The following is a 56346-nucleotide window of genomic DNA, read 5'->3' as shown; positions in this document are numbered from 1 at the left end:
TATCGGCGGTGTCGTCGAAGACAACGATGCCGGCATGGCCGATCAGCCCGTCCCTGGCGGCGAAGGCTTCGTAATCGAACGGCGTGTCGAACAGCGCCCGCGGGAAATAGGCCCCGAGTGGCCCGCCGACCTGCACGGCCTTGACCGGCCGTCCCGTCGCCGTACCACCGCCGATCCTGTCGACGATATCGCCGAGCGAAAGACCGAAGGCTGTCTCATAAAGACCGCCATATCTGATATTGCCGGCGATCTGCAGCGGGATGGTGCCGCGTGACCGGCCCATGCCGAAATCACGATAGAAGGCGGCGCCCTTCTCCATGATTACCGGCACGGAAGCGAGCGAGATCACGTTGTTGATGACGGTCGGACAGTTGAACAGTCCCTTATGCGCCGGCAGTGGCGGTTTGGCGCGCACGACGCCGCGCTTGCCTTCGAGGCTGTTCAAAAGGGCCGTCTCCTCGCCGCAGACATAGGCGCCGGCGCCGGTGCGCACTTCGATATCGAAAGCGCGGCCCGAGCCGAGTACCGACGGGCCAAGAATCCCAGCCTGTCGCGCGATGCCGACGGCCTCGCTCATCGCAGCAATCGCATGCGGATATTCCGAACGCGTGTAGATGAAGCCCTTCGTGGCGCCGGTCGCAAGTCCTGATATCGCCATGCCTTCGATCAGCACGAAGGGATCACCCTCCATGATCATCCGGTCGGCAAAGGTGCCGCTGTCGCCCTCATCGGCATTGCAGACGATATATTTGCGCTCGCCGGCCGCATCGAGAACGGTCTTCCACTTGATGCCGGTGGGGAAACCCGCGCCGCCGCGTCCACGCAGGCCGGAATCGGTGACTTCCTGGACGATTTCGGCGGGCGCCATCGAAACGGCGCGGCGGAGGCCGGCAAGGCCGCCATGCGCCTCATAATCCGAAAGCGAGAGCGGATCGATAACGCCGCAGCGGGCGAATGTCAGGCGGGTCTGTTGCTTCAGGAACGGGAGGTCTTCAACCTCCCCGAGACAGAGGGGATGATCGCCGCCGTTGACGATCCCGGCGTCGAAAAGACCGGACACATCTTTTGCCTTCACCGGTCCGTAGCCGATGCGCTTGCCGGCAAGCTCGACCTCGACCAGCGGCTCCAGCCAGAACATTCCGCGCGAGCCGTTGCGCACGATCTCGGCATCGAGGCCGCGGGCGACGATCTCCTGGGCAATCGCCTTTGCCACCTTTTCGGCCCCGAGCGCCAGCGCAGCGGCATCGCGCGGAACATATATCTTGACTGTCATCGGCGCGCCTCCGCAACGAGTTCTGTCGCCATCTGATCGTCGACCCGGCCATACACCTCGCCGTCGAGCATTGCCGACGGCGCGCAGGCGCAGAGCCCGAGGCAGTAGACCGCCTCCAGCGTCACGCTGCCGTCCAGCGTCGTCTGGTGAAAATCGATGCCGAGCAGCGCCTTGATGCGCTCAGCCAGCGCGTCACCACCCATCGACTGACAGGCCTCGGCGCGACAGAGCTTCAGCACATGCCGCCCACCGGGGTGGTCGCGATAATCGTGATAAAAGGTCATCACGCCATGCACCTCGGCACGCGAAAGGTTCAGTTCCTCCGCGATCACGGGCAGGGCTTGCTGCGGCACATAGCCGAATTCCTGCTGAACTTGATGAAGAATGGGAAGCAGCGGCCCTTCAAGGAAGCGAAGGTCGGCGACAATGGAACGCGTGCGCGCTGCGATATCGCCTTCGGCGATATGAATGGTCATAAGGCAGCCCTCCCAGCCGCTGGCTCGTTGCGGAATGGCGCCCTCCCCAGCATCAGGCCATCCGTCATGCAGCATCTCAGGGAAGCCGTTGCCGATCAATAAAGCTATCTCGTGGATTGATAGGTTTTTTCTATCAGAGCTCTTCATCGCGCACGAGCACGCGCGCTTCATGCAGCAAGGCAGACACGAGCGGCGTGAAGGGCTCGCGGTAGGGCGCGACGAGGCCGACCAGATGGTGGGCCTCGGGCTCAACGATCGGAATCATTCGGATTTCTATTGGGAATCCAAATGATTTCGCGACGTTGCGCGGCATGATGCTTGCCCAGCGTCCGGTTCTGACATGCGAGAACAGCACGATCATCGAGTTGGATTCGAGTGTTGGATGCACCGTGGCCCCGGCTTCCGTCAAGTGGCGGTTGATGATGCGTCGGTTCTGCATGTCGGCGGTCAATAGACAAAGCCGAAGATCGCCGACCTCCTTCCAGGTCACACTGTCGCGGTCAGATAGCGGGCTGCCCGCAGCCGTGATCAGATGATAGCGCTCGGCATAGAGGGGAACACTGGTGACACGCCCGAGCGGCTCATTTTCAAGATAGGTGATACCGGCGTCGATCTCGAGATTTTCGAGCATGCTCAGCACCTGCAGCGAATTACGCGAGACGATCGAGAAGGTGACGCCGGGATGTCGTTCCTGGAAGGGCGTGGTGATGCGCGAAAGCATGGCCAGGGCCGTCGGAATGGCGGCGAGACGAATGTGGCCGGAAAGACCGCGCCGCGCCGCGCGCATTTCCTCGCGCATGGTGCGGGCATCGCCGACGATGCGCCGCGCCCATTCGAGCACACGCTGCCCCTCCGGCGTCAGCCCCTGAAACCTCGACCCGCGCTGCACCAGCATGACGCCGAGCTGATCCTCCAGCTGGCGGATGGCGGCCGAGAGCGTCGGCTGCGAAATCCCGCATTCCTCCGCAGCGCGGCCGAAATGCTTTTCATTGGCAAGCGCGATGAAGAATTCCAGCTTGTCGATCATGCGGTCTCCCGACCCGGTATGACAGCATCCGGATCCAGCCCATCTTCTGCGCAGCCACCGTGCGACCAGTCATGCTTTAACCGTTTTCGACAGCCGGAAAAAGATCGAACAGCGATTCGAGGAAGGCAGGCACGCTGAGATTGCCGATACTGTAATAGACCAGCCTGCCCTGACGGCGCGTATTGACCAGCCCTTCGAGCCTCAGACGCGCGAGCTGTTGCGAGACCATTGCCTGTTGTATGCCGAGAATGCTCTCGATTTCACCCACCGTCCGCTCCTCACTCGCGAGGATGCAGAGGATCAGAAGTCGGCTCTGATGTGCCAGCGCCTTCAGCAGATCGCTCGCTTCATGGGCTTTTGCAGCGAGTTTCTGCAATTCCTGGCCGGTCATCCCCGGCTCCGGTTTAGGCAACGGCATTCGGCATCTCGGAAGGGGAGCAAAAGGTAGATCAGCACAATAGCATATTCGCACAAGCGAATTCGTCAAATGTGATGAAATGCCAAAAAAGGTCCAAGTAAATCAGCAGATAAGCTGACCGCCATTGATCTCGAGGACTTGGCCCGTAATGTATCCGGAGAGAGAAGGAGCCGCGAGGAACAGATAGGCGGGAGCGCAATCCTCGGCCGTGCCGAGCCGTTGCAAGGGAATGGATTTTCTCGTCTGCTCCAGCTTTTCGCGGGAGGAATAGCGCTCATGGAAATCCGTCTCGATCGTTCCCGGCGAGACGCAATTGACCCGGATGCCATCCGGCGCCAGCTCACGGGCAAGCGCCTTGGAATAGGTGGAAACAAAGGCTTTCGAGGCCGAATAGACCGAAGAACCGGGACTGCCGCCGGTCAGCGCTGAAATCGAAACCGTGTTGACGATGGCCGCGCCTTCCGCCGCTTTCAATGCCGGCAACAGCGCCCGGGTCAGCGCCACCACCGACGTCTGGTTCAGCCGTACGATCGCTTCATAATCTGCGTCGGTCAGCGTCGCAGCCGGAAAACGGCCGAGCATGGTGCCGGCATTATTGACGAGCACATGCACCTTGTCGAAGAAGGCGAGAGCGTCCTCCGCAAATTGCGCAGCGCCGCCGGCGGCGGTGAAATCGGCGTTCAGCAACAGCGCCCGTCTTTCCGATTCAGCCGTAAGCAGGAAATCCGGCAGATCCCGTCCCGGTTTGCGCCCGGTATGGACGATCACCTTCGCGCCGCAGTCCAGGAACTGCCGGGCCACCTCGAGGCCGATGCCCCGCCCGGCGCCGGTGACGACGACATTGCGATTTTCAAATAGTCTCGGATGGAACACGAAGCCGTCCTCCTCGCGGACGATGCCGCCGGTTGCGTCATTCGCCCTTAACATATGAACGCGCCGGCCGAAAGAAAGGCACGCATCGATCTTTCCGCCGCAGGAGAGAGCTCCGGGAGGCTCAGCTTTCGTTCTCGCTCTCTAGAAGCCGCGCACCCGGCCCTTCCTCGCCAAGCCGATCGCAGGGATTGCGCAAGGGGCAGCTTTCGATCGACAGACAGCCGCAGCCGATGCAGCCAGTCAGACGGTCTCTCAGCAGGCTGAGGCGTCTGATTCGCTCGTCGAGTTCATTCTTCCAGCGCGCTGACAGCGTCTGCCAGTCGGCAACCGTCGGTGTGCGCCCCTGCGGCAGGGAGGCAAACGCCGTCTGGATTTCCGAAAGCGGAATGCCGACACGTTGCGCCACCTTGATGATGCCGAGCCGGCGAAGCACGTCACGTCCGTAACGCCGCTGATTGCCGCGCGTTCGGATGCTGGAGATCAACCCCTTGGCCTCATAGAAATGCAACGCCGAGACGGCAAGACCGCTGCGTTCCGCCACCTCGCCGACCGTCAAAAGCCTGCCGAGCGGCGTAACGGTGATCGTATCCATCGGCTCTTGACCTCAATATTAGTTGAGGTTGTATAACGCCTGCTCCCCCAAGCGTAAAGCCCAGGTGCAGGAAGGAGCGACAGTGAGATCACCCTGTCGATAACGGACTGAAATCATGGCGCCGGCATTTGCCACCCTCGCGACGACCGCGTCCTGCCGATATAGCGGCCTGAGACGAGCTCCGGTTCCGTTCCCGGCAGGTACGGGACCTCGGAAAACACCCGGGCAGGACTCCGCCCGGGTGTTTTTTCGCGTTCGCGGTTCGGTTCCGACCAGACGGATGGGGTGTGTGATTTTGCGGTTGCGGTAAGAAAACCCCGATGATAGTTTTCGCTGAAATAACAGGGGAGCTCCGTGTCGCCGGGGCTGAGATGAGAAGCGCAAGCCTCCGGACCCTTCAAAGCTGATCTGGGTAATGCCAGCGGAGCGAGGTTCAGATGTTTTCCGGCGCACAAGTGTCATCCTTTACGATATCCGGCAGTCTCGCCGGCACCATTCCCGATGTCTTCGACAGGTTTGCGCATCTGCGACGCCGCGCGATTTTTCAAGTGCGCCAAGGGCGCCGCGGCACCTTGAATTGCTGCGTGGTTTTATCCTTGGATCGATTCCGACCTGAAGAAGCATGCAGCCGGACGAAAGCCTGAAATCGACGCTGATGACATCGCCACCCCCATCGGATTCGCGTCTTGCCGCGCTCGGTGCCGCCCTGTACCGGGCGATCCCCGCCCTGCTCGCCGGCTTTGCCTTTCTGGCCGCATGGGAACTTTATGTCGATCTCTCCGGCATTAAACCGTCCATCCTGCCGGCGCCTTCGCGCATCCTGAACCAGGGCTGGCTGAACCGCGAAGCGTTGATGTCAAACACCTGTCCGACGCTCGGCGCCACACTCGGCGGCTTCGCCCTGTCGCTCGCCTTCGCTTTCGTCTCGTCGATCCTGATGGATTTCATGCCCTTCATGCGCCGGGCATTGCTGCCGATCTTCATTGCCAGCCAGACCCTGCCGCTGGTGGCGATCGCGCCCCTCGTCGTCCTCTGGTTCGGTTTCGGCCTGTTGCCGAAGATATTGCTGGTGGCGCTCGTCACCTTCTTCCCGCTGCTCGTCGCTTTGCTGCAGGGTTATGAGGCGACCGACCGCGACATCGCTGAACTCTTGAACTCGATGAAGGCAAGCCGCTGGTGCATTTTCCGCTTGGCCCGGCTTCCCTCCTCGCTACCCTATTTCTTCGCCGGCCTCAGGATCTCGATCACCTATGCCGTCGTCGGCGCGATCTTTGCCGAATATGCGGGAGCCGCGCGCGGCCTCGGCATCTATATCCTCAACGCCAAGAATAATTTCCGGCCGGATCTCGTCCTCGCCGCCGTCGTTGTCAGCGCCGTGCTGACACTCTGCCTCTTCGGAGTGACGCTGATGATCGAGCGCCTCGTCATGCCGTGGCAACCGTCCGGGGAGCACCGTCGATGACCGATGAACTGGTCGAACTGCGCAAGATTTCGAAATCCTTCGACGGCATGCAGGTGCTCGGCGACATTTCGCTCGCTGTCGCAAGCGGCGAGTTCGTCTCGATCGTCGGCCCCTCCGGCTCCGGAAAATCGACGGTGCTCCGATTGCTGACCCAGGCGCTTCGACCCGATTCAGGCGCCTTGCTCTTCAAGGGCGCCCCGCTGGAACAGGCGCCGCATTCCTTTGCCTTCATGCCGCAACGCGATGCGCTGATGCCCTGGCGCCGGATCATCGACAATGCCGCCCTCGGCCTGGAGGTGGGCGGCATGAGCCGCCGCGCCGCCCGCGCCACCGTGGCGCCGCTGTTCGAGCATTTCGGCCTTGCCGGCTTCGAACACCATTATCCCGCCGAACTCTCCGGCGGCATGCGCCAGCGCGCCGCGCTGTTGCGCACCGTCGTCCAGAGCCAAGACATGTTGCTGCTCGACGAGCCTTTCGGCGCGCTGGATGCGTTGACACGCACGCAAATCCAGGAATGGCTGCAGGGCATGTGGACGCAACATCGCTGGACGGCCTTGCTGATCACCCACGATGTTCGCGAGGCGGTGTTCCTCTCCGACCGGATCTACGTGCTATCGGCCCGCCCGGCGCGTATAATCCGCCAATTCCGCGTCCCCCTGCCCCGCCCGAGAAGCATCGCCGATCTCGGCTCGCCGGCGGCCCAGGCGATCGAGACCGAAATCCTGCAAACCCTGCTTCATCCGCTAGAACAGGATGATTTTAGGCCGGTCGGCCTAAATCAGAATCCTGTCCCAATTTAAAGAGGTAGAGCATGATGTCGTCCGAAGACCGCTCACACTTTTCGGCACCATGCTCTTAAGACCTGAGGAGGTCACCATGCTGCTTCTCACCCGTCGACAGACGATCCTCGCCGCCCTCGCGACAAGCCTCGCCGGCCGCACAGCCCTCGCCCAGTCGGCGTCGGCAAAGGTTCGCATTGCGCTCGACTGGACGCCCAACACCAACCATATCGGCATCTATGTCGCCAAGGCGAAGGGCTTCTATGCAGCCGCCGGCCTCGACGTCGAAATTCTACCCTTTACCGACACCAGCGCCGGCACGCTGGTGTCGAACGGGGTCGCCGATTTCGGCATCAGCAGCGAGATCGAGGCCATGACGCAGCGCGCCGGCGGCGGTGACGTGAAGATGGTCTACGGCGTCGTCCAGACCGAAACCGCGCGCCTGATCTACAAGGGCGGACGCGACGACATCAAGAGCCCTAAAGATCTCGATGGCAAGACCTATGGCGGCTTTGGCGGCACCTGGGAGAGCGCCCTGATTTCCGCGATGATCCGCAACGACGGTGGCACGGGCGACGTCAAGACCGTCACCCTCGGCACTTCCGCCTACGAGGCGCTGGACAATGGCTCGGTCGATTTCACGCTGGAGATCTACACCTGGGAAGGCATCGCCGCCGAGCTGGAAAACCGCAAGCTCGGCCGCTTCCACTATTCCGATTATGGCATTCCCGACGAGCAGACGACCGTCATCGTTTCCAGCGACGCCTATCTCGCGGTGAGCCGGGAACACGCCCGCGCCTTCATCCAGGCCACGCGCCAGGGTTATGCCTATTCCGTCGATCATCCTGACGAAGCCTGCGACCTGCTGATTTCCAACAGCAACGGTGCTCTGATGAATACGGAACTGGTAAAGGCGTCCCAGAAGGCATTGATCGACGGGCATTTCCTCAAATCCGAGGCCGGCGTGATCGGCACAATCGACCCGGCGAAGGCCGATGCCATCGGCGCCTTCCTGCTCGACAACGGCATCCTGGTCGATGCGAATGGCGCAGCACTCAAGGAGAAGCCGGACTTTTCCACCTATTATACCAACGAACTCCTCGGCTGAACCCGCCCGGCCTTGCCCGCCGCAGCGTTCCACGGCAAGCTTTGGATCGAGACGGTTTGAGCCTGATCGGGCAGGGTGGGGAATAACATGCGACCACAGGAGAGACTGGTCGGAGCGGACTTTCTGCGCGCGACAGCCTGCCTGCTGGTGCTTGCTCATCATCTCGCGCTCCGGCTGGATATGCGCCGAATTCCCGATGAATTGGCGTCGACGGCGCACATCCTCCGCTTCGGCAATTTCGGCGTCGCCATTTTCTTCGTGCTCAGCGGCTTTCTTCTGGCCCGTCCCTTCTGGCGCGCGCTCGATGGCGGCAGCGACATGCCGAGCCTCGGGACCTACGCCATCCGCAGGGCCGCACGCATTGCCCCGGGCTTCTGGGTCGCCGCCACCGTCAGCTTCGTTGTCAGCCTGACGCTGCTTGCCGTGCCGCTGACACCAGAGCTTGCGCTTCGCTACGTTGCCGGACTGCTGTTCATGAGCCAATGGCATTGGCGCACGTTTTTCCCTGTCGAAGCCGACGGACCGCTCTGGTCCATCCCCTTCGAGGTCACCAGCTATGTGCTCCTGCCGGCCTGCTTTCTCCTCCTGTTTCGCCTGCCGCGGGTGCGGCAGCGCCGGTTGCTGGCCCGTTCCGCCTGGCTCTGCGTCATTGCCGTCGTCCTCATTGCCCATCTGGCAATCCTGAAACTCTTTGCGCTCGACGACATCGGGCGCGGCTGGGCCTATGGCCTGCAGGGCGGGGCGAAGGAATGGATGCCCAACTACAATCCGATCGGCTTCTTCGCGGTCTTCGCGCTCGGCGCGCTTGCCGCCGGCATCGACGTCATGCTGCCTGCAAGGCACTCCTTCTGGTTCGATGCCGCAGCGCTTCTCGCCTTTTCGATTGCCGGCTACCGCCTCGCCATATCGCCCGGCGGTTCGGCCGAGGGGTACGGCTCGCTCGACATGCCCTACGGATTTCCCGTCTTTCCGCTGGCGATCGCAACCGCGCTCGTATCGCTCTGCCATTCGCATCGCCTGGGCAGGCTGCTCGACAACGCTCCCGTCCGCTACGTCGCCAAGATCTCGTTCGGCATTTATATCTGGCAGGAGATCATCCTGACATTGATCCAGAGACTCGACCCCAGTTCGTTCGGCGCCTCCTCGGACAATGTCGTTACCGGCTGGCTGCAATCCTGCGGGCTGACAATGGTGCTCGTCCTTCTAGTGGCAACTCTCAGCCATCACCTGCTGGAACGACCGGCGATCGACTTGGGAAACCGTCTGACATCGCACTCACCCGATCGGGCTACTCCTTTTAAAGTATAAATTCGTTTCCACTTCAACTACAGGCATTAAGGTTAACAGGGAATACTCCCATTTTTGGTGTCTTTAGGGTTAGCAATTTCTTATTTAACCCGATGACAAACCTTACGTGAGCATGTATTTGTCTCCCTACAGTTCAGTATTGCATCTAAACTTACGGGCCTTGTGTAATGAATGCTTTTACTTCGAAGACGAATTCACGCTTCGATCCGTCTCAGCGTCAGATCAAAATCAGGACCCTGGTCATAGCGAACTCCAACATTCGCCAGCCGGAGAGCTTTTCCAATGGCGAAGAAAAGGCGACGCTGCGATTGGCCGTGAAACGGCTGATCGACATCGTCATCTCGGCCAACGCTCTCCTCGTGCTGGCGCCGCTTTTTCTGGCGATCGCTCTTTTCATCAAGCTCGACGATGGCGGTCCGGTGTTCTTCCGCCAGATCCGCTGGGGGCTGAACGGCCGGAAGATCAACGTCTTCAAATTCCGCTCGATGCGGGCGGAGGTTTGCGATCCCAGCGGCGTCCAGCAGACTGTCAAGGGCGACGCCAGGATGACCGGCATCGGCGCAATGCTCCGCAGGACCAATATCGACGAACTGCCGCAGCTCCTGAACGTCCTCAAGGGCGAGATGTCGCTGGTCGGCCCACGCTGCCATGCCATCAACATGCGCGCAGCCGGCAGGCTGTACGAGGAAGTGGTGCCGAACTACCACCATCGACACATCATGCGCCCCGGCATCACCGGTCTCGCGCAAACACGCGGCTGGCGCGGCCCGACGACAAGGCCGCTGGAAGCCCGGGCCCGAATCGCCTGTGATATCTATTATGTCAGGAATTTCAGCCTGCTGCTCGACCTGAAGATCCTGTTCAAGACACTGATCATCGAGCTGCGCGGCGGCACCGGCTTCTGAGACGCTGCGGCAAAACTGCGGCTGCATAATCCGTCAGCGGCGCAGGCCGCTGCAAAAGATTGTAGCCACTTTTGGAGTTTTCCCTGAGCTGACTGAAGCCGTCTGTTTGCCCAACCGAAACAGCCGGCCGCGTTCGTTTGAAGCCGCATGACAACGCTGTTGTCCGTACTCAAGGAAGAAGCCAGACACAAAAAAAGCGGCCTTTGAGGCCGCCTTTCAATGAAGCTGTCGTACCCGGTCAGTCCTGCTGGACAATGCCGCGCAGATGCGTCAGTTCCATGATGAAATGCTCGAGCTTCGACTTGTGCTCGTGCAGCTCGGCATGTTCGAGCTCCTTGCGGGCAGCCTCGATACGACGGGTGAGCTCGTCCTTATGGAGTTCCTCGACCGGAACGGCGGATTCGGCAAGCAAAGTGCAGCCTGTCGGCAGGATATCGGCAAAACCGCCGAACACCACGTAGTCCTGCTTCTTGCCGGAAGCCGAACGCACGCTCACCACCCCCGGCTTGATGGTCGTCATCGTCGGCGCGTGGTGCGCCATGACGGTCATCTCGCCCTCGGTCGCGGGAATGACGACCTCGGTCACCATCTCCGACAAGAGCAGACGCTCCGGCGAAACGAGCTCAAAGTTGAAATTGTCAGCCATCAGTGACTTACCTTCTCGGCTATGACTTTTGCATCTTGCAATTTGGTCCCGCAGAACGGGCAGTGCAGTATCGCCTGATCGAGATATCCGAGGCCTTCCTCGGTCTGAACCAGCCCGACAACCATCATGACCACGCCGTTATCGGCACGATAGACGGTCGGCGCCGCCGGTTCCGGAAGTTCCGCCACGACCCCTCTCAGGGAGTCGCAGCAGAATATCTCGTCCTGAGCGTCGCTCATCAAGCGGCAGCGAGCTTCTTGGCCTTTTCGATGGCTTCGTCGATCGAGCCGACCATGTAGAAGGCAGCTTCCGGCAGGTTGTCGTATTCGCCGTTGACGAGGCCCTTGAAGCCCTTGATCGTGTCTTCGAGAGCAACCAGCTTGCCCGGCGAGCCGGTGAAGACTTCGGCGACGAAGAACGGCTGCGACAGGAAACGCTCGATCTTGCGGGCGCGGGCAACGGCCAGCTTGTCCTCTTCCGACAGTTCGTCCATGCCGAGGATGGCGATGATATCCTGCAGGGCCTTGTAGCGCTGCAGCGTCGATTGGACCTTACGGGCAACTTCGTAATGCTCTTCACCGACGACCATCGGGTCGAGCATGCGCGAAGTGGAGTCGAGCGGGTCGACGGCCGGGTAGATGCCCTTTTCAGCGATCGAACGCGACAGAACCGTCGTTGCGTCAAGGTGGGCGAACGAGGTTGCCGGCGCCGGGTCGGTCAAGTCGTCGGCCGGAACGTAAATGGCCTGAACCGAGGTGATCGAGCCGGTCGTCGTCGTGGTGATGCGTTCCTGCATCTGACCCATGTCGGTTGCCAGCGTCGGCTGATAACCCACGGCCGAAGGAATACGGCCGAGCAGAGCCGACACTTCGGAACCTGCCTGCGTGAAGCGGAAGATGTTGTCGACGAAGAACAGAACGTCCTGACCCTGGTCGCGGAAGTGTTCTGCAACCGTCAGACCCGTCAGAGCGACGCGAGCGCGGGCGCCCGGCGGTTCGTTCATCTGACCGTAAACCAGCGCAGCCTTGGAGCCTTCGCCACCGCCATGCTTGTTGACGTTCGATTCGATCATTTCATGATAGAGGTCGTTGCCTTCGCGGGTGCGTTCACCGACGCCTGCGAAAACCGAGTAACCACCATGCGCCTTGGCGACGTTGTTGATTAGTTCCATGATCAGAACGGTCTTGCCGACGCCTGCGCCGCCGAAGAGGCCGATCTTGCCGCCGCGTGCGTAGGGAGCCAGCAGGTCGACGACCTTGATGCCGGTGACCAGAATCTGTGCTTCCGTCGACTGCTCGACATAGGCGGGGGCATCCTGGTGGATGGCGCGCTTATGAGCGGTGACCAGCGGACCGGCTTCGTCGACCGGCTCGCCGATGACGTTCATGATGCGGCCGAGCGTCTCGTTGCCGACCGGAACCGAGATCGGAGCGCCGGTATCGAGGACCTGCTGGCCGCGAACGAGACCTTCGCTCGAGTCCATGGCGATGGTGCGGACTTCGTTTTCGCCCAGATGCTGAGCGACTTCGAGAACCAGACGGTTGCCGTTATTGTCGGTTTCGAGCGCGTTCAAAATCGCCGGCAGTTCGCCTTCGAAAGCAACGTCGACGACGGCGCCGATAACCTGGGTGACTTTGCCGACAGAGCGGGTAGCTGCCTCAGCCATTTTCTTACCCTCTTTCCCTAACTCAGAGCGCTTCCGCGCCCGAAATGATTTCAATCAGTTCCTTGGTGATCTGCGCCTGACGCTGACGGTTGTAGCTCAGTGTCAGCTTGTTGATCATCTCACCAGCATTGCGCGTCGCATTGTCCATGGCGCTCATCTTGGCGCCCATCTCGCCCGCGACGTTCTCGAGGAGCGCGCGGAAGATCTGGACGGAGATGTTGCGCGGGATCAAATCGCCGAGGATCGACGCCGGATCCGGCTCGTATTCGTAGACGGCACCGGCATGGGCGGCATCTTCGGCAGCGGCCTCCGGAGCCTTGGCCGGGATGAGCTGCTGCGCGGTCGGAACCTGGCTGATCACCGATTTAAATTCGGAGTAGAACAGCGTGCAGACGTCGAACTCGCCGGCCGAAAACATCTCGATGATGCGCTTGCCGATCTGGTCGGCATTTTCGAAACCGATCTTCTTGACATCGCGCAGTTCCTTGCGCTCGATGATCAGCGGCGCAAATTCGCGGCGAAGGATGTCGTAACCCTTCTTGCCGACGGTGAAGATCTTCACCGTCTTGCCCTCGGCGAGCAGCTTGCGGACATGATCGCGCGCAAAGCGGGCGATCTGCGAGTTGAAGCCGCCGCAAAGGCCGCGCTCGGCCGTGCAGACCACCAGCAAATGGACCTTGTCCTGGCCGGTGCCGGTCATCAGTGCCGGTGCGCCATCCGCATCGGTGACGGCCTTGGCGATATTAGCCAGAACCGCACCCATGCGCTGCGAATAGGGCCGGGCGGCCTCGGCCGCCTCCTGCGCACGCCGAAGCTTCGCCGCGGCGACCATTTTCATCGCCTTGGTGATCTTCTGCGTCGCCTTGACGGAGGCGATCCGGTTTTTCAGATCCTTGAGTGAAGGCATCCGTGATCCGTCCTAACTTCGGGCCCGATTACGAGAAAGACTTGGCGAAGCTATCGAGAGCAGCCGTGAGCTTGCCCTTGGTATCGTCGCTGATTGCCTTTTCCGTGCGGATCGCGTCGAGGATGGCCGAGCCTTCCGAACGCAGGTACGAAAGCAAGCCCTGCTCGAACTTGCCGACCGATGCGACGGGCAGCTTGTCGAGATAGCCGTTGACGCCGGCGAAGATCACGGCGACCTGTTCTTCCGTCTTCAGTGGCGAGAACTGCGGCTGCTTCAGGAGTTCGGTCAGACGTGCGCCGCGGTTCAAGAGGCGCTGCGTTGCAGCATCAAGGTCCGAACCGAACTGGGCGAAGGCGGCCATTTCGCGATACTGGGCGAGTTCGCCCTTGATCGAGCCGGCAACCTGCTTCATCGCCTTGATCTGCGCCGACGAACCGACGCGAGAAACCGACAGACCAACGTTCACGGCCGGGCGGATACCCTGATAGAACAGGTCGGTTTCAAGGAAGATCTGACCGTCAGTAATCGAAATTACGTTGGTCGGAATGAAGGCCGACACGTCGTTGCCCTGCGTTTCGATGACCGGCAGAGCCGTCAGCGAACCGGCGCCCTTGTCGTCGTTCATCTTCGCGGCGCGCTCGAGCAGGCGCGAATGCAGGTAGAAAACGTCACCCGGATAGGCTTCGCGGCCCGGCGGGCGGCGCAGCAGCAGCGACATCTGGCGGTAGGACACGGCCTGCTTGGACAGATCGTCATAGCCGATCAGCGCATGCATGCCGTTGTCGCGGAAATATTCGCCCATGGCGCAGCCGGCGAACGGAGCCAGGAACTGCATCGGCGCCGGATCGGAAGCCGTGGCGGCAACGATGATGGAGTACTTCAGTGCCCCGCGCTCTTCGAGAACCTTGACGAACTGGGCAACGGTGGAGCGCTTCTGACCGACGGCAACGTAAACGCAGTAAAGCTTCTCGCCTTCCGGACCATTGTCGTGAATGGCCTTCTGGTTGAGGAAGGCGTCGAGCAGGATGGCGGTCTTGCCGGTCTGGCGGTCGCCGATGACGAGCTCGCGCTGGCCGCGGCCGACCGGGATCAGCGCATCGATGGCCTTGAGGCCGGTCGACATCGGCTCATGAACCGACTTGCGCGGAATGATGCCGGGTGCCTTGACGTCGACGCGCGAACGGCGGGTCGCATTGATCGGGCCCTTGCCGTCGATCGGGTTGCCGAGCGCGTCGACGACGCGGCCGAGCAGTTCCGGACCGACCGGAACGTCAACGATGGCGCCAGTCCGCTTGACGGTGTCGCCTTCCTTGATGTCACGGTCGGAGCCGAAAATAACGACACCGACGTTGTCGGATTCAAGGTTCAGGGCCATGCCGCGGATGCCGCCGGGGAACTCGACCATTTCACCAGCCTGGACATTGTCCAGACCGTAAACGCGAGCAATACCGTCACCGACGGAGAGAACCTGGCCGACTTCCGAGACTTCTGCCTCTTTGCCGAAATTTTTGATCTGGTCTTTGAGAATTGCGGAAATTTCCGCGGCGCGGATATCCATCAGCCAACCTCTTTCAATGCGAGCTTAAGGGTAGAGAGTTTGGTACGAAGAGACGTATCAATCTGACGGGACCCGACCTTCACGATCAGACCACCAAGAATTGACGGATCAACCGTGACTGAGATCGTCACGTCTTTGCCGGTGACGCTCTTGAGTGCCGCCTTCAATTCGGTTTCCTGCGCCTGGGAGAGCGCATGCGCCGAGGTGACCTCGGCGGAGATTTCACCGCGATGATTCGCGGCGATGAGACGGAAGGCCCTGATCATGCCCGGCAGGGCGAACAGGCGGCGGTTGCGCGCCACGACCTTCAGAAAATTGGCGAAGAAACCGCTGATGCCGGCCCTCTCGCTGATGGCGACAATCGCCTTCAGCTGGTCCTCAGCGGAAAAAACCGGGCTTGCGACGAAGCGCTTCAGTTCGGCGCTCTCATCCAGCATCGCCTGGAAACGGTCGAGATCGGCGGTGACGCTGTCGACGACGCCCTGTTCGAGCGCCAGCTCGAAAAGCGACGAGGCATAGCGCTCGGCAACACCAGAAGTAAGCTGGGACGTGTCTGCCACTGGCACAAATTTCCCTGATTTCAATCCAAAATCCGGCTCTCGGCGGGCGCCGAACCTATGATCTTGAATTCGTTTTGATTTCCCCCAGAAATCACAAGAGAAGCCTCTTGCTTCTTCCGAAATTCGGGGTCCGTCTAACATAGGATGTTCGGACTCGCAACACGCGTAATGGCCGAATACGCCTTTCGCATGAATTTCTGTTCGCAAAATTGCGCAATGGCCTGAACGCGGGCCGCGCAAGCCGCCATCGCCGGAAAAATTTACGTCTGGACGAAGCCGAAAACATACAGCAGCGGCAGTGCCGCGATAATCGCTTGCACAACCAGAAGTAAATAGTTGAGGTACGTACTCCCCTTATCTGACAGGATGGAGACGATGCGGGCAAACGCGGCCATGGCGAACGCCGCTCCGAAGGCGGTATAAATCAGCGGCTGAGCCAGCACGACGGCACCGAGGCCAAGACCGAGATAGAAGCCGCCCATCGATCGGACCTCGCTGAAGCCTTCACGCCGCTCGCCGCGCGGCGCCAAGCCGAAGACCCTCATCGCAAGACCCGGCGCAAACATGATGACGAAGCCGGCAAAGGCCGTAAAAGTGGCTGCGCCGAAGGCAAGCTGCTCACCAAATTCCGTCGGAAACTCAAATTCCATGCCTCGACTCCAAATCATCCGCTGATTCTGCGTTTATGCCATGATCGGCCGGATCCGGAAACGCGGCGCGCGGAACGATCTACAGAAAGCTCTGCGGATCGATATCGAGCTGCACCTGCACCGATCCGCGCTCCTTCGGCGATTGCGACAGCATCGTCCGCAGGAAGCCCTGCATGTCGGAGTTGCGCCGCCCGTGCACCAGAAGCCGGAAGCGGTGGCGGCCGCGCACCAGCGCAAGCGGCGCCTCCGCTGGGCCGAGCACCGTGATTCCGGACACCTGGGGCGCTGCGTTGCGCATGCCGCGCGCATGGTTTTCAGCGTCGTGGCGGGTTTCAGCCGAGACGATGATCGAGGCCAGCCGGCCAAAGGGCGGTAGCGCCGCGCGTTCGCGCTCGGTGATCTCGCGCTCGTAAAAGGCACCGGAATCGCCTGATACGATCGCCTGCATCACGGGATGCTGCGGCTGGTAGGTTTGCAGCAGCCCATGGCTCTTGAGGCCGGTACGCCCGGCCCGGCCGGTCACCTGCGACAGAAGCTGGAAGGTACGCTCGGCCGCGCGCGGATCGCCATTGGCAAGGCCGAGATCGGCATCGATGATGCCGACGAGAGTCATCAGCGGAAAATTATGGCCTTTGGCGACGAGCTGGGTGCCGATGACGATATCGGCCTCGCCCTTGGCGATGGCATCGAGCTCCAGCCGCAGCCGCTTCACCCCGCCCATGATGTCCGAGGATAGAACGATCGTGCGCGCCTCGGGGAAATGCCGCTCCACCTCTTCGGCGATCCGCTCGACGCCAGGCCCGCAGGCAACGAGATGGTCGAGCGTGCCGCATTCCGGGCATGCTTCCGGCGTGCGCTCGGCATGACCGCATTGATGGCACTGCAGCTGCTTGCGGAAACGATGCTCGACCAGCCAGCTCGAACATTGCGGGCATTGGAAGCGGTGGCCGCAGACCCGGCAGAGCGTTAGCGGCGCATAACCGCGTCGGTTGAGAAAGAGCAGCGCCTGTTCGCGCCGCTCCACCGTCTTGCCGATCGCCCGGATCAGCACCGGCGACAGGAAGCCGCCCCGCTCCGGCGCGTGCCTGCGCATATCGATGAGATGCAGGTCGGGCAGCGCCGCATCGCCGAAGCGCGTCGGCAGATGCACGGTTGTGTAGCGCCCGCTCTGGCCGTTGACCTGGCTTTCGACCGACGGCGTCGCCGACACCAGCACAACCGGAAAATCGCCGATACGGCCGCGCACCACGGCCATGTCGCGGGCATTGTAGAAAACCCGATCCTCCTGTTTGTAGGCGGGATCGTGCTCCTCGTCGACGATGATGAGGCCGAGATCCTCAAAAGGCAGGAAGAGCGCCGAGCGGGCGCCGGCCACGACGCGCACTTCGCCGGTCACCGCCTGACGCCAGACTTTTTCGCGCATGCGCGGGGCGAGGTCGGAATGCCATTCGGCGGGTTTTGCCCCGAAGCGATCTTGAAAACGCTCCATGAAACTGGCCGTCAGCGCGATTTCCGGCAGCAGGATCAGCACCTGCCTGCCACGTTTCAGCGTCTCGGCGATCGCCTCGAAATAGACCTCGGTCTTGCCGGAGCCGGTGACGCCGTCGATCAGCGACACGGCAAATTCGCCCTTGCGAACGTCGGAGACGATCTCTGCGGCCGCCTCTTTCTGCGGCCCTTCGAGACGTGCGGCGGCAAAATCGGGATCCGGCATCGCCACGACAGGCGGCGGCGGCAGGAATATCGTCTCGAAGATACCGAGCGTGATCAGCCCGTCGACGACGCTGGTCGAAACGCCCGCGGCATGCGCCAGGCCGCTGCGCGTCCAGGACGAGCCGTCGGAAGCGGTCTCGAGCACCCGGGCGCGCGCCGGCGTCAGCCGCTCCGGCTCGCCGCCGACGAACTTCAGCCCCTCGATCATCGGCTCGGGCTCGAAGGCGTTCGGCGCCCTCAGCGCCATGCGCGCGACTAGACCAGGCGGGGAGAGTGTATAGGCCGCCACCCAGTCGATGAAATCCCGCATCTCCTTGGAAAGCGGCGGGCAGTCGAAGACATGGCTGATCGGGCGGAGCTTCTTCGGATCGACGCCATCCTCGCCGCCGTCCCAGACGACGCCGATCACCTGTCGCGGCCCAAGCGGCACCTGCACGACCGAGCCGGGCTCGACCGCCATGCCATCCGGCACCGAGTAGGAATAGGGTTTCGGCGCCGGCATCGGCACCAGCACCGGAACCGTTCGGTTCAGGGGCGGTGCTTCGAAGAGCGCGCCAAAGAGATCGGACGAATCTGTGCTCATCGGGCGAGACCATGCCCGCAAATCGATGCAATTGGAACCGCAAAGACGAGGCCGCGCATCTTGCGCGGAATGCGGATTGCGACGGTTTCGCCAGGATCGCCCGTATCCTTAAGAAAAGGTTGCCGGACGAACGATTGGCCGCATAGATTGCCGGAGAGATTCAATCGGAAATGCCGAAGCGCTGTTCTTCGGCCGCTGAATTGGAGCGCGCGAATGGCCAGACTGACCGAAGACGCCAAGGGGGTCTATGTGATCGCCGTAACCCCATTCACCGACGACGGCACGCTCGATCTCGACAGCATCGACAGCATGGTCGACTTCTATGAGGGCGCCGGCGTCACCGGACTGACGGTGCTCGGTCAGCTCGGCGAGGCCCCGAAGCTGACCGCTGAGGAATCGCGGACCGTGGTCGAGCGTGTGCTGAAGCGCCTCGAGGGCGCCTTCCCGTCGTTGTCGGCGTGTCGGCGCCAGGGCTTGCGCCGATGCGCGAACTCGCCGAAGCCGTCATGGGCGAAGGTGCGGCCGGCGTCATGGTCGCGCCGCCCTGGACCGTCAAGACCGACGACCAGGCTTTCGCCTTCTACCAGTCGGTCGGCGAAGCCCTCGGCGAGACACCCTTCGTGCTGCAGGATTATCCGCTCACCACCAATGTGACGATTGCGCCCAAGGTTATCGAGCGCATCGTCAACGAGGTGCAAAATTGCGTCATGCTCAAGCACGAGGACTGGCCGGGCCTTTTAAAGATCACCGCGCTCCGCGCCGCCAGCGATAGCGGCGCCATGCGGCGCATCTCCATCCTTTGCGGCAATGGCGGGCTTTTTCTGCCCGAAGAGATGGGCCGGGGCGCCGATGGCGCCATGACCGGCTTCTGTTATCCTGAGATGATGGTCGGCGTCGTCGCCGCCTATGCAGCCGGAAATCTCGATCGCGCCCACGAGATCTTCGACGCCTATCTGCCGCTCGCCCGCTACGAACAGCAGCAGGGCATCGGGCTTGCCTCCCGCAAATACGTTCTTGCCAAGCGCGGCGTCATCAAATCCGCCACCCTGCGCAGGCCGGGCGCCAAGCTTTCGGCGCTCGATATTGGCGATGTCGAGCGGCTTCTGGCCCGTCAAGCCGTTCGTCTCAAAGAGATCGGTGCCTGAAGCTTAAAGCGTAGAGAACGAGCCTGAAACATCCTGACCGGAGGGAATCTGGGCAATTTCGAGATAAAGCGTATCGCCGTCCGTCGCGTAAGGTCGAAACCCGAGAGCCGCCCAGAATTTGGCTGCGTCTGGATTGCCCGGATGAACGATGACGACACTGCAGAAATCCCGCGCGTGATTGAGCAGCGCCAGGGTCAGCAGCCGGCCGATGCCGTGCCCGCGCATTTCGGGACTGACGTAGAAACGCCGCATCCGCAACGCTTGGGATAGGGCGGGTTCGACGGTCACACCCCCGACGCCGGCAAGCGCCTGCCCGACATAGGCGCCAAGCAGAATTTCGCCGTCACGTTCGAATCTGATGTCGCCGGCCGACCATTCGTCAATAAGGCGGGCGATATGGAGATGGCCCTCCGCCGGGCCTTGCTTTCGAGGTCGGCGATCTCCCGCGGCAATCGATCTCGGATCACGCGGATGTCGACCGACATGGCAAAACCTATTTAGACCGCAGGAACGGCAAGCTCGCGAGACGTTGTCGCAGCCGGAAGGCTGACCGGCACGAAGGTCGCGTCGGCATCCGCCGCCATATCGTGCACCGTGTGTTTCTCCAGTGCCTTCGTCACCTCGTTGAGATCGCCATCGAGATGTTCGGCGGGAATGAGATTACCGATTAGGAAATCGAAACGGTCGCCGCGCTTGTTCAACAGTTCATGAAAGACCGTCATGTCGCGCAGTTCCGTCGACCATTTCGCCAGCCAGTAGAACAGGCCGGAATTGCGCGCCGTCATGTGGACCGGAAGGATCGGCAGATTGTATTTGCGCGCCAGCCCGACCGCCGACGTCTTCCATGGGCGCTCGTTCAGCCGACCGTTCGCCCAGTAGGCGATACGCCCTGATGGAAAGAGCACCGTCGCCTTGCCTTCCCTGACAGCGTGGTTGGTCAATTGCAGCGTCTCACGCGCCTTGAGCTTGCTCTTGTGCTCCTCCCGCCACTCGACCGGGATGACCATCTCTGCAAAACGCGGATTTACGCGGATCGCATCGCGATTGGCGAAGAACATCATGTCGGGCCGGCGCGTTTTCAGGAGGTCAAATACGGCGACACCGTCGGCAATGCCGGTCGGATGGTTGCTGACGAGGATGAAGCCGCCTGTATCGGGGATGCGCTCGCCATTGGCGATGCCGATGTCGAGCTTCAGCACGCCGCTCAGATATTCGAACGACTGGAAGCCCGTCATCTTGGCAACCGCATTGGCGAATTCGATCGCCTTGTTGTAGCGCAGAAGCGTGTAGAGGAACGGCCGCATGACGGGCCAGAGCGGATTTTTGACGATCCTCTGGCCGCGTTCGGCAATCAGTGTGTCGACGATATGACCGGGCTTTCCCTGTGAAACAAGAGCGATCGCTTCCGCGAGTTGTCCGAAAGCCGTCATGGAATCGCGCCGTGCCATGAAAGATCCTGTCTATGGGGTATAAAGCTATCTCAGTAGAATATGATCTAGGGATGACAAGGTTTGGCCGGCATTAGCAATTCCATAACCGTTCCTGCTTCAAATTGGCGGACTTGAAGGCAAATTCAAGGCCAGCGACGTGAATGAACTGCTTGTTATCGCCGACCCGCGCCTGATGGCGGAGCGCGCAGCGTGGCTGGAAAACCTCGCGCGTGAACGCCGTCTTTCCGAACATACGCTCGATGCATATGAGCGCGACACCCGCCAGTTTCTGACCTTCCTGACCGGCCATCTCGCCGGCCCGGTGACGCTTGGCGACATCAGGGAATTGCGTCCTGCCGACTTCCGCGCCTTCCTTGCCGCGCGGCGCAAGCAGGGCTCCGGCGCCCGTTCTCTCGGGCGCAACCTGGCCGGCCTTCGCTCACTGTTGCGCCATCTCGAAAAGAAGGGCCTGGTCAATGCCGCCGGTGCTGCCGCAATCCGCTCGCCGAAACAGCCGAGGTCGCTTCCCAAGCCGCTGTCGGACACGCAGGCGGTCACCGTCGTCAGCAGTGAGGCTCAGCTGCATGACGAGCCTTGGATCGCCGCGCGCGATGCGGCTGTCATGACGCTGCTCTACGGCTGCGGCCTGCGCATCTCCGAGGCGCTGGATCTCGTTCCTGCCGACCTGCCGAACGGTGCGGCGACGCTGCGCATCACCGGCAAGGGCAACAAGACGAGGCTGGTTCCGCTGCTACCCGTTGTGTTCGACGCGGTCGAGAGATATCGCGCGCTCTGCCCCTATCATCTCGAAAGCGGCGCTCCGCTGTTTCGCGGCGCCCGCGGCGGCAAGCTGCAGGCGGCGATCATCCAGCGCGCCATGCAGAAGCTGCGCGGCGCCTTCGGTCTGCCGGAGACGGCAACACCCCATGCGCTTCGCCACTCCTTCGCCACCCACCTGCTTGCCGGCGGCGGCGATCTGCGCACCATCCAGGAATTGCTCGGCCATGCCAGCCTCTCGACGACACAGGTCTATACCGGCGTCGATGCGTCGCGCCTGCTTGAGGTGTATGATCGGGCCCATCCGCGCGCTTGATGCATGGTTGTAACAGCGGCACGCGGCCTATCGGCAAGCTCAGCGCCCATGAATCTGACGTAATGCGATGCGTTAATTTTCCGTTAACGCATTCTCTTAAAGGATTATGCGCAAGCCGAGCGTAGAGCATGAAGCATAGGGCATGTGACCGGAACATCACCATGACAACATCAATCGGCCGCCGGACCTCTTTCCTCGCAGCATCCGGCAACCTGCTGCTCTGGTTGATTGCAGCCTTCCACATGCTGCTTCTTGCGGCGCTGTTCGTCGCCTTCCTGGCCGCGCGGCCGGCGTCGGCCGAAGACGGTGCCTGCACCGGCCGCAATCTGATGATCGATCTGCAGCAGAGCGACCCGGCCCGCTACGCCGAGGCGGTAAAGGAAGCCGGGGCCGTGCCGAACGGCAAGGGCATCTTCTGGAAGATCGAAAAGGCAGGGCTTGCGCCGTCATGGCTGCTCGGCAGCATGCATGTCACCGATCCTCGCGTGCTGGCCCTGCCGCCACGCGCCAAGACAGCCCACGACGCCGCCGATACGATCATCATCGAATCCGACGAAATCCTCGATGAACGCAAGGCGACCGCCGCCCTGCTGGCGCGGCCGGAGCTGACGATGTTCACCGATGGCACGACGATCGACAAGCTGCTGTCTACCGAGGATTACAAGCGGCTGGAAGCCGGCCTCAAGCAGCGCGGAATCCCGCTCAGCGCCGTCTCCCGCATGCGGCCATGGATGATATCGAGCGCCGTCGCGCTTCCGGCCTGCGAACTCGCCCGCAAGGCCAAGGGCGTGCAGTTCCTCGACCAGAAGATCGCCACCGACGCCGTTGCCGAAGGCAAGCAGGTCAAGGGGCTGGAGACCCTCGCCGAACAGATCCAGGCGATGGCCGACCTGCCGGTCGAATTCCATATGAAGTCGTTGATCGAGACGTTGGAACTCGGCGACAAGATGAGCGACGTCGTCGAAACGATGACCGATCTCTACCTTTCCGGCGATATCGGCATGACAATGCCTATGCTGAAGACCGTGACGCCGGCGAATGAAGACGAGGCCGGCGACTACGCCGCCTTCGAACAGCGCGTCATCCTCGATCGCAACAAGGTGATGGCCGAGCGCGCCGCTCCCATTCTCGACGGCGGCAACGTCTTCATGGCCGTCGGCGCCCTGCACCTGCCCGGCCAGGGCGGCGTTATCGAACTGCTGCGCAAGCAGGGTTTTAAGGTGACCGCCGTAAACTGAGTCGACTAGGCGCCCAGCCGAGCGTCATCCGCCGCAGCACATTGGTTTTCCTGCAGAACTGACGGACGAGGGCTCCCGCGACATGCACCACGATCAGCGCCGAGAGAATGATCTTCAGGACGTCCGCACGGATTGAAGAAAACCAGCAGCGCGATCATCCCATGAAGGAAGCGGTGGTTGAGACTGTAAGCCATGGTGGACGGCTGCTGCATTCTCTTGACCGTTTTCAAATGTTCATCTCTGCGATTCCTACAACTGGACTAAGAGTAATCCGTGGCTAAGTTGTTCCCAAGCGGTTGGTTTTGCGCCACTCTTCGTACTCTGCGTGGGCATCGTTATGCAGCGGATAGTAGCGCTGCAACGATCCTCCCTCCATCAGCTTCGCTCGCGAGAACTCCTCCCAATCGTGATGCTTTTGCGCTTCTTCGATCACCTTCGGGGCCATTGCGACTGGAAGCACCACCACCCCGTCATCGTCGGCGATAATGATGTCTCCGGGGATTACCGTGACACCGCCGCAGGCTATCGGAACGTTGACGGCGTTCGGATAGATGCCGGTCTGCACATGATAATTGGGCGTCCAGCCGCGAAGCCATAAAGGGAGATCTAGCTTCTCGACATTGGGCCGATCGCGCATGCACCCATCGATCACGATGCCGGCGCCGCCTCTGCCCTTGAAATATGTCGACATCATATCGCCGAAGACACCCGAGCTCATGTCACCGCGCGCGTCGACCACAACCACATCGCCTTCCTGCACGTGATAAAGCACATGGCGGTGTAACTGCGTCTCGGGATCTGCATATTCCCCCTCGGTGAAGAGATCCGGCCGCTGCGGCAAGAATTGAAGCGTCAGGGCCGGTCCGACGATCGACTTCCCGTGATTCTGCGGCACGGGACCGACCATGTGCGGATTGCGGAAGCCCATGTGGCCAAGCGTGCCGGAAACCGTCGCGGCGCCGATTTCCCTCAGTGCTTCGATCAGCTCTTTGGGCGGTCGCGTAATGTCGGGCGTATTCGTCATTTTGGGCTCCGGTAAATGAAACTACCAGTTTGTGACAGAACCGTCGCGGCGTTTCAGGTGGGGCGCCTCCCAGAAACGAAAGCTCTCCGCCTTGACCGCCTCTTCGTTGACCTCGACGCCTAGACCCGGCAGATCGCTGACCGGATAGTCCGGACCGTCGAGCCGTGGTTGCACGGGGAAGAAGTCGGAATTATCGAAGCCGAGCTTCGCTTCGGGCGCCCTGGTCTCGAGCCAAGCGAAATTCGGCACCGCGGCGGCGAGATGGATGGTCGCGGCCGTGCAGACTGGGCCGAGAGGATTGTGCGGCATCAGGTCTACATAATGCGCCTCGCTCCAACCGGCGACCTTCATCGCTTCGGTGAGCCCGCCAACATTGCACACATCGAGCCGGTTGAACTGATGGATGCCACGCTCGATGTAGGGCAGGAATTGCCACTTGCTGGCAAATTCCTCGCCAACAGCGAACGGGATGTCGGTCATCGTGCGCAGGGATTCGTAAGCCTCGGGTGTCTCGTCTCTTATCGGCTCCTCGAGAAAATCAAGCACGCCGCGGCCCAGCTTGTTGCAGAAGCTCGCCGCCTCTGCCACCGATAGCCGATGATGGTAATCGATGCCCAGGACGACCTCGTCGCCCAGCGCATCGCGCGCCTTGTTCAACATAGTTGCGGTAGCGCCGATCGACTCTCGCGGCTCAAAGATGTCGTTGCTGCTTTGCCCGATGGGGAAGAATCGTATCGCCTGCCACCCCTCTGCGCGCAGTTCGCGGGCTCGTTCGATGGCAACATCGCCCTCGGCCTCGTCGCCTGTCGAGGCGAAGGTCGGAATACGGTCGCGCTGCTTGCCGCCCAGCAGGTCGTAGACCGGTACGCCTAGCGCCTTGCCCTTGATGTCGTGAAGGGCAATGTCGATGGCCGAAATCGCCGCCTGCAGAACGCGCCCGCCTTCGAAGTACTGGCTGCGATAAAGCTCCTGCCAGATCCGACCGATCTGCATCGGGTCGCGGCCGATGAGAAACTCGCGATAGTGCTCGATCGCGCCGGCCACCGCCTTCTCGCGACCGCTCAAGCCGCTCTCGCCCCAGCCGAAGATGCCGCTGTCGGTCTCGATCTTGACCAGCATCTGGTTGCGCGTTCCGACCCATACTGGATAGGGTTTGATCGCCGTGATTTTAAGCTTCGTAGTCATTCATGCCTCGTTTTCGCATGCACCCCTGATCTCAGTTGGTCTTGAGGGCCATTTCTGTTTCGCCGTCGAACAGATGCATCCGCTCCTGATCGAACTCGAGCCAAATCTGTTCATCGGGCGCGACGGCAATGGTCGGCGGGACGCTGACATTGACGATGGCGCCTGACAGGAACGCCTGTACGAAGGTGACGTCGCCGGTCGGCTCCACCGTATAGGCCTTGGCGGGGATGCTTCCAGGCATCGCACTCTTGTGCAGCTTGATCGTCGAGTGACGTGCGCCGAGCACGACTCTCCTGGTGGTCGCCCTCTCGACCTTCCGGGCGTTGGTTGGAGAGAGCTCGAGGCGCCAGCCCTCCGCGCTGGTCAACACGGTGTTGCCACCTGCCGTTGATGCCTCCAGGGGAACCAGGCTCATCGCCGGGCTGCCGACGAAGCTGGCGACGAACATGTTCACGGGATGGGCAAAGACCTGCGCCGGTGAATCATATTGCTGCAGGTAGCCGCCGTTCATCACGGCCATCCTGTCGGCCATGGTGACCGCTTCGAGCTGGTCGTGCGTCACGTAGATGATCGTCGCCTTGAGGTCCTGATGGAAACGCTTGATCTCCGACCGCATCTGGACGCGCAGCTTTGCGTCGAGGTTCGAGAGGGGTTCATCCATCAGGAATGCCGCCGGATCGCGAACGAGGGCACGGCCCAGCGCCACGCGCTGTTGTTGCCCGCCCGAAAGTTCGCGCGGCTTGCGCTCCAGTAGCTGCGTCATGTCGAGCACGCGCGCTGCTTCCTTGACCTTCTTGTCGATCTCGTCCCTTGGCAGTTTGCGCATCTGCAGCGGGAACGCCAGGTTTTTGTAAACCGATTTCTGCGGATAGAGCGCGTAGTTCTGGAACACCATTGCGATGTCCCGGTCCTTGGGGTCGAGGTCATTGACCACCCGGTCGCCGATGACGATGTCGCCAGATGTGATGGGGATGAGCCCCGCCACAAGATTGAGCGTGGTTGTCTTGCCGCAGCCTGAAGGGCCGACGAGCGCAACGAATTCGCCGTCGTTGACCGTCAGCGAAACATTGTTGACAGCTTTGAAGCTGCCATAAGTCTTGACCAGATCTTTAAGGACCACGTGGGCCACCGCCAACTCCCCTAGTGCTTGACTGCGCCTTCCGTAAGCGCCCGTACGAAGTATCGTTGCAGGACGAGGAACAGGACCACGACGGGCACGCTCATCATGAAGCTGGCCGCCATCAGGCCCGGAAAGTCCGTTGTATTTTCAGAGAAGAAGCGCTGGATGCCGACCGGCAGTGTCAACTGTTCGTTCTTGGAGAGAAAGGTGTAGGCGTAGATGTACTCGTTCCACGCGCCGATGAAGGAATAGATCGCGGTGGCGATGATTCCAGGCGCCGAGAGCGGCATCACGATCAGGAAAAAGGCCTGGAACCGCGTTGCCCCGTCGATGCGCGCCGCCTGTTCGAGTTGCACCGGGATGTTGTCGTAGAAGCCCTTGAGGAGCCAGATTGCCAGCGGCAGACCGAAAGTGAGGTAGGTGAGGACGAGCGACCCATGCGTGTTCACCAGCCCGATCGCGCGCATCAGGATGAAGAGCGGAACAAGAAAGATCACTGCCGGGAACATATTGCGAAGCAAAACGGTGAAGAACAGAAAGTTGCGGCCAGGGAAGGTGAAACGCGAAAACGCGTAGGCCGCAGGAACTGCAACAATCACCGAAAGAATGGTCGTGGCGGTGGAGACGAAAAGGCTATTCCAGAAGAAGCGTAGGAAGTCCTGGCCGACGCTGTTTTGCGGATCGAGCAGCTTCTGGTAGCTGGCAAGGGTTGGTTGGTCCGGCCACCATTGCGGCGGGAATTGCATGGCCGCGAAGCCGGACTTGATCGAGGTGATCAGCATCCAGACCATCGGCAATGCAGTGTAAAGCAGCATGAACACCAGGAAGATGCGCCCACCCCACCGCCATCCATCGATGCGGACACGGCGATGGGACCGGCTTCTATGAGTGGCCTCGGCAATTGTGCTCATGCGCTCCCATCCTTCTGCTCGTTGCCGCTGAGCGCACGGACGTAGAAGTAGCCGAGCGACATCAGGATCAGGAACAGCAGCACCGAATAGGCCGATGCTACCCCCCAGCGCTGGCGGCCGAAGGCGAGCTCATAAATGTGGGTGATCCAGATATGCGATGCGTTCGACGGCCCGCCGCCGGTCATGATCCAGGGGATGATGAAAGAATTGAAGTTGGCCACTGCCAGCAGAAGGATTGTCACCGTCGAGACATTTCTCAAGTGCGGAAAGGTGACGTGCCAGAACCGCTGCCATGCATTGGCGCCGTCGACTTTTGCGGCGCGCAACAACTGGTCAGGAACCGTCTGCAGGCCAGCCATCATCATGATCATGGCAAACGGAAACTCTCGCCAGATATTGACGACGATCAGCGAGGGCAGCACGGTGCTGACGCTGTCGATAAAATTCGGCGGCCGATCGGCCCATCCGAGGCCGACCAGCACCGCGCCGATTATCCCAAAGTCCGAATGGTAGATCCACTTCCAGATATAGGACGCAGCGACCGCGCTGATGACCCAGGGAATGATCAGGATGGCCCGCAATATGCCGCGGCCGACAAAGTCGCGATGGAGCGCCAGTGCGCAGGCGAACCCCAGGACAAATGAAATGAGAGTGGACCCCAGTGTCCAGATGAGAGTGTTCGAGGTGACTTTCCAGAACACCGGACTTGTCAGGATGACGGTGTAGTTGTCGAGGCCGACAAAAATCTTGTCCCGGAGCTGCAGGCCAGGCGGCGTATTGAAGAACGACAGTTCGATTGTGTAGTAGATCGGGTAGGCAATGACGATGAGCATCACGGCGATCGCGGGAAGCACGTACGCATAATCAGCGCGATGCTCCCAGATGTTTCGCAGTGCGCCTGACCCGTCGGGTCGCAGTCTTCGGTGAGCCTCGGCCTTGCCAGTCAAGATCGTCACTGTGCGGTGCCCTTATTCTTCGGAACAAACCGGCTGCAATCAAAGGTGCAGCCGGTCAGATCGTCAGGATGATCTAGAGTCCGCCGTCCATCAGGTCTTTCACCTTCTTGGCTGCGTCGTCCGCTGCTTGGTCGACTGTCATGGCCCCGGTCAGGGCATTCTGCAGCATGTCCGGGACGATGATGTTCATGATCTCCGGCGACTGCGGCAGCGCCGGGAACGGGATGCCGTAGGGCAGCATCGAAGTCGTGACATCAAGAAACTTGATGTTATCGAGGCGTTCCTTCATCCACTTGGTCTTGAAGCCGTTAAGGTTGCCGGGGTTCGAGCCGGCATAGGCCATCTTCAGCGACCATTCGGGGCTTGTCCACATGCAGATAATGGCTTTTGCAGCTGGCTCGTCTACCTTGCCGCCTTCGACATATTCGGGCTTCAGAATGTGGATGTTGGAGCCGCCAAACACGACGGCACGCTTGCCGTCTGGACCAGTCGGAATCAGGCCGTAGCGCATGTTGTTGATGACGGTTTGCGCTTTTTCCTTATCGCTGCCCGTCGTCTTCTTTTGCAGGTCGAGCATGACGTTGTAGTCGGACGGGTGCGAGATCATCATGCCGAGCTGGCCAGCGAGGAAGAGCGGCTGGTTGTCGGCCTGCTGGTTGGTCAGCGCCGAAACGGGAACCGACTTATCGCGAACATACATATCGTAGGAGGCTTGCAATGCCGCCTTGCTCTGCGGACTATTGAGCTGGACCTCCTTATAGGTCGGGTTCGCGGTCGCTTCGTCGAAGACGCCGCCGCCATAGGCCCACAGCTGCGGCATGAAGCGGTATGGTGTATTGCCGGCATTCTTGCGAGCCACGAGGCCGTAACCGGCAACGCCGAGCTTGTCGTGGATCTGCTTCGAATACTTGACCACATCGTCCCAGGTTGCCGGTGCCTTGTCCGGATCGAGACCTGCACGCTTGAAGATGTCGGCGTTCCAGATGAACGCCATCGTCTCGTTGTTGGTGGGAATGCCGTATGTCACCCCCTCCCAAGTCACCGCCTTCATTGCGCCGGGCCAGAAATCCTCGGTCGAATATCCAACATCCTCGGGTTTGAGCGGCTCCAAATAACCCTTTGAGGCGAACTCGGTGCCGCCCAGGATTTGCAGGCGGACCGCCATGGGCGCTGCATTGCCAAGGAGCGCGGTCCGGAACTTGTCCAGCAGGTCGTTATAGGTGAGGGCTTGTTCCTCAAGCTGAATGTTTGGATAGGTTTTGCGGAAGGTCTCGAAGAACTCCTTGTAATATTGGCGCAGGAGGTCGGGGTCGCCCTCGAACACGCCCTGATACCAGAATGTCAACCGCCCCTTATAGTCGAGGGGGGTGACCTTGCCGCAATCGGCCGCCGTATCGAACTCCTGCGTGCCGGCAATGGAGCGCACATATTGCGGTGACCACTGGCTCAAGTCGACCGGCGCGCTGAACGCAGGCACGGACATCAACGTTACCATCAAAGCAGTGGATACAGTGCCGCGTACAACGACACCGCCGAGCGAAAGACTCATCATAGGTATTCTCCCAGGTTTTTCCCAAGCCGCTCTGCATTGAGGCGATCTTGCTCCCAGGTCGTGGGATTCTCCCACTTAATGTATCCCTTCGACCTTATCGTACGTTTTCATGTCAATGATTGTCTGTCAACTAAAGAAAATCGTACATTGTTTTGAGAGGTTTTGCATGATATCCCCTGAATGTGTGTATGGATTGGGGACGGTCTTGACCGAAACAAGTGAATTCAAAGCGCAGCCGCCCGAGGGGATCGACGCTACAGGGGCGTCGAGCGAGGGTGCGTCTGTTTACCAACTGATCAGGGACGACATCATCGAAGGGCGGCTCGCGGCCAACGAGCGGCTCGTCGTCACCGATCTCGCCCGGCGCCACGGCACCTCGACCAACCCCGTGCGGGAAGCTTTGCAACTGTTGCGCGGGGAGGGCTTTGTCACCTTCGTTGCCAACCGCGGAGCGCGCGTGCGACCCATCGATCAGGACTTTGTTCGGGATATCTACGAAATAGGCGTTTTGATCGAGCCGTCACTCACGCGCTGGTTCGTGAATATGGCGACGGTGGAGGACATTGGTGAGCTCGAACGCATCCAAAGCCTCATTGAAGAGAACAACTTTACCGACACGGTAAGGCATAGCGAACTGGACACCGCCTTTCATACCATCATGTACCGGAAGCACTACAATCGCCATGCCGCCGAGCTTTGGTGGAAGCATCGCGAAGTGCTTCGAGCCGTGAGCCGCCGCTTCGATTTTACGCTTGCCCGGCGTGCAGCGATCCTGAGCGAGCATCGCGAGCTCATTGCGCATGTCAAAGCCGGAAGGGCGAACGAGGCAGGCGAACTTATTGCGCGCCATGTCGAAGGCTCAGGGCGGCACATCCTCGAACACATGCGCGCGCGCAACGCCGCTCGGGCAGGATAAATGCTTGGGCATGAATATCGTTACCCGGAACACTTCAGGTAAAGGCAGTTGAGATGAAAATCACCAGCGTTCGGCCGTGGCTCATCAGATCGGATGCTTCTTATTGGGGAGAGTTTCTATTTGTCGAAGTGACGACCGACGAGGGAGTGAGCGGCTGGGGAGAGATCACCACGACGACAAGGCTCGCCAATCGCGCCCTCTGCACGATCTTGCGGCAGATCGGTGCCGCTTTGACCGGCGAGGACCCGGCGCGTATCGAATATCTGTGGCACAAGATCTTCCGCAGCTTCACCTACATGGGCAGCCGCGGCGCCGCCGTCGAATGCGTCAGCGCCATCGACATAGCCCTTTGGGACATCCGAGGCAAAGTCCTTGGCAAGCCGATTTACGAGCTGTTGGGCGGAGCGGTGCGCGATGAAATCTCGCTTTACACCCACCCCAACCAGGCCAAGTTTACCAGCAAGGAGGCTGTGGTCCGCGAAATTCGAGACATCGTCGATTCTGGCCACACAGCGCTCAAGTTCGATCCTTTCCCCTACCAGGGCAGCACCGCCGATGGACAGCTTCGCGAACAGCGGGACGGCTACCTCGATGGCAGCATGACCCGCAGAGATGAGCGCGAAGCCGCCGAACTCACGGCTCTGATCCGCGAAACGGCAGGCCCCGATGTCGACATCCTCATCGATGCGCATGGCCGGTTCGACGTTCCCACCGCCATTCGCCTTTGTCGCAGTCTCGAGGAAGCCGGTCAGATCGATTGGTTCGAGGAGCCCTGTCCACCGGAGAGCCTCAACGCTCTCCGACAGGTCCGGGAGAAGGTCAGCGCCGCTATCTCCTGGGGCGAGCGCGGCCACACGAAGTGGGATTTCGTGCCGGTGCTCGAAAACAAGCTCGCCGACTACATCATGCCTGATGTCACCTGGACCGGCGGCATTACCGAACTCAAGAAGATTTCTGCCCTATGCGAAGCCTACTACATTCCCGTCTCGCCGCATGACGCCGCTGGGCCGATCAACGTGGTTGCCGGAGCGCAGGTGATGATGACCGTTCCGAATTTCTACAAGCTTGAAACGTCAGAGTGGAACCTCGGCAAATACGATCACCTGATCGACAGACCACTCGATGTTTCGAACGGCAACCTCACGCTTACGCCCAAGCCTGGTCTCGGCATCGAGATGAACCGTGAATACCTTCAAAACTATGAGATAGAGTTCGATTAGCCAGCAATGCTCTCGGCCTCCCCGGCGCGTGCGCGGCGATGGGCTCCCACCAGAATGAGGAAAGTCATGGCAGGCGCATATTCGGCCGACGAGGCGCTCAATCGGGTGAACACGCATTCCAAGCCATCAGACCTTCGCATCACCGACATGCGGGTGGCCGAAATCACCGGAGCGCCGTTCGCCTCAGTACTGCTCAAGATTTACACGAACCAGGGCATTGTCGGGCTTGGGGAAGTGCGCGATGGTGCCAGCGCCACATACGCGCTGATGCTGAAGAGCCGGTTGCTTGGCGAGAACCCTTGCGACATCGACCGCCTGTTTCGTCGGATCAAGCAGTTCGGTGGCCACGGCCGGCAAGGCGGCGGCGTATCGGCGGTTGAAATCGCCTTGTGGGATCTTGCCGGAAAGGCCTATGGCGTTCCCATCTACCAGATGCTCGGAGGCCGTTTTCGGGAGAAAGTGCGCGTCTATTGCGATACCGACGCAGCCGTGGCGAGCGGCACCGCAACGGGCAAGCGCCTCAAGCAGCGCATGGAGCTCGGCTTCACCTTCCTCAAGATGGATCTGGGTTTGATGCAGATCGCCGATGTGCCCGGTGCGGTCGTCTTTCCTGCCGGTTCACTGGAAGGATACCGAAACGTTCCCGTTCGGGGGCCGCTGAAGACCATAGATGAGCGGCGTATCCGCAACGCTGCGTACGATCTGCATAACGTCCAGCACCCGTTTACCGGCCTGCACTTTTCGGACAAGGGCCTCGATTTGCTTGAGCAATACATCGCCGAGGTCCGTGAGGTCATCGGCATGGATGTGCCGCTGGCGATCGACCACATCGGACATATCTCAATGCAGAATGGCATTCGTCTTGCCAGGCGAATTGAAAAATATGTGCCGGCCTGGCTCGAGGATGTCATCCCATGGCAGTACACCGAGCAGTATCGACAACTGCAGGACTCCACCACGGTGCCAATCTGCACCGGCGAGGACATATACCTCAAGGAGGGCTTCGAGCCTCTACTCAAGAGCGGCGGCGTCTCCGTGATCCACCCGGACCTGCTCACCACCGGAGGCATCCTCGAGACCAAGAAGATCGGCGACATGGCGCAGGACCATGGTGTCGCCATGGCCATACACATGGCAGAAAGCCCAATCGCCGCGATGGCCGCCGCACACGTCGCGACGGCGACCGAAAACTTCATGGCGCTCGAATACCACTCCGCTGACGTGGACTGGTGGGACGATATTGTCACCGGCCTTCCCAAGCCGCTGGTAAAGGACGGCTTTATCACTGTTCCGGACAAGCCCGGCCTGGGGATTGACGACGTGGTCGACGAGGTGATCTCGCAGCATCTGCAGCCGGGCGTTGCCGGCATCTGGCAGCCTACGGATCATTGGGATGATGAGTATTCCTGGGATCGCACCTGGAGTTGAACGGACGGACCTAAGATGAAGATCACCGACCTGCGCTGTGCCGTTATCGGCAGACACCCGATCGTCCGCATCGTTACCGACGAGGGCCTTTATGGCCTGGGCGAAGTCGAATTCACCAAATCCTACCTCAAGCCCTTTGTGCTGCATTTCCGCGAGGCGCTGATCGGCGAGGACCCGTCCGACGTCGAGAGAGTGATGCTGAAGATCCGACAACGCGGCTCTTTCAAGCCGTATGGCGCGGCGGTGAGCGCGATCGAGCATGCACTGTGGGATATTGCCGGCAAGGCCGCGGGCGTGCCGGTCTATAAACTGCTCGGTGGCAAGGTGCGTGACAAGGTGCGGGTCTACAACGGCTCGGTCCGCCAGATTCGCACCGGCGACCGGCCGGAGGATTACGCCGCTGACGTCAGATGGATGATGGAGCAGCCGCAGAACTTCTTCATGATCAAGCAGGGAATCTCGTTCCATTCCAACATGAAGGACACCATCGAGGGTTTCCACTACGGCGTGACCCAGAAGAAGGCCGGCTATCACGGTGCCATGGATCAGGGCGTGATCAGCGAGCGCGGTTTCAACCACATGCTCGACTGCGTGATCGCAATGAAGGAAGTGCTGGGCGACAAGGTCAGTCTGGCGCTCGACTGCGGCCCGGGCTGGATGCTGCCGGATGCGATCAGGTTCGCTCGCGCCGTCGAGAAGTACAACTTGATGTGGCTCGAGGACATGCTGACTGGCGACTACGTGCCGTGGGTCAATCCGCAGGCCTATCGGGAGCTGACGACCTCCACCTCGACGCCAATCCACACTGGTGAGCAGATCTACCTCAGGCACAATTTCAAGGAACTGATCGAGACACAGGCAGTCCGCGTCATCGGCCCCGATCCAGCCGATATTGGCGGCATTGCCGAGCTCAAATGGGTCGCCGAGCACGCCTACATGCACTCGATCCTGATGGCACCGCACGGCACGGCCAACGGCCTGCTCGGCCTCGGTGCGTTGATCAATGTCTGCGCGACATTGCCGGCGAATTACGTCGCGTTCGAATATCCGACTGCTTCGGACCCCTGGTGGGAGGATCTGGTTATCGGCCTGCCGCCGCAGATCGTGAAGGACAGCATGGTGGACCTACTGGAAGCGCCCGGGCTGGGTCTCGACATCGACGCTGAAGCGGCCGGGAGATATCTCAGGGAAGAGGATGCGGGCTTTTTCGACTGATCCTCTCTCCGCCTGTCGCGGCCAGCTTGTCGGGCGCCGGATAACAGAACTAAAACAGCCGCCTGCCTCGCAGCAAACGGCTGTTTGCTTTGTGACGATTAAGATTACATGTGGATCGGCTTGAAGAAGGTCGCGAGCGCAGCTTCCTTGACCGCTTCCGACATCGTCGGATGCGCGTGGCAGCTGCGGCCGAGATCTTCCGACGAACCGCCGAACTCCATCAGCACGGCAATCTCGTGGATCATCTCGCCGGCGCCGAAGCCGACGATATGGCCGCCAAGCACGCGGTCGGTTTCCTTGTCGGCGAGGATCTTGACGAAGCCGTCGGTCGCCAGCATCGCGCGGGCGCGGCCGTTCGCAGTGAACGGGAACTTTCCGACTTTGTAGGCAATACCCGCCGCCTTCAGCTCTTCCTCGGTCTTGCCGACCGAGGCGATCTCGGGCTGCGTGTAGACAACGCTCGGAATGACATCATAGTTCACATGGCCATGCTGCCCGGCGAGGATTTCGGCAAGCGCCACGCCCTCGTCTTCCGCCTTGTGCGCCAGCATCGGACCCTTGACCACATCGCCGATCGCATAGATGCCTGCGACATTGGTCTTGAAGCGACCGTCGATCTCGACACGGCCGCGATTGTCGAGCGCAACGCCGGCCCCTTCGAGGCCGAGACCTGCCGTATAAGGCTTGCGGCCGGTCGCGATCAAAACGATCTCGGCGTCGAGCGTCACCTTATCTCCGCCCTTGACTGGTTCGAAGGTGACCTTGGCGCCCGTGCCGCCCTTTTCAACGCCGGTGACTTTGGCGCCGAGATGGAAATCGATGCCCTGCTTGGCAAGCATGCGCTGGAACTGTTTGGAGACCTCGCCGTCCATGCCGCCGAGGATGGTGTCGAGATATTCGACGACCGTGACCTTGGCACCAAGGCGTGACCAGACCGAGCCCAACTCGAGGCCGATGACGCCGCCGCCGACGACGATCAGCGTTTCCGGCACCTTTTCCAGCGCGATGCCGCCGGTGGAGGAAATGACGGTCTTTTCATCGATCTCCACCTGCACGCCGGGAATGCCAGCGACATCCGAGCCGGTGGCGATGACGATGTTCTTGCCCTCGATCTCCTGCACCTGGCCATCCTCGGCGGTGACGGCAACCTTGCCGGCGGAGACGATCTTGCCGGTGCCCTGGAAGGCATCGATCTTGTTCTTCTTGAAGAGGAAGGCGACGCCGTCGACATTTGCCTTCACCGTCGCATCCTTGTGCGCCATCATATTGGCGAGGTTGAGCGTCGGCGCCGGAATGTCGATGCCGAGCGCGCTCATGCCGTGGCCGGCCTGATGGAACATTTCGGAGGCATGCAGCAGCGCCTTCGACGGGATGCAACCGACGTTCAGGCAGGTGCCGCCATAGGTCGCGCGCTTTTCGACGACGGCGACCTTGAGGCCGAGTTGGGCTGCCTTGACGGCGCAGACATAGCCGCCCGGGCCGGTTCCGATAACGATCACATCGTAAGACATTGCTTCTTTCCTCTTTGGATTTTTCAATTAGTCGGCTGCGCGCGACAGCGCGAGGCGGAAGCCGAAGCCGACGAGTGCCGCTCCGGTGATGCGGTTGAACCATTTGCCGCTGGCGATGAAGCGGTCACGGACCGTCTTGACCGTGAAGAAATAGGAAACGCCGGCAAACCAGGCGACCAGCGCCGTCGCCATGCCGATGCCGTAGGAGAACTGGATCAGTGCGGGCGTGTCGTGATGGACGAGCGTCGAAAACAAGGACAGGAAGAACAGCACCGGCTTCGGGTTCAGCGCGTTGGTGATGAATCCCATGCCGAGGCATGTCAGCATTGGGGCCGACTTGCGGTCTTCGGCCGTGACGTCGATCTCCTGCACCTTGAATCCAGGTTCGCGGAACGACTTGATGCCGAGATAGACGAGATAGGCGACACCCGCCCATTTGATCGTTGCAAACAGCATCAGCGACTTGGAGACGATCAGACCGAGGCCAAGGATCGTGTAGCTAATATGAAAGAGCAGCGAGATGCCCATGCCGAGCCCGGTCATTATGGCGGCGCGACGCCCATGCACGATGCTCTGGCGCAGGATGACAGCGAAATCGGCGCCCGGCGCGACGATGAAAATCGAGAAGACGGCCATCAGACCAAGGAATTCGATGATGTAAGTCATGGTGTTTTCGCCCTGTCCTAACGGCCGCCGCTCACATTGAGGATCGATCCGGTGACATAGGACGCCGATGGTGAAAGCAGATAGAGGATTGCGTCCGCCACCTCCTCCGGCATGCCGGCCCGCTGCATCGGGACCGATGGCGCCATTTCGCGCGCCCGGTCCGGCAACCCACCGGATGCATGGAGATCGGTTTCGATGATGCCGGGCCTGACGGCATTGACGCGAATCCCTTCCGCGGCGACCTCGCGCGCAAGTCCGATGGTGAAGGTGTCGATCGCCGCTTTCGATGCCGCATAATCGACATACTGCGTCGCCGAACCGAGGACTGCCGCCATCGAGGAGACGTTGACGATGGCCCCGCCCTGCCCACTATATCGGCGCGACATGCGGCGCACGGCCTCAGCGGCGCAGAGTATCGAGCCGGTCACATTGACGCGCAGCATGCGCTCGATCCGCTCGACCGACATCTCGTCGACCCGCTGCGGATAGTCGACGATGCCGGCATTGTTGACCAGTCCGTCGAGCCGGCCGAAATGACCATCGACCGCGGTGAACATTGCGGCGATATCCGCGGCCTTGCCGACATCACCCGGGATCGCCACGGCCTCGCCGCCGCTTTCTGTGATCGCCGCAACGACGGCATCCGCCGCTTGCCGGTTGGCGGCGTAATTGACCGCGACGCGCCAGCCCTGACGCGCGGCAAGGCGGCAGACGGCCGCGCCGATGCCCCGGCTTCCGCCGGTCACGAGAACAACAGGTGTATCGCTCATGTCGCACACTCCTTGAATGTCAGCACATCCCACGGCGCCACCGAAGCTTTGCCCTCACCCCAGGCGCTGGATTCGCGAATGGCGGGACCAAGCCCGGGGAGCACAAGCTTTTCGGCGGCCGCAGCGCCTTCCGGCTGCAGATTATCCATCTCGCCCTTGGCATCCATGCCGTAGACGGCGCCCTGCCAGACCGTGCAGGCGTCGAGATCGGCGCCGGTCACATCGCCCTCCGGACAGTTGAACATCAGGATACCGATGGCGCGCACCGGATCCTCCGACGGCATGACATAGCCTTCCATGACGACCGATGTCTTGAGCGCGCTCACCTTGAACTGGTTGCTGGCGGCAGCCGAAGGAGAATTCAGCGGCGCGAAGCGCAGTTCATAGGCGCCGTCACGGTCGGTGTAGACGGCCTGCTCCTGTTTGCAATCGATAGCGAACGCGGCAACCGGAATGACGAAAAATACCGCGGCTGCAATCGCAGCCACGCCCTTCCGTCCTGCCATGATCCCGATCGTCCCGCTCATTGCACCTTCGGCTCTCGCCGTCCGTCGGCATTCTCGATCACACCGAAATCCGTCAACAGCGCCAGCGGGCGGCCATCCTTGTCGAGGCCCCAGAAGACGGGATAGAAACCATCGCCCCAGCCGCTCCAGAACACCGCGACATTACCCTTCTTGCCGGCCATCGGCCGGTGCAGTGCATAATGGCCCTTGTTGGCATCGAGGTCCGAAGCCAGCACGTCGTCGTAATAATTGATGTCGGCGTCCGGCTTCTGCGCTTGGACCTGCGCTTCGCGCTCTTCGATCAACGCCAGCGTATCGGCATCCATATAGCAGCCGAGACCGGCGTCGACGGGGTAGCCGAAGATCTCACCGTCCTTCAGCGTCGCTACGTCTTGCCCGGGCAGAACGGCAACCTCCCAATGATCCGGCTTGCCCTCGGCAAACCGCATGCCGGCGGCGGCAATCCGCCCGAAGGCCTGGTAGAGCGTCACCGGATAGTCGCCCGGTGCAACCCTCCTGGCGAGTGCCGGCCGATCGGGCTGGGCGAGCGGATCGGCGGCGACGATGCGCCCCGAGGTCAGCTCGACATTGCCCATGTGGATCACGCCGATCGAACGCTCGGAAAGCTCGGCGTCACCGAGCGTCACCAGCTCGAAATTGCTGCTGGCCTTGCTGATATCTAAGCCAGCCGCTGATGCAGAAACCGGGGCATGCGCGGCGGCAGCGCAAAGAACAAGGCGCGCCGCTCGCATGATCCGGTTCCGCATGAAAAAGCTCCTTAGAGATCGAGAACCAGCCGTTCCGGATCTTCCAGGCTTTCCTTGACGCGCACGAGGAAGGTGACCGCTTCCTTGCCGTCAACGATGCGGTGATCATAGGAAAGCGCCAGATACATCATCGGACGGATGACCACCTGGCCGCCGATTGCAACCGGCCGTTCCTGGATCTTGTGCATGCCGAGAATGCCGGACTGCGGTGCGTTGAGGATCGGCGAGGACATCAGCGAGCCGTAAACCCCACCGTTGGTGATGGTGAAAGTGCCACCCTGCATATCGGCCATGGAGAGCGAGCCGTCACGGGCTGCCTTGGCAAGTCGGCCGAGGTCTTTCTCGATTTCGGCGATCGACATCTGGTCGGCATCGCGGATGACAGGAACGACGAGACCCTTGTCGGTGCCGACGGCCATGCCGACATGGCAGTAGTTCTTGTAGATGACATCGGTGCCGTCGATCTCGGCATTGACCGCCGGCAATTCCTTCAGCGCATGCGTTACCGCCTTGGTGAAGAAGCCCATGAAGCCAAGCTTGACGCCGTGCTTCTTCTCGAAAATGTCCTTGTACTTGTTGCGCAGGTCCATGACTGCCTTCATGTCCACCTCGTTATAGGTGGTGAGCATGGCGGCGGTATTCTGCGCGTCCTTGAGGCGCTTGGCGATCGTCTGGCGCAGGCGCGTCATCTTCACGCGCTCTTCGCGCGAGGCATCCTCGACCGTCGACGGGCCGCGCGCAGCGGCGGGTGCCGCCGCCGGGGCGGCTGCGGGAGCGGAAATACCCTTGGCGACGGCGGCAATGACATCGCCCTTCAGCACCTGGCCGCGCTTGCCGCTGCCGTCGACCTGACCGGCGGAGAGATTGCTCTCGGCCAGCATCTTTGCAGCCGCCGGGGCCGGCGGCATGGTGGAAACGGAAGCGCTCGACGAGGATGCAGCCGCAGCGGCGACCGGTGCCGGCTGAGCAGGAGCAGCCGGAGCTGGCTGGGCAGGAGCGGCGGCCGGTGCAGCAGCTGCCGGCGCGGCGGCAGCGACGGCACCTTCGGCGATCTGGCCGAGCAGCGCGCCGAGGCCGACGGTCTCGCCGGCGGCAGCGACGATTTCCGAAAGCGTGCCGGAGACGGGTGCCGGAACTTCGATGGTCACCTTGTCGGTTTCAAGCTCGAGAATCGGCTCGTCGGCCTTGATGGCGTCGCCGACCTTCTTGAACCAGGTGCCGACGGTTGCCTCGCTGACGGATTCACCGAGAGTTGGAACGCGGATTTCTGTGGCCATTGTTCAGATCCTGATTTCGTGTGTGTTCGTTTTTAAGCGTTTCAGACGGCGGGCGGCCGCAAGATTATCGAGGGCATCGGCAGGATATCGAAACGGAAACCGAAACCGGAAGCGATGATCGGGTCGCCGTCGGCAAGAGCCTGCGCCGCCGCGTGATCCTCGACTTCGACGACCGCCATGCCGAAGGCGCCTTCACCTTCGAACACGGGACCGACGACGATCGCCGATCCCGCGAGCGCATTCCGATGCCAGTATTCGACGTGGCGTTCCATCGCCGCCATTTCCTCCCCGGTCCCGTCATGCGGGAAAGTGGGGCGCGGCGGCAGCAATCTCAGAAAGAAGTAAGCCATTGCGCCCCCCTTGATTTAACCCCCCAAGGCATCCTCGAGGAATGCGGCGAGCTGTGACAGATGCTTCGACATCAGGCCGGTCGCCGGCGAAGCGGCGGCCGGACGGCCGGTATAGCGGACGCGCTGGTACTTCGCATCGATATGGGCAAGCACCCATTCGAGGAAGGGGTCGATGAACGACCAAGCGCCCATGTTTTTCGGCTCTTCCTGGCACCACACCATTTCGGCGTTGCGGAAGCGCGACAACTCGTTGATGAGCGCCTTTGCCGGGAACGGATAAAGCTGTTCGACGCGCAACAGGTAGATATCGTCGATACCGCGCTTTTCGCGCTCTTCGAGAAGATCGTAATAGACCTTGCCGGAGCACATGACGACGCGGCGGATCTTGTTGTCCTTCTGCAACTTGATCGGGCCGTCCTTGATCACTTCCGCATCGTCCCAGAGCAGGCGATGGAAAGCCGATTCGCCGGCCAGCTCGGCCAGCGTCGAGACTGCCCGCTTGTGGCGAAGCAGCGACTTCGGCGTCATCAGGATCAGCGGCTTGCGGAAGTCGCGCTTCAGCTGCCGGCGCAGGATGTGGAAGTAGTTCGCCGGAGTCGTGACATTGGCAACCTGCATGTTGTCTTCTGCGCAGAGCTGCAGGAAGCGCTCCAGGCGAGCCGAGGAGTGCTCCGGCCCCTGTCCTTCATAGCCGTGCGGCAGCAGGCAGACGAGGCCCGACATGCGCAGCCACTTGCGTTCGCCCGACGAGATGAACTGGTCGAAGACGACCTGCGCCCCGTTGGCGAAGTCGCCGAACTGGGCTTCCCAGAGGGTCAGCGCATTCGGGCGGGCCAACGAGTAGCCATATTCGAAGCCGAGCACGGCCTCTTCTGACAGCATCGAGTTGATGACTTCGTAGCGGGCCTGCGTCGGCGACAGGTTGGCGAGCGGAATGTAGCGCTCTTCCGTCTCCTGATCATAGAGAACCGAATGACGCTGCGAGAAGGTGCCGCGTTCGCAATCCTGACCCGACAGGCGAATCTTATGGCCTTCCAGGCAGAGCGAACCGAAAGCCAGTGCTTCGGCCATCGCCCAGTCGAGGCCTTCGCCGGTGGCGATCATGTTGGCGCGGTTTTCCATGAAGCGCTGGATCGTGCGATGCGCATTGAATCCGGCCGGAATCTCGGACAGCTTGCGGCCGATCTCCTTCAGCGTCTTCATCGGCACGGCGGTCTTGCCGCGGCGCTGCTCGTCGGCATTGTCGGCGGTGCGCAGGCCCGACCACTCGCCGTCCAGCCAGTCGGCCTTGTTCGGCTTGTAGTGCTGGCCGGCCTCGAACTCCTGCTCAAGATGGGCGCGCCAGTCGGCCTTCATCTTTTCGACTTCACCATCCGTAAGCAGGCCCTCACGAACCAGACGCTCTGCATAAAGCTGCAGCACCGTCTTGTGGCCGCGGATGACCTTGTACATCTTCGGCTGGGTGAAGGACGGCTCATCGCCTTCGTTATGGCCGTAGCGGCGATAGCAGAACATATCGACCACAACCGGCTTGTGGAACTTCATGCGGAATTCGGTCGCCACCTTGGCGGCGTAGACCACGGCTTCCGGATCATCGCCGTTGACGTGCAGGATCGGTGCCTCGATCATCTTGGCGACGTCCGACGGATAGGGCGACGAGCGCGAAAAGGCCGGGTTCGTGGTGAAGCCGATCTGGTTGTTGATGATGACGTGCATGGTGCCGGCGACGCGGTGGCCGCGCAGGCCGGAGAGACCGAGAATTTCGGCAATGACGCCCTGGCCGGCGAAGGCCGCATCGCCGTGGATCAGCAGCGGCAGCACCTTGGAGCGCTCAGACAGCGGAATGATATCGCCTTCCCATACAGTAGCGCTCATGTCCTGCTTGGCGCGAGCCTTGCCCATGACGACAGGGTCGACGATTTCGAGATGCGACGGATTTGCCGTCAGCGAGACGTGCACCTTGTTGCCGTCGAATTCGCGGTCGGAGGAAGCGCCCAGATGGTACTTCACGTCGCCGGAACCTTCTACTTCGTCGGGCGCATAGGAACCGCCCTTGAACTCGTGGAAGATGGCGCGATGCGGCTTGCCCATCACCTGGGAGAGCACGTTCAGACGGCCGCGATGGGCCATGCCGAACACCGCTTCCTTGAGCCCGAGATGGCCGCCGCGCTTCAGGATTTGTTCGAGCGCCGGGATCAGCGATTCGCCGCCGTCGAGACCGAAGCGCTTGGTGCCCTTGAACTTGACGTCGAGGAACTGCTCGTACCCTTCGGCTTCGATGAGCTTGGCAAGGATCGCCTTCTTGCCTTCGGCCGAGAAGGCCACGCCCTTGTCGGGCCCTTCGATGCGCTCCTGGATCCAGGCTTTCTCCTCGGGATTGGAGATATGCATGAATTCGACGCCGAGCGTCGAGCAGTAGGTGCGCTCGAGGATTTCGATCATCTCGGGGATGGTTGCGTATTCCAGGCCGAGCACGTTGTCGATGAAGATCTTGCGATCGTAATCGGCGGCGGTGAAGCCGTAATTTTCCGGCGACAGCTCACGATAGTCGTCGACGGCAGCGGCGATGCCGAGCGGATCGAGCTTGGCGTGCAGATGGCCGCGCATGCGGTAGGCGCGGATCATCATGATGGCGCGCACAGAATCGCGAGTCGCCTGCAGCACGTCGGTGGTATCAGTGGGCTTGCCTGCGGCTTCGGCCTTCGCCTTCACCTTGGTTTCGATCGCCTTCTCGACGATGCCCCAATTGCCGTCGAGTGCCGACACCAGATCGCCGCCGGCCGGCAGCGGCCAGTTCTTCTTGCGCCAGGAGGCTCCCTTGGCCGCCTTCTTCACATCGACAGGATCGTCTTCCAGTGCCTTGAAGAAGGCGCGCCACTGGTCGTCGACCGATGCCGGATCCTCTTCGTAGCGCGCATAAAGCTGCTCGATATAGGCCGCGTTGGCGCCATCCAGAAACGAGGTGATCTGAAACTGCTCGTTGGCTTCTTGCCGTGCCATGGTGATATGCGGACGCTTCCGTCCGCCTCCTGACTTTGATGAATTTGCCGGCTTCGTCACCGGCTGCCGCATTCCGATTGCCGCCTGTCCGCGGCGCATCTGCTGGTCTCGTGCTGTCACACCGGGCGGAAACGCAGATGCCGTTCTTCCGCCCGGTCTATATGGCTGGCTTAGCCCTTGAGGACTTCAACCAAGGTCTTGCCGAGGCGGGCCGGAGACGGCGAGACGCGAATGCCTGCCGATTCCATCGCTGCGATCTTCGATTCCGCATCGCCCTTGCCGCCGGATACCACGGCGCCGGCATGGCCCATGGTGCGGCCCTTCGGCGCCGTGCGGCCGGCAATAAAGCCGGCCATCGGCTTCTTGCGGCCCTTCTTGGCTTCGTCCTTGAGGTACTGCGCAGCGTCTTCTTCTGCCGAGCCGCCGATTTCACCGATCATGATGATCGACTGGGTGGCTTCGTCGGCGAGGAACATTTCCAAGACGTCGATGAACTCGGTGCCCTTCACCGGGTCGCCGCCGATGCCGACGGCCGTCGTCTGGCCAAGGCCTTCGTTGGAGGTCTGGAACACCGCTTCATAGGTCAACGTGCCCGAACGGGAGACGATGCCGACCGAACCCTTGCGGAAGATCGAACCCGGCATGATGCCGATTTTGCATTCTTCCGGCGTCAGAATACCAGGGCAGTTGGGGCCGAGCAGGCGCGACTTGGAGCGGTCGAGGCGCGCCTTGACGCGCACCATGTCCATGACGGGTATGCCCTCGGTGATGCAGGTGATGAACGGGATTTCGGCGTCGATCGCCTCGATGATGGCGTCAGCCGCACCGGCCGGCGGAACATAGATGACGGTCGCGTCGGCGCCGGTCTTTTCCTTGCCTTCGGCGACGGTGGCGAAGATCGGCAGGCTTTCGCCCTTTGCGCCGGTCCAGGTTTCTCCACCCTTCTTCGGGTGGATACCGCCGACCATCTGGGTGCCGTAATAGGCAAGCGCCTGTTCGGTGTGGAAGGTCCCGGTCTTACCGGTCAGGCCCTGAACGAGAACCTTGGTGTCTTTGTTAACGAGAATGGACATGCGAGGCCTTTGTTTAGGAGAGGTTGGAAGACGTGAGGGCGGCGCGACGATAGATGCCGCTGACCACCTCCTGCCAAGTATCGCTGCCTGCAGGCGAAAAGCTGACGCCCATCCGGTAGCAGTCTTCATTTTCGAATGTGAATGCAGTGCGCTGTCTGCCGCGCGGCGAAGTCTTCGTCAGCACGAGTTCATTGCCATTCCATTCGCCGGAAGCCGGCGAAGGCGGAGCAAAACCGGCGCTATCGAACTGGTAAAGCTTGTAAGCCTGATCCGAACCATCGAAGCCGAAGACATTGCGGGCTTCGAAAGAGACCGCGCCCTCACGCATCTGGCGATAGTGCTGCTCCAGGAAGAACCCGCCGAACAGCGCCTCGCCGGAAAGCGCGGCGCTGGCCTTGCCTTCACTCGTCCACGCCGACGCCGCCACATGCTCCTCTCCTTCCCAGACGCCGGCAAAGGCGCTGAGGCGGAAATGAGCGGCGGATGGTGTGGACTGGAAGGCCATGATGGTTCTCAGCCGTTGATCGCCGCGACAATCTTCTTGGCCGCATCGTCCAAGTCGTCGGCCGCGGTGATCGCGAGACCCGACTCGTTCAGGATCTTCTTGCCGAGCTCGACATTCGTGCCTTCAAGGCGCACGACGAGCGGAACCTTGAGGCCGACTTCCTTGACCGCGGCAATGACGCCCTCGGCAATGACATCGCACTTCATGATGCCGCCGAAGATGTTGACGAGAATGCCCTCGACCTTGGGATCGGCAGTGATGATCTTGAAGGCCGCAGCGACCTTCTCCTTGCCGGCGCCGCCGCCGACGTCGCAGAAGTTGGCCGGCTCCTTGCCGTAGAGCTTGATGATGTCCATCGTCGCCATGGCAAGGCCTGCGCCGTTGACCATGCAACCGATATTGCCATCGAGCGCGACATAGGCGAGGTCCCACTTGGAAGCCTCGATTTCCTTGGCGTCCTCTTCGGTCTCGTCGCGCAGCGTCCTGACGTCGTCGTGGCGGAAGAGCGCGTTGCCGTCGAACGACATTTTGGCGTCGAGAACGCGCAGATGGCCATCCTTCATGACGATCAGCGGATTGACCTCGAGCAGCGCCATGTCCTTCTCGTTGAAGGCCTTGTAGAGCGCCGGGAAGAGTGACTTGGCGTCTTGTGCAGCGGCGCCCTCGAGCGCCAGCGCCTTGGAGATCGCTGCGACGTCGGCAGCCGTCACACCGGCTTCCGGATCGATGGCGATCGTCTGGATTTTTTCGGGCGTGTCATGGGCGACAGCTTCGATGTCCATGCCGCCTTCGGTGGAAACGACGAAGGCCACGCGGCCGACCGAGCGGTCGACCAGCAGCGAGCAATAAAGCTCGCGAGCGATGTCGGCGCCGTCCTCGATATACAGACGGTTAACCTGCTTGCCGGCTTCGCCCGTCTGCGCCGTCACCAGCGTGTTGCCTAGCATTTCCTTGGCGTGAGCGACCACTTCGTCGATCGACTTGGCGAGACGCACGCCGCCTTTGGCTTCCGGCGACAGTTCCTTGAATTTGCCCTTGCCGCGGCCGCCGGCATGGATCTGGCTCTTGACCACATAGAGCGGGCCGGGAAGCGACTTGGCGGCAGCCTCGGCCTCTTCGACCTTGAGGACAGCCACACCCTCGGCAACCGGTGCGCCATAGCCCTTCAGCAGAGCCTTGGCCTGATATTCATGAATGTTCATGGGTTTATCCCTGTTTCGATGACTTCGGCGCCGATTACTTGAGGGCAGGCGCGATGTTGATGCAGGCTTCGCAAAGACCGGCGACGGCGCCGACGGACTTGTCGAAGGCTTCCTTCTCGGTCTTGTTGAGGTCGATCTCGATGACGCGCTCGACGCCGCCGGCGCCGATCACGGTGGGAACGCCGACATACATGTCCTTGACGCCGTACTGCCCGGTGAGATGGGCAGCGCAGGGCAGAACGCGCTTCTTGTCCTTGAGGTAGGACTCGGCCATCTCGATCGCCGAGGCGGCCGGCGCGTAATAGGCCGAGCCGGTCTTCAGCAGGCCGACAATTTCGGCGCCGCCGTCACGGGTGCGCTGGATGATCTCTTCCAGGCGCTCCTTGGTGACCCAGCCCATGTTGACGAGATCGGTGAGCGGAATGCCGCCGACCGTCGAGTAGCGGGCGAGCGGCACCATTGTGTCGCCGTGGCCGCCAAGAACGAAGGCCGTCACGTCCTGAACGGAGACGTTGAATTCCTTGGCGAGGAAGAGGCGAAAACGCGAAGAGTCGAGAACGCCGGCCATGCCGACCACCTTGTTGGCCGGAAGGCCGGAAAACTTCTGCAGCGCCCAGACCATGGCGTCGAGCGGGTTGGTGATGCAAATGACGAAGGCGTTGGGCGCATACTTCTTGATGCCGGCGCCGACCTGCTCCATGACCTTGAGGTTGATGCCGAGAAGATCGTCGCGGCTCATGCCCGGCTTGCGCGGAACGCCGGCGGTGACGATGCAGACGTCAGCGCCTTCGATGGCGGAATAATCGCTGGCGCCGGTCAGATTGGCGTCGAAGCCTTCGACCGGGGAGGACTGTGCGATATCGAGGCCCTTGCCCTGGGGAATGCCGTCAGCGATGTCGAAGAGGACGATATCGCCCAGCTCCTTCAGGCCGGCGAGATGCGCCAGCGTGCCACCAATCATGCCAGAACCAATGAGTGCGATCTTGTTACGCGCCATTTCGCTGTTTCCTTTGCGATCAAATTCGTCGAACGACGCTTAGGCACCGCTCAATGACGCACTCGCATAGACCCAAAGCCCAAAAATGGCAATCCATTAATTTTGATGTAGCGTTTTCAATCGTTTAGATACTAAAGTTCTTACGTAAACGTAAGCCAATTCGTCACTTGGTCGTTATTCGGCGGCGCGTTTGTCATGGTGCAGCGCAAGATACTCAGCGCTGCGCATTTCAAAGAGACGCGACGCCGTGCGGGCGAATTCGAAGCCCTCGGTGCCCCGGCGACCGACGAGCAGGTCCTCCGGCATCGCCGCCGCCGATATATAAAGCCGTACGGCATGATCGTAGAACGTATCGACAAGAATGATGAATCGCTTGATCTGGTTCCGTTTTTCTGGTCCGAGCAGGGGAACGTGATCGACGAAGACGATATCGAAGCGTTTGGCGATTGCCAGGAAGTCGGCAGCACCGAGCGGCTTCTCGCAAAGATCGGCGAAAGAGAACCGCGCCATGCGGTCGGCGGCGAGCGGCACATGGATGGCGCGCCCCTTCATCGGAATATCGAGTGGCTGCGCCTTGCGCCCATGCAGCGCCTGCGTCCAGGACGCCTCCATCGCCATGTCGTTATGTTCGTTGATCGGTACCAGATAGACCGGCTGGCTGTTGAGCTTCTCCATCCGGTAATCGGTCGGCGAATCCAGCGTGACGACATCGACATGCTGCCTGAGCAGCGCGACGAAGGGCAGGAACAGGCCGCGGTTGAGACCGTCCTTGTAGAGATTGTCCGGCTCGACATTCGACGTCGCGACCAGAACGCATCCCCGCGCGAAGAGTTCGGAAAACAGCCGCGACAGGATCATCGCATCGGCAATGTCGGTGACGGTGAATTCATCGAAGCAGAGCAGTTCTGCTTCCTCGTAAAGGGCTGCGGCGACCGGCGGCATCGGATCAGCGTGCTTCGTCTCACCGTTCTTGAGTTTCAGCCGGTGCGCCGCGATACGGTTGTGCACATCCGCCATGAATTCATGGAAATGCGCCCGCCGCTTCTTCCGGCACGGCGCCATCGAGAAGAACATGTCCATCAGCATGGTCTTGCCGCGTCCGACGCTGCCGTGGATATAAAGCCCCTTGATGCCGCCTGCGGCCTTCTTCTTTGAGGCAAACAGCCAACCGAGCGCGCTCGATTTCGCCGCCGGTCGTTGCTGCTTCAAACCAGCGAGCACCCGATCCAGGCTTTTGGCCACTTCCATCTGGGCGGAATCGACTTGCAAGGCACCGGAAAGCGTCAGCGTTTTAAGCTGTTCGCAGACGCTGAGCGCATAATCTGGCATTGGCTGCATGAGGGCATGTCCGCCTGTCGGTCATCGGCGGGGCACCGCCGGATCGGTTACCGCGCCGGTTCCTTTACCGGCTGAGGCTGATCGGCTGACCTGTATTCGTCTGGCCCTGGAAGCGATTGTCGGCTGTCTTGTAGACGCTGCCGATCGCGTTGCCCGAGCGGTCCTTGAGCAGAACCTGCTTGCCGGCGACCTCCCAAGAACCCATCGCCGTCAGCTCGCCGACGCAGCCGCGCGTACCGCCGCGCGAACCGCTGCCGAGATTGGTGAGCGTCAGGAACATGTCGCAGCTGCCGTTGACGCGCCAGCTTCCGACCATCGATTCCTTCGTGACGTCGAGCGCATTCGCCGCAACAGCCGGCTGCGCACCCGGCATCGACGAAGCCGACGCCGGCGCGGCCGGGAACTGCGAGCTGCCGCTCGGGGGCGGAAGCTGCCCGCCTTGAACGGAAGGAACTGGCTGCGCCGTCAGTGGCGCCGGCGCGGCACTGGGAGAGTTGGAGCTGTAATCATATGCCGTACGCTGACAACCGGCTAGCGCGAGAGTCACTACCAAACCTGTCACCGCATATCGCAACTGCATCATCATACTCCTGAATTCGGCTGTCGCCGCAGAGAAAAGGGCGTGAGACAAGTTCGATTACCGTAATTCGCTTTGGTTAATCAAGTCGGACTGCATAAATTGCCCGTGACAACACCTAATCGAAACACGATACAGTTCAACTGTCCCGCTGCAAAACTTCCTGCACATGGAATTTGTCAGCAAGGTGTTGTGCGGTTCATCTCGGCAAGGATCCCTGCCGAACTCCCGCAATGTCCTGGAAAGATCGCATCGCAGCCGCGACGGCTTCGGATCGAAGCCGTCCATCGCATGATCGGCATGCGCGCCGGTCAAACCCGGCGCTCGACCATCATCTTCTTGATTTCGGCGATCGCCTTGGCCGGGTTGAGGCCCTTGGGGCAGGTCTGCGCACAGTTCATGATCGTGTGGCAGCGATAGAGGCGGAACGGATCCTCGAGATTGTCGAGACGCTCGCCGGTCGCCTCGTCTCTGGAATCGATCAGCCAGCGATAGGCCTGCAGCAGAACGGCCGGACCGAGATAGCGGTCGCCATTCCACCAGTAGCTCGGACAGGATGTCGAACAGCAGGCGCACAGAATGCATTCATACAGGCCGTCGAGCTTCTGCCGGTCCTCATGGCTCTGCTTCCACTCCTTGGCCGGCGCGGGCGACACAGTCTTCAGCCAGGGTTCGATCGAACGATGCTGGGCGTAGAAGTTGGTGAGGTCAGGCACCAGATCCTTGACGACGGGCAAATGCGGCAGCGGATAGATCTTCACCGCGCCCTTGATATCATCGAGGCCCTTGGTGCAGGCCAGCGTGTTGGTGCCGTCGATATTCATCGCGCAGGAGCCGCAGATGCCTTCGCGACAGGACCGGCGCAGCGTCAGCGTCGGGTCGATCTTGTTCTTGATGTAGAGCAGGCCGTCGAGCACCATCGGACCACAGTCGTCGACATCGATGTAAAAAGTGTCGATCGACGGGTTCTGGCCGTCATCCGGGCTCCAGCGGTAGACGCGGAATTCGCGGGTGTTTGTCGCACCGGCCGGCTTCGGCCAGACCTTGCCTTCGCGCATCTGAGAATTCTTGGGGAGAGCGAGTTCAACCATGCCAGGTTCCTCTTGAAATCAGTAGACGCGGGCTTTCGGCTCGATCTTGTGCGGATCGATGCCTTCCGCGATCAGGTCGGTGTGAACCGGGCGGTAATCGAGCTTGACGTCGCCTGCCTCGTTGACCCAGGCAAGCGTATGCTTGCGCCAGTTGACGTCGTCGCGGCCGGCGAATGCGCCCTCGGTATAATCCTCGCGAGCATGCGAGCCGCGGCTCTCCTTGCGGGCCTCGGCGCCGTAGATCGTCGTGATGGCGTTGGCCATCAGGTTCTGCAGCTCCAGCGTCTCCACCAGATCCGAGTTCCAGACCATCGAGCGGTCGGTGACCTTGATGTCGCGCATTTCCTGCCAGATCGCCGAGATGCGCCGGCAACCGGATTCCAGCGATTCCTGGGTGCGGAAGACGGCGGCGTCCTCCTGCATGGCGCGCTGCATCTTCTCACGCAGGTTAGCCGTCGGCGTGCCGCCGCCGGCGTAGCGCAGACCGTCGAAGCGGTCCATGATCTTGTCACAGGCCGCGACGTTGAGATGCGGGATCGGTGCTGCGCGGTCGATGACCTCGCCGGCGCGGATCGCAGCGGCCCGACCGAAGACCACCAGGTCGATCAGCGAGTTGGAGCCAAGACGGTTGGCGCCGTGTACCGAAGCGCAGCCTGCCTCGCCCACAGCCATCAGGCCGGGAATGATCCGCTCCGGATTGGCGCCATCGGCATTCAGCACTTCGCCCCAATAATTCGTCGGAATGCCGCCCATATTGTAATGGACGGTCGGTAGAACCGGGATCGGCTCGCGCGTGACGTCGACGCCTGCGAAGATCTTGGCGCTCTCGGAAATGCCCGGCAGCCGCTCGTGCAACACGGCCGGATCGAGATGGTCAAGGTGCAGGAAGATGTGATCCTTGTTCTTGCCGACGCCGCGGCCTTCGCGGATCTCGAGCGTCATGCAGCGCGAAACCACGTCGCGAGAGGCAAGGTCCTTGGCCGACGGCGCATAACGCTCCATGAAGCGTTCGCCCTCGGAATTGACGAGGTAGCCGCCTTCGCCGCGTGCACCCTCGGTGATCAGACAGCCCGAACCGTAGATGCCGGTCGGGTGGAACTGCACGAATTCCATGTCCTGCAGCGGCAGGCCGGCGCGTGCCACCATACCGCCGCCGTCGCCGGTGCAGGTGTGGGCAGAGGTCGCTGAGAAATAGGCACGGCCATAGCCGCCGGTCGCCAGCACCACCATCTTGGCGGCGAAGCGATGGATCGTGCCGTCATCGAGGCACCAGGCAACGACGCCGGTGCAGCGGCTGCCGTCTTCCGACATGATCAGGTCGAGCGCAAAATATTCGATGAAGAATTCGGCGTTGTGGCGCAGCGACTGGCCGTACAGCGTGTGCAGGATGGCGTGACCGGTGCGGTCGGCAACGGCGCAGGTGCGCTGCACCGGCGGGCCTTCGCCGTAATTCTGCATGTGGCCGCCGAACGGTCGCTGGTAGATCTTGCCTTCCTCGTTGCGGGAGAACGGCACGCCGTAATGTTCGAGCTCATAGACCGCCTTCGGCGCCTCCATGGTCAGATACTGCATGGCGTCGACGTCGCCGAGCCAGTCGGAGCCTTTGACGGTGTCGTAGAGGTGCCATTGCCAGCTGTCGGGCGTCATGTTGCGCAGCGACGCGGCGATGCCGCCCTGCGCCGCAACCGTGTGCGAACGGGTCGGGAACACCTTGGTGATGCAGGCGGTGCGGAAACCCTGCTCGGCCATGCCGAGCGTGGCGCGCAGCCCGGCGCCGCCGGCGCCGACTACGATCACGTCATAGGAGTGGTCGACATAATTGTAGGCCTTGCCATTCTGGGCGGGTGAAGTCGGTGCCATATTCGAGCTTATCCTACGAATGCGATTTTCAGAATGGCGAAGAGACAGAGGCCGGCGATGACGATCGCGAAGAAGGTATTCAGCATCAAGAGAGCGATCTTGCCGAACTCGCCATGCACGTAATCCTCGATGATGACCTGCATGCCGAGTTTCATATGGATGACGCCCGATATCACCATCAGCCCCATGACAACGGCGACAAACGGGTTCGACAGCGCGCGAACCACCTCCGCATAGGGTGCGCCGGCATAGGCGATCATGAAGATGACGAAGAAGAGGATCAACGGAATGTTGGAGACGGCGGTCAGTCGCTGACGCCAGAAATGGCTCGTGCCTTCCTTGGCGGAGCCGAGCCCGCGAACCTTGCCGAGGGGGGTGCGCATATCCATGAGAGGACCTTCAGAAGCGAATGAGGAAGCCGATCACCCAGACCAGCACGGTCAGACAGAGCGACCCGATGATGTTGGCGATGGCAAGCTTCGTCGAGACTTCTTTCTCGAAGCCGTAGCCGAGATCCCACATGAGGTGGCGGAAACCGCCGAGCATGTGGTGCAGCAGTGCCCAGGTGTAGCCGAGCAGCACGAGCTTGCCGAGAAGGCTGCCGAGCACCCAGTTGGCCCAGTCGTAGGAACTCTGGCCGCTTGCCGCCGCGATCAGCCACCAGGCGACGAGCAGCGTGCCGACATAGAGCGCCCCACCCGTAATGCGGTGGACGATGGACATGACCATGGTGGGAATTAGTTTGTAGACTTGCAAATGCGGCGACAAGGGCCGGTTATTTGTCACGTTCGCCATCAGAACCTCGCGGCGGCTTCTCTGCGCTCCCGGATTTCGGAGCATGCTCAGTCAACCACACGAATGACAAAATTCTCTGTGTGCGTTGCATCAATTGCGACGTTTACTCACCGGAAAGCCCGACGACAAGCACAATCGCTGTCTGCTTTTAATTTAATCGATTCGGGTTACCGGGAAGTTTGCGGGCGGGAGCAGCTCCAGAAAAGCTCCGACGCGGCTTTTCACCTGGGATTGCGTAAGAACAAAAGGTTAGAGCGGTTCTGCGCTTCGGCGAAAAGCGGAACCACCAACGAAAACTCGTCTTTCGGCTCAATATTCATGCCGTTCTTCCCAGGCGCATGGACAAGCCACGGCTTTTGGCGCAGTCTGACATTAACGATTTGTTAACGATCGGGAATTTCGGAGGCCGGCATCCATGTTTCGCAGTCCATCTGCAGTCGCCTTGCTTGCACTCGCCGCGCTTGTCGCCTTGCCTGCCTCCGCCGGCGAGCGCCGTTTCGACCATCGCTTCGCCGATCATCGTTTCCATAGCCACCGCCACGCCTTGCACAACGGCTTGTTTCTCGGCCAACGTCGCGGCTGGCGCGATCGCGGCATCCGTTTCGACAGCGCCTATATTCACCGACATGGCAGGGAGCGGATGCCGTTCCTGAAGCAGTTTTCATCTCCGGCGACAAATCGCGTCGCCCGCAGCAGCCTGGTCATCTTCGCGCCGCAGCCGCTGGGTGGCGGCAGCGGCGACACCTATGCCGGCTCTTATGCCTATCAGATCGATGGCGGGACTTATGTCGGCGACAACGGCTACGGGTATTATCCGGCCGCGCGGCTCGCCTCCCAGGCGCCGAAAGCGAAGGTCATCGACGTAGCCGTCCAGGACGATCCCTGCAGCTACGAGGCCAATGTCTGCGTGATCCGGCCTTAAGATCTTGAGCCGAAGCGCCAGACCGTGGTCTTCTTGATTTCGCTATCCTCCAGCGCCCGCGTCACCGGCACCTGATAGGTCGCACAGAATTCCAGCTGTTCCCGTGGCAGATAACTTCTCCCGGGATCGCCGACCAGAACCGATATGCCTTCCCCCGTCAGCCTCATCAGCCAGGGAACGAGCGCGCTGGCGAAGGCACGGTCGTAGAAGACGTCGCCGGCAAGCACAATATCGGCGTCGATATCCTGTCCGATTAGATCGGCGCCGGTAAATCCGAGAGAAACGCCGTTTGCCTTGGCGTTCAGCCGGATCGCCGTTTCCGCCCAGGGATCGATATCGGCGGCCGTCGCCTCACGCGCACCGGCCATGACAGCTGCAATGCCGACGAGGCCGGAGCCGCTGGCAAAATCCAGCACGCGCTTGCCGCGCACCATATCAGGATGATCGAGGATGTAGCGCGCCAATCCCTGCCCGCCCGCCCAGGCAAAAGCCCAGAAAGGCGGCGGCAGGCCGATGGCTTCCAACTCCTCTTCCGTTTTCAGCCAGAGCTCATGCGCCTCGCTTGCCAGATGGAGTGAAATCTCCGGCACATGCGGCGGCGCCATCAGACTGGTATTGGCGCGGATGAAGGCTTCCGGATCGGTTTTCAAAGGTCGTCAGCTCGGCGGATTGTCGAGCCCGCCCATCCGGCAGACTTCGGCCCACTCTTCGTCGGTCACCGGCTGCACGGAAAGGCGCATGGAGGTGACGAGCGACATCTTGGCAAGCTTCTCGCTCGCCTTGACGTCCTTCAGCGTCACCGGCTTCGGCATGTCCATGACGGCGCGGATGTCGACGCAATCCCACTTCGGATCGCCCTTGGCGGTAGAATCGGGATGCGACAGTGCACAGACTTCGACGATGCCGACGATCTCCAGCCCGTCATTGGAGTGATAGAAGAACCCCTTGTCGCCGATCTGCATCGCCCGCATATTGTTGCGCGCCAGATAATTTCGCACGCCCGTCCATTCCGTGCCTTTTTCGCCGGCGGCCTTCTGCTGCTCCCAGGACCAGGAGGCAGGTTCGGACTTATAGAGCCAATGCGCCATGCTTTAAGCCTCCGGCTTGTTGAAGACCCAGTTGAAGGGCTTGATCTCAACGCTTTCGAAAAGCCCGGCCTGGGTGTAGGGGTCGGCATCGGCGAGCGTCTTTGCCTCCTGCGCAGTCTCCGCCTTGACGAGCACCAGACTGCCGCAGGCCTTGCCCTCGTCGTCGAGGAACGGACCGGCCATCGAGAGCTTGCCTTCTGCATTGAGCTTGTCGAGATAAGCAAGATGCGTCGGCCGCGTCTCCATGCGGACGTCCAGATGTCCCGGCTTGTCCTTGCAGAGCAGGGCGAAAAGCATGTCTGTTCTCCTATTCGGTGGTGATGGGACGCGTCATCAACTGCTCGATGGCGTCCGAAATATCGAGCCTGCCGTCGATGATGGCGGAAACGGCGTCGGTGATCGGCATGCTGATCGAAAGCTCCGCGGCAAGCCGCGAGGCGACCGAGGCGGCGAGCGCACCTTCCACCAGCGCGCCCTGCAGCGGGTCGGCCTTTTCGTCGCGCCCGAGCGCGATGCCGAAGCGCAGGTTGCGCGATTGATGGCTGGTCGCCGTCAGCACCAGATCGCCGAGGCCGGAGAGCCCGCGCACCGTATCCGTCTGGCCGCCTTTGGCGACGACGAAGCGCGACATTTCCGCAAGGCCACGGGCAATTAACGCAGCGCGGGCGGATTCGCCTATGCCGCGGCCCTCGACGATGCCGCAGGCGATCGCCAGCACATTCTTCAGGGCACCGCCGAGCTGCACGCCGATGCGGTCGCTGGAGGCGTAGAGCCGGAAGGTCCGGCCCGATATCGCCTGGGCGAGCCGCTCGGCAGTCTCCATATCCGCCGCCGCGATCGCCATCGCCGTCGGCAGGCCTTTGGCAATGTCGGCGGCAAAACCGGGGCCGGAGAGCACCGCCACCGGATGGTCCGGCAACTCCCGCTCCAGCATGTCGGTCAACAGATTGCCCGTCGCCCGCTCGATGCCCTTGGCGCAGGTGACGACAATGGCATCCTTCGACAGATAGGGGCCATATTGGCGCGCCGCATCGGCCTGCGCCTGCGACGGCATCGCAAAAAGCACGATGGAGGCGCCGGCGATCGCCTCCGCCTCGGCGGAAAATTCGAGCGA

54 protein-coding genes, 3 pseudogenes and 1 riboswitch (2 of these 58 running past the window's edge) are annotated in these 56346 nt (G+C 61.2%); of the genes and pseudogenes, 13 read left to right on the top strand and 44 right to left on the bottom strand.

Annotation, left to right across the window (positions count from 1 at the left end; all coding sequences use genetic code 11):
- The 6 genes from PYR71_RS14560 to soxR all read right to left on the bottom strand — a co-directional run.
- Nucleotides 1–1273 carry the 5' portion of a formate dehydrogenase beta subunit gene (locus tag PYR71_RS14560; protein WP_275619855.1) on the bottom strand. It extends 284 nt beyond the left edge of the window, so 1273 of the gene's 1557 nt are visible here — the first part of the coding sequence; the start codon lies at nucleotides 1271–1273; the stop codon falls past the left edge of the window.
- Complete coding sequence (locus PYR71_RS14555) at nucleotides 1270–1749, bottom strand: formate dehydrogenase subunit gamma (RefSeq protein WP_275619854.1); 480 nt, start codon at nucleotides 1747–1749, stop codon at nucleotides 1270–1272. Before PYR71_RS14555 ends, PYR71_RS14560 begins: the two co-directional genes overlap by 4 nt.
- A 133-nt stretch (nucleotides 1750–1882) precedes the next feature.
- Entirely contained in the window at nucleotides 1883–2776 is an 894-nt protein-coding gene (locus tag PYR71_RS14550; protein ID WP_012485454.1) for a LysR family transcriptional regulator, read from the bottom strand.
- A 76-nt stretch (nucleotides 2777–2852) separates the two neighbouring features.
- Nucleotides 2853–3194 (bottom strand): ArsR/SmtB family transcription factor, encoded by a 342-nt coding sequence (locus PYR71_RS14545; RefSeq protein WP_183917236.1) that lies wholly within the window; start codon nucleotides 3192–3194, stop codon nucleotides 2853–2855.
- Nucleotides 3195–3296: 102 nt separating this feature from the next.
- Nucleotides 3297–4067 (bottom strand): SDR family NAD(P)-dependent oxidoreductase, encoded by a 771-nt coding sequence (locus PYR71_RS14540; RefSeq protein ID WP_183917698.1) that lies wholly within the window; start codon nucleotides 4065–4067, stop codon nucleotides 3297–3299.
- A gap of 121 nt (nucleotides 4068–4188) precedes the next feature.
- Nucleotides 4189–4659, bottom strand: a complete 471-nt coding sequence (gene soxR, locus PYR71_RS14535; RefSeq protein WP_275619853.1) for a redox-sensitive transcriptional activator SoxR — start codon at nucleotides 4657–4659, stop codon at nucleotides 4189–4191.
- Nucleotides 4660–4992: 333 nt separating this feature from the next.
- Nucleotides 4993–5106, top strand: a riboswitch (TPP riboswitch).
- A 208-nt stretch (nucleotides 5107–5314) separates the two neighbouring features.
- On the opposite strand from soxR, the gene PYR71_RS14530 reads away from it, so the two are divergent.
- The 5 genes and pseudogenes from PYR71_RS14530 to PYR71_RS14510 all read left to right on the top strand — a co-directional run bounded on the left by PYR71_RS14530 (nucleotide 5315) and on the right by PYR71_RS14510 (nucleotide 10221).
- On the top strand, nucleotides 5315–6121 hold the full coding sequence (locus PYR71_RS14530) for an ABC transporter permease (protein ID WP_275619901.1): 807 nt from the start codon (nucleotides 5315–5317) through the stop codon (nucleotides 6119–6121).
- A pseudogene (locus PYR71_RS14525) lies at nucleotides 6118–6929 on the top strand (ABC transporter ATP-binding protein). Before PYR71_RS14530 ends, PYR71_RS14525 begins: the two are co-directional and overlap by 4 nt.
- A 68-nt stretch (nucleotides 6930–6997) precedes the next feature.
- Nucleotides 6998–8008: an ABC transporter substrate-binding protein gene (locus tag PYR71_RS14520; protein WP_275619852.1), complete on the top strand. Its 1011-nt coding sequence runs from the start codon at nucleotides 6998–7000 to the stop codon at nucleotides 8006–8008.
- Between the two features lie 87 nt (nucleotides 8009–8095).
- Nucleotides 8096–9316 carry an acyltransferase family protein gene (locus tag PYR71_RS14515; protein WP_275619851.1) on the top strand — a complete coding sequence of 407 codons (1221 nt, stop codon included), beginning with the start codon at nucleotides 8096–8098 and terminating at the stop codon, nucleotides 9314–9316.
- 167 nt (nucleotides 9317–9483) lie between these two features.
- Complete coding sequence (locus PYR71_RS14510; protein WP_183917246.1) at nucleotides 9484–10221, top strand: sugar transferase; 738 nt, start codon at nucleotides 9484–9486, stop codon at nucleotides 10219–10221.
- A 238-nt stretch (nucleotides 10222–10459) separates the two neighbouring features.
- On the opposite strand, the gene PYR71_RS14505 is transcribed toward PYR71_RS14510, so the two are convergent.
- From PYR71_RS14505 to PYR71_RS14470, 8 genes are all read right to left on the bottom strand, one after another.
- Nucleotides 10460–10867 carry a F0F1 ATP synthase subunit epsilon gene (locus PYR71_RS14505; protein ID WP_010053653.1) on the bottom strand — a complete coding sequence of 136 codons (408 nt, stop codon included), beginning with the start codon at nucleotides 10865–10867 and terminating at the stop codon, nucleotides 10460–10462.
- Entirely contained in the window at nucleotides 10867–11106 is a 240-nt protein-coding gene (locus PYR71_RS14500) for a hypothetical protein (RefSeq protein WP_275619850.1), read from the bottom strand. Before PYR71_RS14500 ends, PYR71_RS14505 begins: the two co-directional genes overlap by 1 nt.
- On the bottom strand, nucleotides 11106–12533 hold the full coding sequence (gene atpD, locus PYR71_RS14495; RefSeq protein ID WP_275619849.1) for a F0F1 ATP synthase subunit beta: 1428 nt from the start codon (nucleotides 12531–12533) through the stop codon (nucleotides 11106–11108). The genes PYR71_RS14500 and atpD overlap by 1 nt, the downstream gene beginning before the upstream one ends.
- A gap of 22 nt (nucleotides 12534–12555) precedes the next feature.
- Complete coding sequence (locus PYR71_RS14490) at nucleotides 12556–13440, bottom strand: F0F1 ATP synthase subunit gamma (RefSeq protein ID WP_183839950.1); 885 nt, start codon at nucleotides 13438–13440, stop codon at nucleotides 12556–12558.
- A 28-nt stretch (nucleotides 13441–13468) separates the two neighbouring features.
- Nucleotides 13469–14998: a F0F1 ATP synthase subunit alpha gene (gene atpA / locus PYR71_RS14485; protein WP_275619848.1), complete on the bottom strand. Its 1530-nt coding sequence runs from the start codon at nucleotides 14996–14998 to the stop codon at nucleotides 13469–13471.
- Nucleotides 14998–15564 carry a F0F1 ATP synthase subunit delta gene (locus PYR71_RS14480; RefSeq protein WP_183917702.1) on the bottom strand — a complete coding sequence of 189 codons (567 nt, stop codon included), beginning with the start codon at nucleotides 15562–15564 and terminating at the stop codon, nucleotides 14998–15000. Before PYR71_RS14480 ends, atpA begins: the two co-directional genes overlap by 1 nt.
- A gap of 254 nt (nucleotides 15565–15818) precedes the next feature.
- Nucleotides 15819–16208 carry an AGROH133_08824 family phage infection protein gene (locus PYR71_RS14475; protein ID WP_183917256.1) on the bottom strand — a complete coding sequence of 130 codons (390 nt, stop codon included), beginning with the start codon at nucleotides 16206–16208 and terminating at the stop codon, nucleotides 15819–15821.
- Nucleotides 16209–16287: 79 nt separating this feature from the next.
- Entirely contained in the window at nucleotides 16288–18504 is a 2217-nt protein-coding gene (locus PYR71_RS14470; RefSeq protein WP_275619847.1) for a primosomal protein N', read from the bottom strand.
- Between the two features lie 213 nt (nucleotides 18505–18717).
- Here PYR71_RS14470 and PYR71_RS14465 point away from each other — a divergent pair.
- Nucleotides 18718–19649, top strand: a pseudogene (locus PYR71_RS14465) (dihydrodipicolinate synthase family protein).
- 3 nt (nucleotides 19650–19652) lie between these two features.
- Here the strand turns inward: PYR71_RS14465 and PYR71_RS14460 are convergent.
- Both PYR71_RS14460 and PYR71_RS14455 read right to left on the bottom strand, forming a co-directional pair.
- A pseudogene (locus tag PYR71_RS14460) lies at nucleotides 19653–20134 on the bottom strand (GNAT family N-acetyltransferase).
- 12 nt (nucleotides 20135–20146) lie between these two features.
- Nucleotides 20147–21097, bottom strand: coding sequence for a GNAT family N-acetyltransferase (locus PYR71_RS14455; protein WP_275619846.1), 951 nt, complete (start codon nucleotides 21095–21097; stop codon nucleotides 20147–20149).
- Between the two features lie 139 nt (nucleotides 21098–21236).
- On the opposite strand from PYR71_RS14455, the gene PYR71_RS14450 reads away from it, so the two are divergent.
- Together PYR71_RS14450 and PYR71_RS14445 are read left to right on the top strand one after the other, a co-directional pair.
- On the top strand, nucleotides 21237–22172 hold the full coding sequence (locus PYR71_RS14450) for a tyrosine recombinase XerC (RefSeq protein ID WP_275619845.1): 936 nt from the start codon (nucleotides 21237–21239) through the stop codon (nucleotides 22170–22172).
- A 161-nt stretch (nucleotides 22173–22333) separates the two neighbouring features.
- A complete protein-coding gene (locus PYR71_RS14445; protein ID WP_275619844.1) occupies nucleotides 22334–23410 on the top strand; it encodes a TraB/GumN family protein in 1077 nt (358 codons plus the stop codon).
- 277 nt (nucleotides 23411–23687) lie between these two features.
- Here PYR71_RS14445 and PYR71_RS14440 read toward each other — a convergent pair whose 3' ends face one another.
- The 6 genes from PYR71_RS14440 to PYR71_RS14415 form a co-directional block, all read right to left on the bottom strand.
- Entirely contained in the window at nucleotides 23688–24434 is a 747-nt protein-coding gene (locus PYR71_RS14440; protein ID WP_275619843.1) for a ribonuclease activity regulator RraA, read from the bottom strand.
- Between the two features lie 21 nt (nucleotides 24435–24455).
- The gene (locus PYR71_RS14435) at nucleotides 24456–25619 is read right to left on the bottom strand and encodes a mandelate racemase/muconate lactonizing enzyme family protein (RefSeq protein WP_275619842.1); all 1164 of its coding nucleotides are present in this window, start codon (nucleotides 25617–25619) and stop codon (nucleotides 24456–24458) included.
- A 31-nt stretch (nucleotides 25620–25650) separates the two neighbouring features.
- Nucleotides 25651–26748: an ABC transporter ATP-binding protein gene (locus PYR71_RS14430; protein WP_275619900.1), complete on the bottom strand. Its 1098-nt coding sequence runs from the start codon at nucleotides 26746–26748 to the stop codon at nucleotides 25651–25653.
- A gap of 11 nt (nucleotides 26749–26759) precedes the next feature.
- Nucleotides 26760–27650 carry a carbohydrate ABC transporter permease gene (locus PYR71_RS14425; RefSeq protein ID WP_275619841.1) on the bottom strand — a complete coding sequence of 297 codons (891 nt, stop codon included), beginning with the start codon at nucleotides 27648–27650 and terminating at the stop codon, nucleotides 26760–26762.
- Nucleotides 27647–28606, bottom strand: a complete 960-nt coding sequence (locus PYR71_RS14420) for a carbohydrate ABC transporter permease (protein WP_275619840.1) — start codon at nucleotides 28604–28606, stop codon at nucleotides 27647–27649. Before PYR71_RS14420 ends, PYR71_RS14425 begins: the two co-directional genes overlap by 4 nt.
- 73 nt (nucleotides 28607–28679) lie before the next feature.
- Nucleotides 28680–30158 carry an ABC transporter substrate-binding protein gene (locus PYR71_RS14415; RefSeq protein WP_275619839.1) on the bottom strand — a complete coding sequence of 493 codons (1479 nt, stop codon included), beginning with the start codon at nucleotides 30156–30158 and terminating at the stop codon, nucleotides 28680–28682.
- A 205-nt stretch (nucleotides 30159–30363) separates the two neighbouring features.
- On the opposite strand from PYR71_RS14415, the gene PYR71_RS14410 reads away from it, so the two are divergent.
- From PYR71_RS14410 to PYR71_RS14395, 4 genes are all read left to right on the top strand, one after another.
- On the top strand, nucleotides 30364–31074 hold the full coding sequence (locus PYR71_RS14410) for a GntR family transcriptional regulator (RefSeq protein ID WP_275619838.1): 711 nt from the start codon (nucleotides 30364–30366) through the stop codon (nucleotides 31072–31074).
- Between the two features lie 53 nt (nucleotides 31075–31127).
- The gene (locus PYR71_RS14405) at nucleotides 31128–32294 is read left to right on the top strand and encodes a mandelate racemase/muconate lactonizing enzyme family protein (protein ID WP_275619837.1); all 1167 of its coding nucleotides are present in this window, start codon (nucleotides 31128–31130) and stop codon (nucleotides 32292–32294) included.
- A 66-nt stretch (nucleotides 32295–32360) separates the two neighbouring features.
- A complete protein-coding gene (locus PYR71_RS14400) occupies nucleotides 32361–33722 on the top strand; it encodes a mandelate racemase/muconate lactonizing enzyme family protein (protein ID WP_275619836.1) in 1362 nt (453 codons plus the stop codon).
- A 15-nt stretch (nucleotides 33723–33737) separates the two neighbouring features.
- Nucleotides 33738–34937 (top strand): mandelate racemase/muconate lactonizing enzyme family protein, encoded by a 1200-nt coding sequence (locus tag PYR71_RS14395; RefSeq protein WP_275619835.1) that lies wholly within the window; start codon nucleotides 33738–33740, stop codon nucleotides 34935–34937.
- Nucleotides 34938–35041: 104 nt separating this feature from the next.
- Here PYR71_RS14395 and lpdA read toward each other — a convergent pair whose 3' ends face one another.
- From lpdA to sdhC, 18 genes are all read right to left on the bottom strand, one after another.
- Complete coding sequence (lpdA, locus tag PYR71_RS14390; RefSeq protein WP_275619834.1) at nucleotides 35042–36448, bottom strand: dihydrolipoyl dehydrogenase; 1407 nt, start codon at nucleotides 36446–36448, stop codon at nucleotides 35042–35044.
- A 27-nt stretch (nucleotides 36449–36475) separates the two neighbouring features.
- Nucleotides 36476–37114: a LysE family transporter gene (locus PYR71_RS14385; protein ID WP_275619833.1), complete on the bottom strand. Its 639-nt coding sequence runs from the start codon at nucleotides 37112–37114 to the stop codon at nucleotides 36476–36478.
- Nucleotides 37115–37131: 17 nt separating this feature from the next.
- Complete coding sequence (locus PYR71_RS14380; RefSeq protein WP_275619832.1) at nucleotides 37132–37884, bottom strand: SDR family oxidoreductase; 753 nt, start codon at nucleotides 37882–37884, stop codon at nucleotides 37132–37134.
- Nucleotides 37881–38411 carry a hypothetical protein gene (locus PYR71_RS14375; RefSeq protein ID WP_183917293.1) on the bottom strand — a complete coding sequence of 177 codons (531 nt, stop codon included), beginning with the start codon at nucleotides 38409–38411 and terminating at the stop codon, nucleotides 37881–37883. The genes PYR71_RS14380 and PYR71_RS14375 overlap by 4 nt, the downstream gene beginning before the upstream one ends.
- Entirely contained in the window at nucleotides 38408–39157 is a 750-nt protein-coding gene (locus PYR71_RS14370) for a DUF4241 domain-containing protein (RefSeq protein ID WP_275619831.1), read from the bottom strand. Before PYR71_RS14370 ends, PYR71_RS14375 begins: the two co-directional genes overlap by 4 nt.
- An 11-nt stretch (nucleotides 39158–39168) precedes the next feature.
- Nucleotides 39169–40434: a 2-oxoglutarate dehydrogenase complex dihydrolipoyllysine-residue succinyltransferase gene (gene odhB, locus PYR71_RS14365; RefSeq protein ID WP_275619830.1), complete on the bottom strand. Its 1266-nt coding sequence runs from the start codon at nucleotides 40432–40434 to the stop codon at nucleotides 39169–39171.
- A 41-nt stretch (nucleotides 40435–40475) separates the two neighbouring features.
- A complete protein-coding gene (locus PYR71_RS14360; RefSeq protein ID WP_275619829.1) occupies nucleotides 40476–40784 on the bottom strand; it encodes a YciI family protein in 309 nt (102 codons plus the stop codon).
- A 15-nt stretch (nucleotides 40785–40799) separates the two neighbouring features.
- The gene (locus tag PYR71_RS14355) at nucleotides 40800–43784 is read right to left on the bottom strand and encodes a 2-oxoglutarate dehydrogenase E1 component (protein ID WP_275619828.1); all 2985 of its coding nucleotides are present in this window, start codon (nucleotides 43782–43784) and stop codon (nucleotides 40800–40802) included.
- Nucleotides 43785–43954: 170 nt separating this feature from the next.
- Complete coding sequence (gene sucD / locus PYR71_RS14350; RefSeq protein WP_275619827.1) at nucleotides 43955–44857, bottom strand: succinate--CoA ligase subunit alpha; 903 nt, start codon at nucleotides 44855–44857, stop codon at nucleotides 43955–43957.
- A gap of 13 nt (nucleotides 44858–44870) precedes the next feature.
- Nucleotides 44871–45362: a DUF1579 family protein gene (locus PYR71_RS14345; protein WP_275619826.1), complete on the bottom strand. Its 492-nt coding sequence runs from the start codon at nucleotides 45360–45362 to the stop codon at nucleotides 44871–44873.
- Nucleotides 45363–45370: 8 nt separating this feature from the next.
- Nucleotides 45371–46564, bottom strand: a complete 1194-nt coding sequence (gene sucC, locus PYR71_RS14340) for an ADP-forming succinate--CoA ligase subunit beta (RefSeq protein WP_183917306.1) — start codon at nucleotides 46562–46564, stop codon at nucleotides 45371–45373.
- Nucleotides 46565–46598: 34 nt separating this feature from the next.
- The gene (mdh, locus tag PYR71_RS14335; protein WP_183917308.1) at nucleotides 46599–47561 is read right to left on the bottom strand and encodes a malate dehydrogenase; all 963 of its coding nucleotides are present in this window, start codon (nucleotides 47559–47561) and stop codon (nucleotides 46599–46601) included.
- Nucleotides 47562–47735: 174 nt separating this feature from the next.
- The gene (zapE, locus tag PYR71_RS14330; RefSeq protein WP_275619825.1) at nucleotides 47736–48899 is read right to left on the bottom strand and encodes a cell division protein ZapE; all 1164 of its coding nucleotides are present in this window, start codon (nucleotides 48897–48899) and stop codon (nucleotides 47736–47738) included.
- A gap of 64 nt (nucleotides 48900–48963) precedes the next feature.
- Complete coding sequence (locus PYR71_RS14325; protein WP_275619824.1) at nucleotides 48964–49479, bottom strand: protease inhibitor Inh/omp19 family protein; 516 nt, start codon at nucleotides 49477–49479, stop codon at nucleotides 48964–48966.
- 308 nt (nucleotides 49480–49787) lie between these two features.
- A complete protein-coding gene (locus tag PYR71_RS14320) occupies nucleotides 49788–50567 on the bottom strand; it encodes a succinate dehydrogenase iron-sulfur subunit (RefSeq protein WP_088677571.1) in 780 nt (259 codons plus the stop codon).
- A gap of 18 nt (nucleotides 50568–50585) precedes the next feature.
- Nucleotides 50586–52427 carry a succinate dehydrogenase flavoprotein subunit gene (gene sdhA, locus PYR71_RS14315; RefSeq protein ID WP_275619823.1) on the bottom strand — a complete coding sequence of 614 codons (1842 nt, stop codon included), beginning with the start codon at nucleotides 52425–52427 and terminating at the stop codon, nucleotides 50586–50588.
- 8 nt (nucleotides 52428–52435) lie between these two features.
- Nucleotides 52436–52816 carry a succinate dehydrogenase, hydrophobic membrane anchor protein gene (sdhD, locus tag PYR71_RS14310; protein WP_183917316.1) on the bottom strand — a complete coding sequence of 127 codons (381 nt, stop codon included), beginning with the start codon at nucleotides 52814–52816 and terminating at the stop codon, nucleotides 52436–52438.
- A gap of 10 nt (nucleotides 52817–52826) precedes the next feature.
- Nucleotides 52827–53222, bottom strand: a complete 396-nt coding sequence (sdhC, locus tag PYR71_RS14305) for a succinate dehydrogenase, cytochrome b556 subunit (protein ID WP_097605949.1) — start codon at nucleotides 53220–53222, stop codon at nucleotides 52827–52829.
- A gap of 415 nt (nucleotides 53223–53637) precedes the next feature.
- On the opposite strand from sdhC, the gene PYR71_RS14300 reads away from it, so the two are divergent.
- Nucleotides 53638–54144, top strand: coding sequence for a hypothetical protein (locus PYR71_RS14300; RefSeq protein WP_275619822.1), 507 nt, complete (start codon nucleotides 53638–53640; stop codon nucleotides 54142–54144).
- On the opposite strand, the gene PYR71_RS14295 is transcribed toward PYR71_RS14300, so the two are convergent.
- The 4 genes in view from PYR71_RS14295 to PYR71_RS14280 are tightly spaced (at most 10 nt apart) and all read right to left on the bottom strand, a layout consistent with a single transcriptional unit that may run on beyond the window.
- Nucleotides 54141–54794: a class I SAM-dependent methyltransferase gene (locus tag PYR71_RS14295; protein WP_275619821.1), complete on the bottom strand. Its 654-nt coding sequence runs from the start codon at nucleotides 54792–54794 to the stop codon at nucleotides 54141–54143. The genes PYR71_RS14300 and PYR71_RS14295 overlap by 4 nt on opposite strands.
- 6 nt (nucleotides 54795–54800) lie before the next feature.
- Nucleotides 54801–55232, bottom strand: a complete 432-nt coding sequence (locus PYR71_RS14290; RefSeq protein WP_275619820.1) for an EVE domain-containing protein — start codon at nucleotides 55230–55232, stop codon at nucleotides 54801–54803.
- 3 nt (nucleotides 55233–55235) lie between these two features.
- The gene (locus PYR71_RS14285; protein WP_183917323.1) at nucleotides 55236–55529 is read right to left on the bottom strand and encodes a YciI-like protein; all 294 of its coding nucleotides are present in this window, start codon (nucleotides 55527–55529) and stop codon (nucleotides 55236–55238) included.
- A 10-nt stretch (nucleotides 55530–55539) separates the two neighbouring features.
- Nucleotides 55540–56346, bottom strand: partial view of an NAD(P)H-dependent glycerol-3-phosphate dehydrogenase gene (locus PYR71_RS14280; protein ID WP_275619819.1) — the 3' portion only. Its footprint extends 177 nt past the window's final position; 807 of the gene's 984 nt are visible here — the last part of the coding sequence; its start codon lies beyond the right edge, outside the window; its stop codon occupies nucleotides 55540–55542.

Origin of the sequence: Rhizobium mulingense, assembly GCF_029194105.1 — a bacterium.
Taxonomy (GTDB): Bacteria; Pseudomonadota; Alphaproteobacteria; order Rhizobiales; family Rhizobiaceae; genus Rhizobium; species Rhizobium mulingense.
The sequence above is the reverse complement of the archived record's forward strand: the minus strand, read 5'-3'. Positions and strand labels throughout refer to the sequence as shown.

Bases quoted from the DNA above. Each gene is read 5' to 3' on its own strand.
- PYR71_RS14360 (WP_275619829.1), bottom strand. From the start codon at position 40,784: ATGGCTTACTTCTTTCTGAGATTGCTGCCGCCGCGCCCCACTTTCCCG.
- PYR71_RS14545 (WP_183917236.1), bottom strand. From the start codon at position 3,194: ATGCCGTTGCCTAAACCGGAGCCGGGGATGACCGGCCAGGAATTGCAG.
- PYR71_RS14370 (WP_275619831.1), bottom strand. From the start codon at position 39,157: ATGCGGAACCGGATCATGCGAGCGGCGCGCCTTGTTCTTTGCGCTGCC.
- atpD (WP_275619849.1), bottom strand. From the start codon at position 12,533: ATGGCTGAGGCAGCTACCCGCTCTGTCGGCAAAGTCACCCAGGTTATC.
- sucC (WP_183917306.1), bottom strand. From the start codon at position 46,564: ATGAACATTCATGAATATCAGGCCAAGGCTCTGCTGAAGGGCTATGGC.
- PYR71_RS14385 (WP_275619833.1), bottom strand. From the start codon at position 37,114: ATGACTTACATCATCGAATTCCTTGGTCTGATGGCCGTCTTCTCGATT.
- PYR71_RS14530 (WP_275619901.1), top strand. From the start codon at position 5,315: ATGACATCGCCACCCCCATCGGATTCGCGTCTTGCCGCGCTCGGTGCC.
- PYR71_RS14290 (WP_275619820.1), bottom strand. From the start codon at position 55,232: ATGGCGCATTGGCTCTATAAGTCCGAACCTGCCTCCTGGTCCTGGGAG.
- PYR71_RS14515 (WP_275619851.1), top strand. From the start codon at position 8,096: ATGCGACCACAGGAGAGACTGGTCGGAGCGGACTTTCTGCGCGCGACA.
- lpdA (WP_275619834.1), bottom strand. From the start codon at position 36,448: ATGTCTTACGATGTGATCGTTATCGGAACCGGCCCGGGCGGCTATGTC.
- PYR71_RS14440 (WP_275619843.1), bottom strand. From the start codon at position 24,434: ATGACGAATACGCCCGACATTACGCGACCGCCCAAAGAGCTGATCGAA.
- PYR71_RS14520 (WP_275619852.1), top strand. From the start codon at position 6,998: ATGCTGCTTCTCACCCGTCGACAGACGATCCTCGCCGCCCTCGCGACA.
- sdhA (WP_275619823.1), bottom strand. From the start codon at position 52,427: ATGGCACCGACTTCACCCGCCCAGAATGGCAAGGCCTACAATTATGTC.
- PYR71_RS14415 (WP_275619839.1), bottom strand. From the start codon at position 30,158: ATGATGAGTCTTTCGCTCGGCGGTGTCGTTGTACGCGGCACTGTATCC.
- atpA (WP_275619848.1), bottom strand. From the start codon at position 14,998: ATGGATATCCGCGCCGCGGAAATTTCCGCAATTCTCAAAGACCAGATC.
- PYR71_RS14375 (WP_183917293.1), bottom strand. From the start codon at position 38,411: ATGAGCGGGACGATCGGGATCATGGCAGGACGGAAGGGCGTGGCTGCG.
- PYR71_RS14550 (WP_012485454.1), bottom strand. From the start codon at position 2,776: ATGATCGACAAGCTGGAATTCTTCATCGCGCTTGCCAATGAAAAGCAT.
- PYR71_RS14400 (WP_275619836.1), top strand. From the start codon at position 32,361: ATGGCAGGCGCATATTCGGCCGACGAGGCGCTCAATCGGGTGAACACG.
- PYR71_RS14300 (WP_275619822.1), top strand. From the start codon at position 53,638: ATGTTTCGCAGTCCATCTGCAGTCGCCTTGCTTGCACTCGCCGCGCTT.
- sdhC (WP_097605949.1), bottom strand. From the start codon at position 53,222: ATGGCGAACGTGACAAATAACCGGCCCTTGTCGCCGCATTTGCAAGTC.
- PYR71_RS14510 (WP_183917246.1), top strand. From the start codon at position 9,484: ATGAATGCTTTTACTTCGAAGACGAATTCACGCTTCGATCCGTCTCAG.
- PYR71_RS14435 (WP_275619842.1), bottom strand. From the start codon at position 25,619: ATGACTACGAAGCTTAAAATCACGGCGATCAAACCCTATCCAGTATGG.
- PYR71_RS14285 (WP_183917323.1), bottom strand. From the start codon at position 55,529: ATGCTTTTCGCCCTGCTCTGCAAGGACAAGCCGGGACATCTGGACGTC.
- PYR71_RS14320 (WP_088677571.1), bottom strand. From the start codon at position 50,567: ATGGTTGAACTCGCTCTCCCCAAGAATTCTCAGATGCGCGAAGGCAAG.
- PYR71_RS14455 (WP_275619846.1), bottom strand. From the start codon at position 21,097: ATGGCACGGCGCGATTCCATGACGGCTTTCGGACAACTCGCGGAAGCG.
- sdhD (WP_183917316.1), bottom strand. From the start codon at position 52,816: ATGGATATGCGCACCCCCCTCGGCAAGGTTCGCGGGCTCGGCTCCGCC.
- odhB (WP_275619830.1), bottom strand. From the start codon at position 40,434: ATGGCCACAGAAATCCGCGTTCCAACTCTCGGTGAATCCGTCAGCGAG.
- sucD (WP_275619827.1), bottom strand. From the start codon at position 44,857: ATGTCCATTCTCGTTAACAAAGACACCAAGGTTCTCGTTCAGGGCCTG.
- PYR71_RS14395 (WP_275619835.1), top strand. From the start codon at position 33,738: ATGAAGATCACCGACCTGCGCTGTGCCGTTATCGGCAGACACCCGATC.
- PYR71_RS14355 (WP_275619828.1), bottom strand. From the start codon at position 43,784: ATGGCACGGCAAGAAGCCAACGAGCAGTTTCAGATCACCTCGTTTCTG.
- PYR71_RS14425 (WP_275619841.1), bottom strand. From the start codon at position 27,650: ATGAGCACAATTGCCGAGGCCACTCATAGAAGCCGGTCCCATCGCCGT.
- PYR71_RS14475 (WP_183917256.1), bottom strand. From the start codon at position 16,208: ATGGAATTTGAGTTTCCGACGGAATTTGGTGAGCAGCTTGCCTTCGGC.
- soxR (WP_275619853.1), bottom strand. From the start codon at position 4,659: ATGGATACGATCACCGTTACGCCGCTCGGCAGGCTTTTGACGGTCGGC.
- PYR71_RS14405 (WP_275619837.1), top strand. From the start codon at position 31,128: ATGAAAATCACCAGCGTTCGGCCGTGGCTCATCAGATCGGATGCTTCT.
- PYR71_RS14470 (WP_275619847.1), bottom strand. From the start codon at position 18,504: ATGAGCACAGATTCGTCCGATCTCTTTGGCGCGCTCTTCGAAGCACCG.
- PYR71_RS14380 (WP_275619832.1), bottom strand. From the start codon at position 37,884: ATGAGCGATACACCTGTTGTTCTCGTGACCGGCGGAAGCCGGGGCATC.
- PYR71_RS14490 (WP_183839950.1), bottom strand. From the start codon at position 13,440: ATGCCTTCACTCAAGGATCTGAAAAACCGGATCGCCTCCGTCAAGGCG.
- zapE (WP_275619825.1), bottom strand. From the start codon at position 48,899: ATGCAGCCAATGCCAGATTATGCGCTCAGCGTCTGCGAACAGCTTAAA.
- mdh (WP_183917308.1), bottom strand. From the start codon at position 47,561: ATGGCGCGTAACAAGATCGCACTCATTGGTTCTGGCATGATTGGTGGC.
- PYR71_RS14500 (WP_275619850.1), bottom strand. From the start codon at position 11,106: ATGAGCGACGCTCAGGACGAGATATTCTGCTGCGACTCCCTGAGAGGG.
- PYR71_RS14325 (WP_275619824.1), bottom strand. From the start codon at position 49,479: ATGCAGTTGCGATATGCGGTGACAGGTTTGGTAGTGACTCTCGCGCTA.
- PYR71_RS14555 (WP_275619854.1), bottom strand. From the start codon at position 1,749: ATGACCATTCATATCGCCGAAGGCGATATCGCAGCGCGCACGCGTTCC.
- PYR71_RS14445 (WP_275619844.1), top strand. From the start codon at position 22,334: ATGACAACATCAATCGGCCGCCGGACCTCTTTCCTCGCAGCATCCGGC.
- PYR71_RS14345 (WP_275619826.1), bottom strand. From the start codon at position 45,362: ATGGCCTTCCAGTCCACACCATCCGCCGCTCATTTCCGCCTCAGCGCC.
- PYR71_RS14505 (WP_010053653.1), bottom strand. From the start codon at position 10,867: ATGGCTGACAATTTCAACTTTGAGCTCGTTTCGCCGGAGCGTCTGCTC.